This is a genomic window from Bradyrhizobium sp. HKCCYLRH3099 (assembly GCF_051167855.1).
In the GTDB taxonomy this organism is placed as follows: domain Bacteria; phylum Pseudomonadota; class Alphaproteobacteria; order Rhizobiales; family Xanthobacteraceae; genus Bradyrhizobium.
The window spans coordinates 1-57671 of the sequence record NZ_JBNPTW010000005.1 but is presented as its reverse complement, the minus strand read 5'-3'; the positions used below and the strand labels follow the sequence as shown (position 1 = coordinate 57671).

At 66.9% G+C, this 57671-nt stretch carries 28 protein-coding genes (1 of these 28 running past the window's edge); 1 reads left to right on the top strand and 27 read right to left on the bottom strand.

All coding sequences use genetic code 11. The features are described from left to right. From ACQR1Y_RS12895 to ACQR1Y_RS12780, 24 genes are all read right to left on the bottom strand, one after another. Nucleotides 1–1246 carry the 5' portion of an ABC transporter permease gene (locus ACQR1Y_RS12895; protein WP_434876696.1) on the bottom strand. 974 nt of this gene lie to the left of the window's left edge, so 1246 of the gene's 2220 nt are visible here — the first part of the coding sequence; it begins with the start codon at nucleotides 1244–1246; its stop codon lies beyond the left edge, outside the window. Then, on the bottom strand, nucleotides 1239–2021 hold the full coding sequence (locus ACQR1Y_RS12890; RefSeq protein WP_434876695.1) for an ABC transporter ATP-binding protein: 783 nt from the start codon (nucleotides 2019–2021) through the stop codon (nucleotides 1239–1241). Before ACQR1Y_RS12890 ends, ACQR1Y_RS12895 begins: the two co-directional genes overlap by 8 nt. After that, nucleotides 2014–3096 (bottom strand): branched-chain amino acid ABC transporter permease, encoded by a 1083-nt coding sequence (locus tag ACQR1Y_RS12885; RefSeq protein ID WP_434876694.1) that lies wholly within the window; start codon nucleotides 3094–3096, stop codon nucleotides 2014–2016. The genes ACQR1Y_RS12890 and ACQR1Y_RS12885 overlap by 8 nt, the downstream gene beginning before the upstream one ends. A gap of 1 nt (nucleotide 3097) precedes the next feature. Further along, nucleotides 3098–4108: a branched-chain amino acid ABC transporter permease gene (locus ACQR1Y_RS12880; RefSeq protein WP_434876693.1), complete on the bottom strand. Its 1011-nt coding sequence runs from the start codon at nucleotides 4106–4108 to the stop codon at nucleotides 3098–3100. Nucleotides 4109–4307: 199 nt separating this feature from the next. After that, nucleotides 4308–5132 (bottom strand): AraC family transcriptional regulator, encoded by an 825-nt coding sequence (locus ACQR1Y_RS12875; RefSeq protein WP_434857749.1) that lies wholly within the window; start codon nucleotides 5130–5132, stop codon nucleotides 4308–4310. Between the two features lie 125 nt (nucleotides 5133–5257). Beyond that, nucleotides 5258–6508: an ABC transporter substrate-binding protein gene (locus tag ACQR1Y_RS12870; RefSeq protein ID WP_434857750.1), complete on the bottom strand. Its 1251-nt coding sequence runs from the start codon at nucleotides 6506–6508 to the stop codon at nucleotides 5258–5260. 309 nt (nucleotides 6509–6817) lie between these two features. Beyond that, nucleotides 6818–7156, bottom strand: coding sequence for a hypothetical protein (locus ACQR1Y_RS12865; RefSeq protein WP_434857751.1), 339 nt, complete (start codon nucleotides 7154–7156; stop codon nucleotides 6818–6820). Between the two features lie 178 nt (nucleotides 7157–7334). After that, on the bottom strand, nucleotides 7335–8666 hold the full coding sequence (locus tag ACQR1Y_RS12860) for a lysine N(6)-hydroxylase/L-ornithine N(5)-oxygenase family protein (protein WP_434876692.1): 1332 nt from the start codon (nucleotides 8664–8666) through the stop codon (nucleotides 7335–7337). Between the two features lie 27 nt (nucleotides 8667–8693). After that, nucleotides 8694–9680 carry a GNAT family N-acetyltransferase gene (locus ACQR1Y_RS12855; RefSeq protein ID WP_434876691.1) on the bottom strand — a complete coding sequence of 329 codons (987 nt, stop codon included), beginning with the start codon at nucleotides 9678–9680 and terminating at the stop codon, nucleotides 8694–8696. A gap of 174 nt (nucleotides 9681–9854) precedes the next feature. Further along, nucleotides 9855–11600: a cyclic peptide export ABC transporter gene (locus tag ACQR1Y_RS12850; protein WP_434876690.1), complete on the bottom strand. Its 1746-nt coding sequence runs from the start codon at nucleotides 11598–11600 to the stop codon at nucleotides 9855–9857. Continuing rightward, a complete protein-coding gene (locus ACQR1Y_RS12845; RefSeq protein ID WP_434876689.1) occupies nucleotides 11597–12580 on the bottom strand; it encodes an alpha/beta hydrolase in 984 nt (327 codons plus the stop codon). Before ACQR1Y_RS12845 ends, ACQR1Y_RS12850 begins: the two co-directional genes overlap by 4 nt. Before the next feature lie 7 nt (nucleotides 12581–12587). Then, nucleotides 12588–28982: a non-ribosomal peptide synthase/polyketide synthase gene (locus tag ACQR1Y_RS12840; protein ID WP_434876688.1), complete on the bottom strand. Its 16395-nt coding sequence runs from the start codon at nucleotides 28980–28982 to the stop codon at nucleotides 12588–12590. Next, nucleotides 28975–35553: an amino acid adenylation domain-containing protein gene (locus ACQR1Y_RS12835; RefSeq protein ID WP_434876687.1), complete on the bottom strand. Its 6579-nt coding sequence runs from the start codon at nucleotides 35551–35553 to the stop codon at nucleotides 28975–28977. Before ACQR1Y_RS12835 ends, ACQR1Y_RS12840 begins: the two co-directional genes overlap by 8 nt. Then, nucleotides 35553–45245 carry an amino acid adenylation domain-containing protein gene (locus ACQR1Y_RS12830; RefSeq protein ID WP_434876902.1) on the bottom strand — a complete coding sequence of 3231 codons (9693 nt, stop codon included), beginning with the start codon at nucleotides 45243–45245 and terminating at the stop codon, nucleotides 35553–35555. Before ACQR1Y_RS12830 ends, ACQR1Y_RS12835 begins: the two co-directional genes overlap by 1 nt. Before the next feature lie 39 nt (nucleotides 45246–45284). Next, nucleotides 45285–46247, bottom strand: coding sequence for a TauD/TfdA family dioxygenase (locus tag ACQR1Y_RS12825; RefSeq protein ID WP_434857758.1), 963 nt, complete (start codon nucleotides 46245–46247; stop codon nucleotides 45285–45287). Between the two features lie 83 nt (nucleotides 46248–46330). Beyond that, nucleotides 46331–47047 (bottom strand): thioesterase II family protein, encoded by a 717-nt coding sequence (locus tag ACQR1Y_RS12820; RefSeq protein WP_434876686.1) that lies wholly within the window; start codon nucleotides 47045–47047, stop codon nucleotides 46331–46333. 18 nt (nucleotides 47048–47065) lie between these two features. Then, entirely contained in the window at nucleotides 47066–47296 is a 231-nt protein-coding gene (locus tag ACQR1Y_RS12815; protein WP_434876685.1) for an MbtH family protein, read from the bottom strand. Nucleotides 47297–47602: 306 nt separating this feature from the next. Further along, on the bottom strand, nucleotides 47603–49942 hold the full coding sequence (locus ACQR1Y_RS12810) for a TonB-dependent siderophore receptor (RefSeq protein WP_434876901.1): 2340 nt from the start codon (nucleotides 49940–49942) through the stop codon (nucleotides 47603–47605). Nucleotides 49943–50252: 310 nt separating this feature from the next. After that, complete coding sequence (locus ACQR1Y_RS12805; protein ID WP_434876684.1) at nucleotides 50253–50417, bottom strand: hypothetical protein; 165 nt, start codon at nucleotides 50415–50417, stop codon at nucleotides 50253–50255. Between the two features lie 234 nt (nucleotides 50418–50651). After that, nucleotides 50652–50921, bottom strand: coding sequence for a hypothetical protein (locus tag ACQR1Y_RS12800; RefSeq protein ID WP_434857762.1), 270 nt, complete (start codon nucleotides 50919–50921; stop codon nucleotides 50652–50654). Next, entirely contained in the window at nucleotides 50918–52048 is a 1131-nt protein-coding gene (locus tag ACQR1Y_RS12795) for a PepSY-associated TM helix domain-containing protein (RefSeq protein WP_434857763.1), read from the bottom strand. The genes ACQR1Y_RS12800 and ACQR1Y_RS12795 overlap by 4 nt, the downstream gene beginning before the upstream one ends. A gap of 88 nt (nucleotides 52049–52136) precedes the next feature. Then, a complete protein-coding gene (locus tag ACQR1Y_RS12790; RefSeq protein ID WP_434876683.1) occupies nucleotides 52137–52418 on the bottom strand; it encodes a hypothetical protein in 282 nt (93 codons plus the stop codon). A gap of 456 nt (nucleotides 52419–52874) precedes the next feature. Beyond that, the gene (locus tag ACQR1Y_RS12785; protein ID WP_434876682.1) at nucleotides 52875–54251 is read right to left on the bottom strand and encodes an ATP-binding protein; all 1377 of its coding nucleotides are present in this window, start codon (nucleotides 54249–54251) and stop codon (nucleotides 52875–52877) included. Then, nucleotides 54251–54973 (bottom strand): response regulator, encoded by a 723-nt coding sequence (locus ACQR1Y_RS12780; protein ID WP_434876681.1) that lies wholly within the window; start codon nucleotides 54971–54973, stop codon nucleotides 54251–54253. The genes ACQR1Y_RS12785 and ACQR1Y_RS12780 overlap by 1 nt, the downstream gene beginning before the upstream one ends. Nucleotides 54974–55233: 260 nt before the next feature. On the opposite strand from ACQR1Y_RS12780, the gene ACQR1Y_RS12775 reads away from it, so the two are divergent. Beyond that, nucleotides 55234–55536 carry a hypothetical protein gene (locus ACQR1Y_RS12775; RefSeq protein ID WP_434876680.1) on the top strand — a complete coding sequence of 101 codons (303 nt, stop codon included), beginning with the start codon at nucleotides 55234–55236 and terminating at the stop codon, nucleotides 55534–55536. 188 nt (nucleotides 55537–55724) lie between these two features. Here the strand turns inward: ACQR1Y_RS12775 and ACQR1Y_RS12770 are convergent, their stop codons facing one another. The 3 genes from ACQR1Y_RS12770 to ACQR1Y_RS12760 all read right to left on the bottom strand — a co-directional run. Beyond that, entirely contained in the window at nucleotides 55725–56219 is a 495-nt protein-coding gene (locus ACQR1Y_RS12770) for a hypothetical protein (RefSeq protein ID WP_434876679.1), read from the bottom strand. An 83-nt stretch (nucleotides 56220–56302) separates the two neighbouring features. After that, nucleotides 56303–57247, bottom strand: coding sequence for a right-handed parallel beta-helix repeat-containing protein (locus ACQR1Y_RS12765; RefSeq protein WP_434876678.1), 945 nt, complete (start codon nucleotides 57245–57247; stop codon nucleotides 56303–56305). 71 nt (nucleotides 57248–57318) lie between these two features. Beyond that, the coding region (locus tag ACQR1Y_RS12760; RefSeq protein ID WP_434894306.1) for a hypothetical protein at nucleotides 57319–57671 on the bottom strand (353 nt) is incomplete at its 5' end.

Here is a 57671-nt window from a genome sequence, read left to right as displayed (position 1 = left end):
CGACATTGTCCTGCCGCCGCAGCCAGCGAGCAAAGGCGTCGGCCATTGCGGTCACGGATTGCCCACGGTCAGAGCCGAACACGGCCGAGCCGCCACGCGGATGATTGAGCGCGATCTCCTGAGCCGAGACGTCGCAACTCGCATGCTTGCCACTGGTGGAGACATCGACAAGCCGTGTGCGCAGGCCATGGCCGGCAATGATGTCGCGGATGAAGCGCAGCTCCTCGCCCTTGGTGTCGAGCGTGCCGGCCACGATCACCGCCGGCGGACCGGACGAGACCGGTGCTGTGCGCTCGCGTCCGACGCGCGCCGCCTCATCGAGACGGGTCACGCTGGTCGAGACGGTCCGCGCCTTGGCCTCGATCTGCGCGACCGGCACCGGCTGCGACCAGCGCGTCGGCAGCACGGGATTGGAGACGTAGACCCTGACCGGCGCGGCCTTCGGCGGCGCCGACGTTGCTGCACGGGCGACCGGCTCCTCCCTCACCTGCTCCGTGCCGAGATCGGTCTCGTCGCCCGCATGCTGGCCGACGCCCAGCAGCCGTTGCTGCAGCTCGCGGTCGGCGGCGAGCCGCGCGGAGTCGATGATGCGATTGATGCGGCCGTTGACCATGATCGCCACGCGCGGCGAGATCGCGGTGGCGACGCCGATGTTCTGCTCGATCACCAGCACGGCAATGTCGCCGTCCTGGCCGAGCCGGATCAGCATCTCCTCGACCTGGGCGACGATGACCGGCGCCAGCCCTTCGGTCGGCTCGTCCATGATCAGAAGCTGCGGATTGGTCAACAGCGCGCGCGAGATCGCCAGCATCTGCTGCTCGCCGCCGGACAATTGACCGCCGCCGTTGTTGCGGCGCTCGGCGAGCCGCGGAAACGTCTCGTAGACGCGATCCACCGTCCAGGTGCCGCGGCGCAGCCCGGCCGCGAGCCGCAGATGCTCGTCGACACTCAGCGAGCGCCACAGACGCCGGCCCTGCGGGACATAGCCGACGCCGAGCCGCGCGATCCGCGCCGGATTGAGCCCGGTGATATCTTCGCCGCGCAGCCGCACCGAGCCGCCGGATGGCCGCAGCAGGCCCATGATGGCCTTGCACAGCGTGGTCTTGCCCATGCCGTTGCGGCCGACCAGCGAGAACACGCCGGACTCGAGCCGGAGGTCGACGCCCTGCAGCGCATGCGAATGGCCATAATAGACGTCGAGGCCGCGGACATCGAGCGCGGGCACGGAGCGGCCGCGATCATTCATGGCCGCCTCCGAGATACAGCTCCTGCACCTCCGGATCGGATTCGATCTCGTGCGGCGCGCCCTCCTTGAAGATGCGGCCGTTGTGCATCATCGTCACGCTCTCGACGACGCGCAGCGCCACATCCATGTCGTGTTCGATGATGATGTAGCCGATATGCGGCGGCAGCGATGTCAGGATCTCGACCAACTCGCGCCGCTCCGTCGGCGACAGGCCCGCCGCCGGCTCGTCGAACAGGATGAAGCGCGGCGCGCCCGCCAGCGCCAGCGCGATCTCGAGCTGGCGTTGCTGGCCATGGGCGAGCTCCGACACCAGCTGATCGCGCACCGATGTCAGATGCACCGCCTCGATCAGGCGTTCGGCCGCCTGCATCAGCGCGTCGTTGGCGCGCGGCCGCAGCATCGAGAAGCGCGCGCGCGAGACGCCTCGGCAGGCGAGATAGACGTTGTCGCGCACGGTCAGGCCAAGGAACAGCGCGGAGATCTGATAGGTCCGGCGCAGCCCGCGCCGGATGCGCTCGTAGGGCGGGAACGCGGTGACATCCTCGCCGAAGAACCGGATCGTGCCTGACGTCGGCAGGAAGTCACCGGTGACGCAGTTGAACAGCGTCGTCTTGCCAGCCCCGTTCGAGCCCAGCACCGCGCGTCGCTCGCCGGGGCGCACCGTGATGGTGATGTCCGTCAGCGCCGCCAGCGCGCCGAACATGCGCGTGACGCCACGCAACTCCAGCGCAGCCGTGGAGCCGAGAGCGGAGAGCCGGTCAGCCACCCTATCCATGGCCGTGCCCTCCCGGACGCGCCTCGGTGGTCTGCCTGCGCTTGCGCCAGCGCTCATACAGGCCGATGACGCCATCGGATGAGAAGAACACGATGGCGAGGAAGCCGAGCCCGATCAGCAGCCGGAAGCGGTTGCCGTCGAGGCCGACCTTGACCAGGAAATCCAGCGCAAAGGTGCGCAGGAGGACGAAGATGAAGGCGCCGATATAGGCGCCGACCGGCCGGGTGACGCCGCCGACCACAGCGACGATCAGAATGTCGATGCAGCGTTCGACCGCGACCGAGCCCGGCGAGATCTGGCGGTAGTTCCAGACCTGCAGCACGCCGCCAAGCCCGGCGATGAGCGCGGCAAAGGCATAGGCCGCGATGCGATGGGCATTGACGTTGAAACCGAGCGCGGCCATGCGCCTGGGATTGTCGCGAACGCCCTGCAACGCCAGCCCGAACGGCGCGCGCGACAAATAGACCACAGCGGAATAACACAGGGCGGCGACTGCGAGGATCAGGTAATAGAACGCAATGTCGCTACGCCAGTTGATGCCGAGGACATGCGGCGTCGCGACCGTGTTGATGCCGGTATGGCCGTTGAAGATCGCCCAGTTCTGGTTGGTGAAATAGTAGAACGCCGCGCCGATCGCGAGCGTGATCATGATCGTGTAGATACCTTCGGTGCGTACCGCCAGCGCGCCGCCGAGCGTGCCGAACGCCACCGCGAGCACCAGCGCCATCGGCGTCGCCAGCCACCACGGCCAGCCCAGGCTGATATTGGCGTTGCCGCTGACGCCGAACACCGCGACCATGTAGCCGGCAAAGCCCGCGATGGTCAGCTGCATCAGGCTGACCATGCCGCCATAGCCGGCGAGGAACATCAGGCTCAGCGCGATCGTGCCGAGGATCAGGGTCGTGCCGAAGATCTCGATCAGGAAGAAGCCGTTGGCGATGAGCGGCATGATCAGCAGCAGCGCCGCCAGCGCCCAGCCCCAGGGCTGCTCCGTGACGGACCAACTGGCCGGCTTCGCGGTCGTGCCCCGCGCCAACACGCCGTCCCTCGTTCGCGCCTCCTGGATCAGCGACATCTCACCGCCTCGCCAGCAGGCCCTGGGGCCGCAACGCCAGCACCAGGACCATGATCAGGAAGGTCACGACGATCGCATAGGTCGGGATGTAGACCGAGCCTAGCTGCTCGGCGAGCCCGATAATGAGCGCGCCGAGCGCAGCTCCCGGGATCGATCCCATGCCGCCGACGATGACGACGACCAGCGAGGCCAGCAGGAACCTCGTATCCTCGCCGGGCGACAGCGATTGGAAGGTTCCGCCGACAACGCCGGCAATACCCGCAAGACCGGCGCCGAAGGCAAACACCAACACAAAGACGAGCTGGATCTGCACGCCGGTCGCGGCGAGGATCTCGCGGTCATCGACGCCGGCGCGCACGATCATCCCGACCCGGGTGCGGTTGAGCGCCAGCCACATCAGGATGCCGATCACGACCGAGCCGCAGAAGATCACCAGACGCACCAGCGGATATTGCAGGAACACCGCCTCGCCGGATGATTTCATCGCCGTCATCAGCGGCAGCTGCACCGGTCCGATCAGCCAGGCCGGCGTCTGGATCTGATAGAAGTCGCCGCCGAACGCCCACAGCATGAGATCGGCGAACACGATCGACAGGCCGATCGTCACCATCGTCTGCCGCAGGTCCTGGCCCTCCATGCGACGAAACACGAAGAACTGCAGCAGGACGCCGACAATCGCGACGACAATGAACGCGGCAATGAAGGCCAGAATCCACGAGCCGGTCGCGGACGAAATGCCGTAGCCGACATAGCCGCCGAACAGATAGAGCGAGCCGTGCGCGAGGTTCACATTGCGCATCAGGCCGAAGATCAGGGTGAAGCCGCTTGCGACGAGGAAATAGAGCCCGCCGAGCGTGATGCCGTTGAAGACGGCGCTGAGGAACACCTTCTTGCGCCCGACCGCCTCTTCCAGAGCCGGTGGCCAGACGGCAACGATCAGCCAGACCACCACTGTCACAGCCAGCAGGACAATGAGAGACCAGATCGGATGGCGCTCGATGAAGCGACTCATCGATCCTCCCCCGCAATCAGGAGCATGGCTCCGTCATTCCGGCCGCAACGCACATCCAGCCAGAGATCGCCGGGTCTGCCGGCCATCGCGCATCCTCCCTCATCGGATCCGTTTTCGGATCACGTTGAGCGAAGTGTAGCGAGCGATGCGTGGATGGATTTGATCGACAGTCTCTTTTCGCGCGGTGCGTAGCAGCACGTCAGGCGCGCAGCACTTTTGCAGCGCGGCGATAGTCGGTCGGCGCCATCCCGACATTCGCAGCGAAGAAGCGCGTGAAGCCGCTTTGCGACGAGAAGCCGAGATCGAAGCCGATATCCGCGATCGGCGACTCCGTCGCCACCACCGCGTCCAGAGCCCGCTCCATCAGCAGCGTGTTCAGATAGAGGTTCGGCGTCACGCCTGTCTGGCTGCGGAACAAGCGATAGAAATGCGGACGGGACAGGCCGGACTCGCGGGCGATGTCATCGAGTTCGATCTCGGCACAAGGGCTGTCCGACATCAGCTTGATGCATTTGCGAACACGAAAATCGGTCACCTCGGCACACGGACGCTCGCGCATCCGCTCCGGGATGCACCAGCTCTGTTCGTAGCAGCTGTCGATGAGCTGTCGTAGTTCGCCGTCCAGGCAGCCGAGGGACGGAGCGCCGCAAACCAGTGCTGCGGTGCGGCGGATGCAGCGATCGAGCGCCGGTGTCCGACGAAACCAGGTCCGGCCGAACCGAAGACCCTGCTCGCGAGCAGCCGATGGGGCAAACCATTCCGCGTTGACGTATAGCACGAAGAAAATCGCGCCATTGTCGACGTCGTTGGGCAGGAAATTGTGCGGTTCCCAAGGATTGACTGCAACGATCCCCTCCTCACCGAGGATGTGACGCTGATCGCCGACGTCGATATGAGCTGGAGTTCCGCCGACATGAAAGATCAGATGCCCCTCACGATGGGCATGCACGTTGAATGGCCGATTGAGCTGATAAACCGTCGCGCGGCCGAAGCGAGCATGAAAGACGGCGAGCGCCCTACTCATCACTTCCTCACCGAAATGGCTTTTTGATTATGCATCAGCGTCGATGATTGCTGCACAGAAAGCAAGCGACGCGACGACGCGGCCGGAGCAGTCTCCGGCCGCGTTGAGTTGCAGAGCACAATTGGTCAGTACTTCTTACATTCAGGTACCGTCCGGCTCGGCAGCCCGATCTTGGCGAAGGTGGCGGCATCGTAGCCGAGCGTCTGGTTGACGTCCGGAATCACCTTCACGACCTTGCTGAACAGCGCACCCTTGCCGTCATCGACGACCTCGGTCACGAAGTTGGTGCCGATCGCCTGACGGTTGGAGTCGAGCTTGATCTTGCCGTTGGGCGCATCGATCTCGATCTTCGCCAGCGCCGCCTTCAGCTTTGACTGGTTGTCCGACAGATCGCCATTGACCTCGCGCAGCGCCAGGATCAGCGCCATGGTCGAGCCATAATAGTTGGTGGCGAGCAGCGACGGGCTGGGGAAGCGCTTCTCCGGCGGGAACGAGTCCTGATAGGCCTTCACGAACTTCTGCCAGCGCGGGTCTTCCCAGGTGTCCGCCTGGCCGGACGCGGCGATGGTTCCGATCAGCGCGTTCTTGGCATTGCCCTTGGACGACAGGATGGTCTGGTCGATCATGATCGAGCCGCCCATCAGGTGCGCCTTGCCGCCCGCCTGCTGATACTGGTTGAGGAAGTTCACGGCGTCAGCGCCGCCGAGGCCGAGGTAGATCGCATCGACATCGTCGGGCAACGCCGCGATGACCGAGGCGAAGTCCTTGGTGCCGAGCGGTACCCATTGCCGGCTGGAAATCTTGCCGCCGAGGCCGCAGAATTCGAGCGCCAGACCGAACACCTGGGTGTAGATGAAGGAATAATCCTCTCCGACCGTCGCAATCTTGCGGTAGCCCTTGGTCTCATAGGCGTACTTGCCGAGGCCGACCTGCCACTGGGCGCCGTCCATGTTGAACCGGAAGAAATTCGGCGCCGGATCGACATAGGTCGTCTCCTGCGCACCGGACGCGGCGTTGACGAAGGTCAGCTCGGGGCGGGTCTTGGCGAAGTTCTTGACGGCGATCCCTTCGTCGCCCGACAGCGGCGACAACAGGATCTGCACCTTGTCCTGCTCGATCAGCTTGCGGACGGCGCGAACAGCCGAATCCGGCGTGGCGTCGGTCGAGGCGACGATGAATTCCAGTTCCTTGTCGCCGACCTTCTTGCCGAGCACGTTGAGCGCGGTGACATGCCCGCGCATACCGTCCTCGCCGAGCACCGTATAAGTGCCTTCAAGGGTCGCCGTCACGCCGACCTTGATCTTCTCCTGCGCGTACGCCGTGCCTGACAGCAAAAGCGCCGTGACCACGGCGAACCCCACGCGTCGCATGTGCATCGAACTCCCTCCCTTGTCGCCCCTTGCTGGAGCACACGAATGTGCCGGCCAGTCGTTGCTGGCCCGGTGGCGGCGGGCGTCACGGGCATCCGTCGTCTTGTTGAGCCGTGAGCCCCCATCGGCGGGAAAGGCTAGCGGATGAGGTGCCGACGGGCGCACGTCATCCCGTCCGCACCTTGACGTCGAGTCTCATTTTGTATGATGCGATGCGAGAACGATTGCACTGCGGCCACCGGCATCGCAGGCGACAGACGCGGCCGCGCCTTCTGAAGCGTTTGGCATACCTGGGGCGCCTCGCGAAGCGCCGGGCTATTCGCCCGTCGGCGTCTTCGAGCTGGGAGCGCGGCGTCGTGCCACGACGCGCGACCGCCGTATCCGCCGCTTGCGAAATTCGAGGCTGCACATCGCACTGTCGATCGTCTCATTCGGACGCCGCAGACGCCGACCATGAAAGCCGAGCCACTTTTCAACCTGTCGAGCGAGCACGCGGCCGAGATCCAGACGCCGCAGCAATTCGTCCCGCGTATGCAGCGAGGCGATATCGACGATGTAGTCGAGACGCTCGGACATCGTTCGGCCCACGAGCCGCGCATAGTCACTCGTTACCAACACGGTTACCACCCGCTCAGGCAAATGCGGCTCAGCCATTTCTCATTCCCAAAATCCGCCGTGCCCGCCGCTTGAAGGACGTCGTCCCTCAAACCGTGCCATCACGGCGACAACAGACGATCTGACGAGCGCGCCCAGTCAGGTCCGCTCGTCGAAATGCTTGCCGACCTCGGCTCCGCGTCGCACAGCGGTCGCCAGATCCGAGGTCGCGACGCTCCTAGGAATAGACGTCCTCGGCCAAATCCGGCTCGAGCCGCGTTGCCAGATCTCCTCCTGCGGCCGATACCAGCGCGCTGGTGATCTCCTGCGCACGCATCGGAAGAACCGACAGCAGGGTATCGCTCAGACCATGAGACATCTCGGAGCACCCCTGCAGATGCACTTGCGGCAGGAACGCGGGGCTCGTCCGAACGCGATAATCGCGGTCGAGGGATCCGGGCTCGATGAAGCGACGGATCGGCGCGAGAAACTCGGGGAGGAGCGGACGCTCGTATCCGGTCGCCAAGACAACGGCATCGTAGGTCTCCCGGCGTCGGACATCCTCATCCTTGTTCAGCAGCTCGAGCTCGATCCCTTCTGCGCGCGGCTCGACGGCAACGATCTCGCTGCACGGATGAAGGGCAAGCCGGCGCTCGCCGTTGACGCGCTGCTGGTAGGTGGTCCGATAGAGCTGGTCGAGAAGTTCGGGATCGACGACGGCGTAATTGGTGTTGCGAAAATTTCGGACGATGGCGCTGCGACGACCATCGGGCTGCGCGTAGAAATAGTCCGTGAACTCCGGGTTGAAGATTTCATTGACGAACGGGCTGCTGTCGGACGGCTTGAGCGCATGTCCACGAAACACGAGGTCGATCCGGACATCCGGTCTGCGGTCGCACAGGTCCAGCGTCACTTCGGCCGCACTCTGGCCGCCGCCGATGATCGCGACCCGCGGCGCCTGCCCGCCGATTTCGTTGGCAAGAGCGGAGTCGAGATATGCGCTGGTGTGCACCACCCGCGGATCACCCGCACAAGGCCGAAAGATCGGCGGGATATGAGCATGCCCGCCAACCGCCACCACAAGGTTGCCGGCGCTTCGCGACCGCTCCTGCCCGTCCGGTGTCCGCGATACGACGCGGAGCGCGACCACTGATTGCCCGGCATGCACCGGCTCGACGGCGATGACGGTCTCGCCATAGGCGACTGAGCGGTCGAACTGGCCGGCCGCCCAGCGCAGGTAGTCGTTGAACTCGACACGGCTCGGGTAGAACGTCTTGCAATTGGTGAAGTCCAGCAGCCGTCCCGACTTGTGCAGATAGTTGATGAAGGTGAACGGGCTGGTCGGATCACGCAGCGAGACGAGGTCCTTCAAAAAAGAGATCTGCATGGTGCTGCCGGGCAGCAGCATTCCGCCGTGCCACTTGAACGCCGGCTGCCTTTCGATGAACAGCGAGCGGCACTTCAGGTGATGGCGCCGCGAGCAATCGTCGAGCGCGATCGCAAGCGCGATGTTCGACGGCCCGAAGCCGACGCCGACGACATCATAGTCTGGGGCGGGATGATATGACATGGGTGATGCTCCGTCCGCGTTGGGTCTTCAGCATTGCACTTCGTCGGCCGCCGGCTGCCAGAGCCTGTCGCCGAAGAAGCGTTCACGAAGCAACATGACCAGGGTTGCTCGCTTGTGCGGGAAATCGAAGTTCTTGATCCGGGCGAATCCGGCCCGGTCGAGGTTGCGCAACTGCTGGACGTGCGCGGCCGCAGGCTCGCCGACGATGCGCTCGGTCCGGGCATCGTCGAGGAACATGTAGTGCATCAGCGAGGGAAGCCAGGCAGTGATGAAGCGGCGCCCGCGGAAGGCGTCCTCGCCGACGATCACGTGCCAGCCGCGGTCGTAGTCGCCCGCATCGTAGAACGGAGCGATCCGGTTTTCCTTGGCCCAATAGAGCTCGAAATAGCCGAAGGGCCGGTCGCCAAAGCAGCCGATCAGCGGCAGCATGTGCGCATCAGCCAAGAGACGCGCGAGATAGTGACGATGCTTGTCCAGATCGCCCGCTTCGCTCCAGAACGCGTCCACACGCGGATCGTTGAGCCATTTGTGTACCCAGGGCAGATCCCGCTCGATATCCACGACCCGGAAATTGACGCTCTCGGACAGCCAGGGGATGAAGCGAGAATAGACGCACCCTTGCGGCTTCGGCGGCCGCAGCGGATGACGTTTGCCGTCCGTCATCACATATGACAACGGAAATGCCGGCCGCGATGCATCCGTCAGCCATCCCGCACGTCGCTGCATCACCATGTCCGGCAGCAGTTCCAGCCTGCCATGTCGTGCAACCGCAAGCCCGTCCCGAAGAACGGCATCGGCCGCCGCCGAGTCATCCAGCGCGACCGCGAGACAGTCGAGCGATGGACTCCAGGCGAACGCCGCCTCGGCCATCGCAGCCACCGCGCTCGACAGCCGGCCGTGATCGAGGCCGTCGCGGACAACGAGTTGCATGCTTTCGCCATGGGGCCGAAGCGACAGCAGTGCCGCCCCGTCCGCCATCACCCGCAGTCCGTCGTCGTCGCGTACGACCGTCATGCCGGCCGTTGCCGGAAACGTCTGAGCTGTTCCCGCGAGGCTCGCCCTTGCATTCATCAGCACCCTCCCCTTGATCGAGCTGCGCGGGCGTTCACCACAGTTTACTCCCGCTCAGGATGTAGATTGTTCCGGACAGCCAAAACAAGAATGTCCGCAGCGCTGCGTTTAGATTAGTTACAAATCACCTGCGTTCGCCGGTGCGTGCGACATCGCCGCGCTGTGCAGAGACACCGCGCGCGGTCCTGTCCGCCTTGCGGCATCGTTGCGCTCCTCTATCGGCTCGACGTCGATCAGCCCGTTGCGCAGGCGCACGATCCGGTCCGCGCAGTGGAAATAACGGTCGTCATGCGAGATCACGACAATCGTCTTGCCGAGACGCTTCAGATCGGCCAGCAACTCCGTATAGAAGACATGACGAAATGCCGGATCCTGGTCGGCGGCCCATTCGTCGAAGACCAGCACCGGCCGTCCTTCGATCCAGGCATTGATCAGGGCGAGGCGCTTGCGTTGGCCGGTCGACAGATCCGTGGTCGAGAAAGCACCGCCGTCGATCGAGACCTTGTGGGCGAGGTCCAGACGATCGAGATAGTGCTGCGCAAGGTCGGCGCGGGGATTGCCCTGCTGCTGGACAAGCGTATCGAACAGATAGTAGTCCGAGAACACCGTGGTGAAGAGCTGCCGGTAGTCATCGCGCGTGTCGCTCACCACGGGCTTGCCGTCGCGCAGCACCACGCCGCGATCGGGGACGTAAAGCCCGAGCAGAAGCTTGATCAGCGTCGTCTTGCCGCTGCCGTTCTCGCCGACGATGAAGACGATCTCGCCGCGTCGGATGCGCAGATCGAGCGGTCCGATCGTGAAGGGCTGTCCGGCCGAAGGCGTCTCGAACGCATAGGAGACGCCGCGCAGCTCGATGGACTCGATCTGCTCCGCAGGCCGTGGGGCGGGGTCCGCGAGCAGATCGGCCTCGGCCGTCGCGAACTTGTCGGACATGTCGGCGATGCGCCGCATCGCCACCTGCGCGCGGCCGAGCGAGGGCAGCATGCCGATCAGCTGGTCGATCGGCCCGCGCATGAACAGCAGCACCAGCACGAAGCCGCTGGAGACCGAGGCCGGACTGTCCGGCCACAGCAGCGGGCGCAGCACCAGCGCGGTCCCGATCACCAGGAACAGAAGCACGGTCCCGAGCGCACGCGCGGTGACGAGCAGATTGATGGCCTTGATCTGGACGTCGCTGATCCGGTCGACCGTCCGCTCGATCAGATCGACATGGACATGGCGGCGGCGCGGGCGGTGAAGACGCAACTCCTTGGCGCCTTCGGCAATGGCGCGGTAGTGTTTCTGCAGATCGTCCTCATATTGACGCGCGAGATTGAACCCCGTCATGCCGCGCCTGCGGGCGAGGAAATGCACGAACGATCCCAGCGCGATCAGGGCGGACGTGACGAGGAACAGCGGCCAGGACAGCACCGCCAGGTAGACGAGGCAGCCGGCGACGATCACGCCGGAGACGAAGAAGGCCGGAAAGAAGAAGGCGAAATCACTGATCGCGTCGACGTCCTTGGTCAGCACCGGAATCAGCCGATGCGACCGATAGGATTCGAGCTGATCGATCGGCGCCATGAGGATCTTGGCGGCGAGCGACTTGCGCAGCGAGGCGATGATCCGCTGCCCGACCAGATTGGCGCTGATGTCCGAACCGACCGAGCCGATCACGACGAGGACGCAGAGACCCGCAAAGGACGCAACCAGTCCGCCGACATCCCCTGCCCCGGCATAAAGACCGCGATTCACCACGGCGAGCAGGCCAGCGACGCTGGCGCCGCCGAGCAGCCCGAGAAGGATGGCCACGACGAGCAGCATCCAGTACGGCCGCAACAGGACGCCGACATGAGTCACTCCGGGATTGGCTGAGGTCGTCATGGCTGGCCGGCTCCCGACTTGGCGGCGAATGCGGTCCTGAGGCTGGCGCCGATATCGGCGCGCGCCTGCAGCGCATCCGGCACGACATTGCCCATGCGCAGGAATTCGTGGATCATGCCCGTATAGACCTTGAGATCGACGGCCACGCCGTCCGCGCGCAGCCGTCTGGCATAGTCGTGCCCCTCGTCCGCCAGTGGATCGAACTCGGGCAGCAGCAGCATCGCCGGCGCGACGCCCGCAAGATTGGTGGCGGCGAGCGGCGCGAAGCGCCAATCATGCCGGTCGGCATCACCGCGGAGATAGTGGTTGAAGAACCAGTCCACCGTCTCGCGCTCGAGCAGATAACCCGCACCGTACCTCGCATAGGACTCCGACACCTGCTGCGGGCTGAGCCCGGGATAGGCCAGCACCTGCAGCACCGGCTGCGGCAGACCGCGGTCGTCCCGCGCGGCGATCGCCAGCGCCGCCGCCAGCGTGCCGCCCGCGCTGTCGCCGCCGATGGCGACACGGCGCGGGTCGAGGCCGAGCGCGGGCCCTTCGCGTCCGATCCAGCCGAGTGCATCGACGCAATCCTCGAACGCCGTCGGAAACCGATGCTCGGGCGCGAGCCGATAGGCGATCGACAGCACGGCCGCTCCGCTGTCCTGCGCCAGGCCGCGGCACAGCGGTTGATGGGACTCGAGACTGCCGACGACGAAACCGCCGCCGTGCATGTAGAGCAGCACCGGCATCGGATCGGCCACGTCGGGGCGCCGGGGCGCATAAAGCCTCGCGTCGATCGCCGCACCGTCGCGCGTCGACAGTCGGAGCTCGCGCTCATGCGCGAGCGGCGGTGGATCGTCATCCAGCAGCGGCGACGAGGCATCGAAATCAGCTCGCGCCTGCGCCGGGGTCAGTTGCGGAAACGGGACGCGGACGCCGGACTCCGTCCCCAGCTGGATCATCTCGAGCAACGCCGCGATATCGGGATGAAGGCTCATGATCACCTCATTCGGCTGGTTCTGACTGCAGCGCGGGCGACGTCCGCGCCGGATCGCGCGTGTCGAGCCAGGAGCACATCGCGGACAGCAGGGCTTCATGTCGAAGGATCGCGAAGTGGTAGTCACCGGCCACGCCGAGATCCACTGCGTGAGGGAAGCGCGCCGTCAGCCAGTCGCGTTGCGCGGTCCGATGCGAGGTCCACCAGCAGCTTGGAACCGCGCCGAGGCGTTCTGGCCAGTCCGCGTCCTGCGCCAATCGTTTCAGGTGTCGTCCCGCGCGGAATGCGCCGACGATGTCGTCCACGCCCGGAAGCCGCTCGCGAACCCATGACGACGCCCCGCCGATCGCGCCGCTGACCAGGCGCCTGATGGCCTCGTCGGTTTCGGGCGTGCCGACCAGGCGCATCTGCGCGGTCTCGCCCTCGATCATCGACGGTTGCAGGCTCGGCGCGGCAACGGACAGCAGTCCGAGCAGATCGTCGGTCCAATGTGGCTCCGATGTCCGCTGCCGGCCCGGCCGCGCGACAAAGCTGTCGACGAGCCCGAGGCGGGCGACGGTTGCGCCCCGCCGCTCGAGCTCGGCCGCGACGAGACAGGCGATCAGGCCGCCGAGCGACCAGCCGATCAGGTGATACGGCCCCTCCGCCTGCGTCCGCACGATCTCGTCGACATAGTCGACCGCCATGGCCTGGAGCGAGCGATCGGCGAAGTCCGGCGCGATCAGCGTCCGGCACTGCAGCCCGATCAATTGCCGCCGCCTCTCCAGACGGCGCGCCAGCGGCGCATAGTCGAACACGGTCCCGAAGCCGCCGTGCAGGCAGAACAGCGGCGGCACGCCGGCCACCGGCCCATTCAGCGGCAGCAGGGCCGACGGCGTCGCCGCGGCCACGGGCTGCTCGCCGAGCAGCGCGCGGATGGTCGGCTTCTGCAGCAGATCGCGCAGCTTGATCTCGCCACCAAGGACCGGGTCACGGCGCACCCGGGCAATGACCTTCAGGCTGAGCATCGAGTTGCCGCCGAGCTCGAAGAAATTGTCGGTGACGCCGACGCGCGCGACACCGAGGACTTCGGCCCAGAGCTTCGCCATCGCGATTTCCGCGGCAGTCTCCGGCGCGACGAAGGCGCTGGCCGGCGCGGCATCCGGCGCAGGCAGCGCGCGCCGGTCCACCTTGCCGCTCGACAGCGTCGGCAGGCGCTCGAGCACGATGATCCTGGCCGGCACCATGTAGGCCGGCAACGTCCGGCGCAGCGCGTCGACCAGCGCCGTGGCCAGCCGCTCGGGTGCCGCGGCATCGCGCATGTCGCGCGGCGACACATAGGCCACCAGCTGGCTTCCTGCAGCGCCGGGGACCGCAATCACCGCCGCCTGTGCGACGGTGGGCTCGCGCAGCAGCGCCGACTGGATTTCGCCGAGCTCGATCCTGAAGCCGCTGATCTTCACCTGATCGTCGCTGCGTCCGAGATACTCGATCGTTCCGCTGTCATCCCAGCGCGCCAGATCGCCGGTGCGATACAGCCTTGCGCCGTCATCAGAAGAGAATGGATCGGGCACGAAGCGCTCGGCGGTCATGCCGGACTTGCCGTGGTAGCCACGCGCGAGTCCGAAGCCGCCGATATAGAGCTCGCCGGCGGCGCCAGCCGGAACGAGGTTGAGCGAACCATCGAGGATGTAGGCCGTGCGGCGGCCGACGGGAACGCCGATCGGGGCATAGGCCTTCGTGCACTCCGTGTCGCCGTCGACCTTCCAGACCAGCGGCGTCACGACCGTCTCGGTCGGCCCATAGCCATTGATCAGGATCTGCGGCTTCAGCGCGCGCTTCACCTTGTCGAAGCCGGCCTTCGGCATCGCCTCGCCGCCAAACGAATACAGCTTCACCGGCGGCGGATGGCCGCCCTGCTCCACCCATTCCGCGACCTGCTGGAGATAGGCCGGCGGCAGGCCGATATGCGTGACGCGCTCGGCGTGCAGCACGCCGACGGTCTGCTCGGGCGTCCAGAGCTCCGCATCGCGCATGACCAGCCGAGCGCCTTGCGATAGCACCGTGAGCCAGCGCTCATGCGCGCCGTCGAACGCCAGCGACAGGAAATGCAGCTCGCTGCAGCTGTCATCGATCTCGTAGAGCGCGGCCGTCGCGCGGCAATGCATCGCGAGCGGGCCGTGCGTCACCGCGACGCCCTTCGGACGTCCGGTCGAGCCCGACGTGTAGATCAGGTAAGCGAGATTGTCGGCATGCAGACGGATGCGAGGCGCATCGTCCGGCCCGGTGCCGACTACATCCGGGTCAATGCGGCGGACCCCATCGATTTCGGCGATCCCCGAGCCCGCCAGCAGGATCGTCATGCCGGAGTCCTGCATGACATAGGCAAGACGGTCCGGCGGAAGCTCCGGATCGAGCGGAACATAGGCTCCCCCCGCCTTCAGGACAGCCAGCAGCGCCACCATCGTCGAGGCTCTGCGCTCGACGAGCACGCCGACGCGCTGGTCGGGCGCAAGGCCCGCGGCCACCAGCTGGTGAGCCAGCCGGTTGGCGCGGCGATCGAGCTCGCCGAAACTGACGTCCGTGCCGCCGATCGTCAGCGCGATCCTTTCGGGGCTGCGCTGCGCCTGGGCGGCGATGGCCTCATGGACGAAGGGCGATGATGCGGCCGCCACGGCCTGATCGTTGCAGACACGCGCGCGCTCCACGTCCGCAGCCGACGCCATGCCGATCGCACCCAGCGGGCGCTCCGGCGTCCGAACCAGCACGGTCAGAAGATGCTCGAACTGCGCGCGGATCTGCTCCGCCTCGTCAGCCGCGAAGTGGCTCGGCATATAGGTGAACTCGACCTGCAGCGTGTCCTCGACCACCACCGACAGGTCCATCGGATAATTGGTGACGTCGACATTGCGCAGGCCGCCGAACTGCAGCCCGTGGTCGCCCTGCAGCAGGCCGCGCTCGACCGGATAGTTCTCGAACACGATGATGCTGTCGAACATCGTCTCGCCGGCCTTCCCGGCCCAGCTCTGGATGTCGTAGAGCGGCGTCTGCTCGAAGTCGCGGATCGCCACGTTGCGGCTCTGGATCGCCCGCAGCCAATCGCCGGCCGCGGTGGCCGCGGGCGGCGTCTCGATCACGGGCAAGGTGTTGATGAACAGGCCGATCATCTGCTCGGCGCCGTCAAGCGCCGCGGGACGGCCGGAGACCGTGACGCCGAAGGTTACCGTCTGCTGGCCGGTGTAACGCTGCAGCAGCAGCGCCCAGACGCCCTGGATGACCGTGTTGACAGTAATGCGCTCGCGACGGGCGAACGCCTTCAATGCCGCGGTGGCGCGCTCGTCGAGCCGCGTGTAGCAGCGCTGGTGACCACCGGCATCGCGGTGGCGCGCGCCGAATGCGCCGGCCAATTGCGTCGGCTGATCGAACGCAGCCAATTGTCCGCGCCAGAAGCGCTCGGCGACAGCGGCATCCTGCGCCACGAGCCAGCCGATATAGTCGCGGTAGTGCGTCGCGCGCGATGCGAGCGGCTGTCCTGCGTAGCACTGCAAGATCTCGCCGATGAAGCGCGCCGAACTCCAGCCGTCCATCAGGATGTGATGGTAGGTCCAGATCAGGCGATGACGATCCCCGTCCAGTCGCAACAGGCGGACACGCTGCAGCGGCGGCACGGCCAGGTCGAATTCCGCATCACGTTCCGCCGCCAATGCCGCGGACAGACGGGCCTCGTCGACGACCTCGCCCCGCCAGTCGTCGATGACGAACGGCACCGAGATCTCGCGATGGACGACCTGCAGCGGCGCGCCCGCCAGCTCGCGCCAGAGGAATCCGGTGCGCAGCATCGGATGGCGTGCGGACACCACCTGCCATGCCTCGCGAAGCCGTTCGCCGTCGAGGCCGCCGATCTCGACGCTGATCTGGTTGACATAGACGCCGCTGCCGACGTCGCGCAGGCTATGGAACAGCATGCCCTGCTGCATCGGCGACAGCGGATAGACGTCCTCGATCCCGTCGCCGTCCAGACCATGCCGCGCGAGCTGCTCCGGCGTCAGCCCCGACAGCACTGCACGCGTCGGCGCGGCTGCCTTGTGGGCGTCGCTTTGGTCGCGGCAGACCGGCGCGAGCAGTTCGATCGTCTGCAGCCGGAACACGTCCCTGGGCTCCAGCGCGAGACCGGCACGGCGCGCGCGGCTGACCATCTGCAGCGAGATGATCGAGTCACCGCCGAGCTCGAAGAAATTGTCGGTGACACCGATGTCGGGCTGTTGCAGCAGCTCGGACCAGATCGCCGCGAGCGCGGCCTCCGTGGGGTTACGCGGCGCGACGCGCTGCACATCGGCAGGCCGCGTATCCGGCTGCGGCAGCGCCTTGCGATCGATCTTGCCGTTCGGTGTCATCGGCAGCCGCGGCAGCACCATCACGCGCGCCGGCACCATGTAGTCGGGCAGCATCGCGGCCAGAGCCGCACGCAGGTCCGCACCATCGAGCGCGTCTTCGCTGCTGACATAGCCGATCAGCTGCCGGCCGCCCCCGAGCGCCTGGGCCACCACCACGCTGTCGCGCACGCCCGGCAGCGTCCGCAGCCGCGTTTCGATCTCGCCAAGCTCGATGCGGTGGCCACGGATCTTCACCTGATGATCGGCGCGGCCGACATAGTCGAGCACGCCGTCGGCACGCCAGCGGGCGAGATCGCCGGTCCGGTACAGCCGTGCACCGGGAGCACCGAACGGATCGGCAATGAAGCGCTCCGCGCTCAGCGCCGCGCGATTCCAATAGCCGCGCGCCAGACCTTCGCCGCCGATGAAGAGCTCGCCGGCCACGCCGACCGGAGCGTGGTTGAGATCGCCATCGAGCACATGCAGCGTCGTGTTGCCGATCGGGCCACCGAGCACAGGCAGGGGATCGACGGCATCGAGCCGATGGCGCGCCGACCACACCGTGGTCTCGGTCGGTCCAAACAGATTCCAGACCTCTCCGCCCAGCGCGACCAGCCGAAGCGCCAGGTCAGGTGCGAGCGCCTCGCCGCCGCTCAGCAGCCTGCAGCCGCGCGGCAGCCAATCGGATGCCTCGTCATGGTCGAGCAGCATCCGCCAGGTCGATGGCGTGGCCTGCATCATGCTCACGCCATGGCGGGACACGATCGACTTCAGCCTGGCCGGATCATGCGCCGCGTCCCGATCAGCCAGGACGATCTGTGCCCCATGGGTCAGCGGCAACCACAGCTCGAGCACGGCGATGTCGAACGACAGCGACGTCAGCCCGAGCACACGATCATCGCTGGTCACGCCGGGCTGCTCGGCCATCGTCGCCAGGAAGTTCGTCACCGCGCCATGGCGCACCATCACGCCCTTCGGCAATCCGGTCGAGCCGGACGTGTAGATGACGTAAGCGAGGCTCTCGGGGTGAATGACGATATCCAGATTGCCTGGATCAACGTCTTCTTGGCCCGCTGTTTCTTCCAACAGCCACGGCTCAGTGCCACCATCAGCCAGCACAGCAGCGAAGCGGTCGTTCAGCCGCGCTTCGGTCAGCAGCAGCTTGGCGCCGCTGTCACGCAACATGTGAGACAAGCGATCGGCAGGATAATCCGGATCGAGCGGCAGATAGGCGGCGCCCGATTTGAGGATCGCGAGCAGCGCCACCAGCATCGTCGCGCTCCGGTCAAGCGCGACGCCGACCACCACATCCGGGCCGACACCGTGTGCCACGAGGCGCCGGGCCAGCCGGTTCGCGCGTGCATTGAGTTCAGCGTAGCTGATTGCCACCTCGCCCTGGGCGAGCGCGACCGCCGCGGGGACGCGTGCCGCCTGGCGCTCGATCTGTGCCACGAAGCCGACCGCGTTGAGCGGACTCGACGTCTCGTTCACGCGAGCCAGCAAGGCGGCGTCGCCAGGATCGGCATCCGCGAGACATCCCACGGCCTGCGCCGCGTCGTTGCAGATGGCTGCGAGCAACCGCACGAAGGCGCTCTGCAGCCGGCCGATCTCCACCTCGTCGAAATGGCGATGCTGATAATTGACGACGAGACGTAGCCCGCCATCGAGGGCGACGCTGAGGAACAGCGGATAGTTGCTGGACTCGAGAATGCGGGTACGGCTGGCGCTCACCGCTTCGCCATTCGTCTTCAGCGCGTCGTCGACCGGATAGTTCTCGAACACCAGGATGCTGTCGAACAGCGGACGGCCGGCCCGGCCGGCGATGCGCTGGATGTCGGCGAGAGGCATCCAGCCGTGATCCCGAAGCGCGAGATTGCGATCCTGCAGGTCGCGGAGCCAGGCGCCGACGGGCTGCTCCGGCTTGGCGTGATCGACGATCGGCAAGGTGTTGATGAAGAGCCCGACCATCTCCTCGGCACCGGCCAGTCCGGCCGGCCGGTCGGACACCGTCACGCCGAAGCAGATCGTGGCCTGGCCGGTGTAACGGCGGAGCAGTTGCGCCCAGGCGGCCTGCACCACGGTGTTGAGCGTCACCCGGTCGCGCGTCGCGAACCGCTGCAGCCGCTGGCTGAGGCCGGCATCGACGGTCATCGCAAGCGAACCGTGTCCAGTGCGCAGCTTCGCGGCCGACGGCGCCAGCAGGCTCGGCTCCTCGAGCGCGGCCAAGGCGGCGCGCCAGAATGCCGCCGACGCGGCGTGGTCCTGCGCCTGCAGCCATGCGATGTACTCGCGGTAGCGTGGCGGCCGGGCCGGCAGCGATCCGCTGCCGTGATGCTGCATCACCTCGGCGATGAAGCGGGCCGAGCTCCAGCCGTCCATCAGGATGTGATGGTGGGTCCAGATCAGCCAATGCCGCCCGTCGCCGATCCGGATGAGCCTGACGCGCTGCAATGGCGGCCGCGCGAGATCGAATCCCTTCGCGCGTTCGCGCTCGGCTGCGGCATTCAGCGCATTGTCGAGCGCCGAGGGGGCGAGCGCGGCAGCGCGGGCCCGCCAATCCTCTTCGATGAACGCGATGTTGGCCTGCCGATAGACGACCTGCTGCGGCGGCCCTGAGAGTTCGCGCCACAGGAAGCCGCTGCGCAGAACGTCATGACGATCACTGACCGCCTGCCACGCTTGCCGCAACCTGCCCGAGTCGAGACCAGTGACCTCGGCGGTGACCTGGTTGACGTAGACGCCCGTTCCATCGTCATGCGACGCGTGGAACAGCATGCCCTGCTGCATCGGCGACAGCGGATAGATGTCCTCGACCTCGCGCCAATTCAGTGCCAGTCCGTCGAGCTCGGCCTGCCCCAGCCGCGACAGCGGAACATCGGAGGGCGTCAGCCCGCGAGCGTCACCTATGCAGTGATCGACCAGCTCGCGAAGCGCGGCCTCGAAACAGCCGGCCAGGCGGTCAATGGTCGCGCGGCGATACCGCGTCCTGCTGAAGCCGAACGAGAGCTGCAGACAAGCGTCGCGCACCGCCGCGTTGACGGCGATATCATGTCGCAACAAGCTCGAAGCCGCCCGCGACGGGCCCGCATTCTCGATCGCCATCGTGAACAGCCCGGCCTCGCGCGCCGCGTCGTCGAGCTGGCCGAGATAGTTGAACCCGATCCGCGGCGGCGGGCCTGCTGCCAGCAGACCGCGTTGCGCCTCGGAGCCGAGATAGCGCAGCACGCCATAGCCGAGGCCATGCCTCGGAATCGACCGCAGCATCTCCTTGGTGGTCTTGATCAGCGACGCCGGGTCTTGCGATCCAACGGGCAACGCCACCGGAAACGCCGTCGTGAACCAGCCAATCGTGCGCGACAGGTCGAGCCCGCGGCCGAGCTCCTCGCGGCCATGACCTTCGAGCTCGATGGCCACGGTCTCGACGCCGGACCACTGCCACAGCGCGCGCGCCAGTGCCGACAGCAGGAGGTCGTTGACCTGAGTTCTGTAGGCGATGTGGACCGGGCCGAGCAGCCGCGACGTCAGCTCCGCCTCGATCGAGAGCGACACCTCTTCCGCATCGGCCATCGTGGCAGGTTCGGCGCGGTCATCATCGCATGGCAGGGCGCCGCCGTGCTGCTGGATGGCGGACCAGTGATCCAGCTCGGCCGCGACCTCGTTGGACGCCGCAAAGGTCCGCAACGCAGCGCCCCATTGCGCATAGGCATGCGTCTTGGGCGGCAGCGCCGGCCGTGTCCCGCTGCCGAGCTGCGCATAGGCGGACGCAAGATCTTCCAGCAGGACGCGCCACGAAACGCCGTCGATCACGAGGTGATGGATCACGATCAGCAGGCGCTGCTCACCCCCGGGGAGATCCATGCCGACCATGCGCACCAAGCGCCCATGCGCGAGCGAGAGGCTTGCCTGAACCTGCGTGGCGCGGATGGTCACCGCCAAGGGATCGTCAAGCGCGCAGGTCTGGAACAGGTCGGAGACGTCAAGCGCGGGCCCATGCTTGGCCTGCCACGCGCCGCCGATCCGTTCGAAGCGCAACCTCAGCGCATCATGATGCGCGACGACGGCCACGGCCGCATCCCGCATCACATCCCAGTCGAGCCGCTGCCGCGGCCGCAAAAGCAGCGCCTGGTTCCAATGATCCGTCTGCTCCGGCTCCTGCTCGAAGAAGCGCAGCTGGATCGGCAGCAAGGGATGTTCGCCGGCAACGGCGCCCTGCTCCGCCGTCGTCTCGATATCAGCAACAAGGCGCGCCGCACGCGCGAGGTGTTCGAGGGTCTGGTGCTTGAACACGTCGCGCGGCTCGATCAGAAGGCCCGCGCGGCGGGCCCGGCTGACCATCTGCAGCGAAATGATGGAGTCGCCGCCGAGCTCGAAGAAGTTGTCGGTGATCCCGACGTCGGGCTGATGCAGCAGCTCAGCCCAGATCGACGCCAGAGCGGTTTCGGCAGACGTACGCGGCGCCACGCGCAGGCGCGCGTCCGGCGCTTCGGGCGCCGGAAGCGCATGGCGATCGACCTTGCCGTTCAGCATCAGCGGCAGACGATCGAGCCTGACGATCCGCGCCGGAACCATGTAGTCCGGCAACACGGCCGAGAGCGTAGCGCGCAAATCGGCTTCCTCGCCGACACCTTCGCCGCAGACATATCCGACGAGTTGCCGGCCGGCGCCGATCTCGCGTGCGATCACCGCCGCCGAACGTACCGATGGCTGCTGCAACAGGCGCGCCTCGATCTCGCCGAGTTCGATGCGGAAGCCGCGCACCTTGACCTGGTGGTCGGCCCGGCCGACATAGTCGATCGCGCCGCCGTCGCGCCATCGCGCCAGATCACCGCTGCGATAGAGCCGCGCGCCCGCAGGCCCGAAGGGATCGGGAATGAAGCGCTCCGCCGTCAGCGCCGCGCGACCGAGATAGCCCCGCGCCAGCCCCTCGCCGCCGATATACAGCTCGCCCGGCGTTCCCTGATCGACAAGATTGAGGCCGGCATCCAGGATGCGCAGCACCGTGCCCGGGATCGGATAGCCGATCGGCACGCCCGGTCCAGGCTCCCCCCGGCAACGCCAGAAGCTGGCATTGATGAGCGTTTCCGTCGGCCCGTAGCGGTTGTCGAAGCGGACGCCTGGAAACAGGGCCTGGACCTGCTGCATCAGCGGGATCGACAGCGCCTCGCCGCCGGAGAACAGCCGCTTCAACGTGACGCAACGAGAAGCATCCGGCTCCGCGATGAACTGCGCAAGCATCTGCGGCACGAAGTGCAGCGTCGTCACATCATGCCGAGTGATCGCGTCGATCAGGCGCTTCGGCTCGCGGTGCGCGCCGGGAGCCGCGATCGCAAGCCGCGCGCCTACCGCCAGCGGCCACAGGATTTCCCACACGGCGACATCGAAGCTGAACGGCGTCTTCTGCAGCAGCGTCTCGGTCTGCTCAAGCTGATATTCCCGTTGCATCCACGACAGACGCGCCGCCAGCGCGCCGCGTGTGCAGGCGACGCCTTTCGGCGTGCCGGTCGATCCCGACGTATAGATCACATAAGCGAGACCCTCGGCATGCACGGGAAGCCGGAGATCGCTGCAGTCTACTGAAGCTTCGTCGCCATCACGTTCGGAACCATTGACCGCAAGCAGATCGATGCCGGAGGCTCTCGCGACCGGGCCGAGCTGGTCGACCAATTCGGTCTGCGTGGCGACGAGCCGTGCGCCGCTATCGCGCAGCATCGCAGTGAGTCGTTCGGCAGGATAGTCGGGATCGAGCGGCAGATAGCCACAGCCCGCCTTCAACACCGCCAGCACCGCCACGACCAGATCGATGCTGCGCTCGAAGGCGAGCCCAATGGGCGTATCAGCAGCAGCGCCGCACTGACGAAGCTGCCGAGCTAATCCATTGGCGCGAGCGTTCAGCTCCGCATAGCTCAGGCTCTCGTGTCCGAAGATCAAGGCGGTGGCATCGGGACGTAGCGCCGCCTGCCGTTCGATCTGCGCCACAACGTCGACGAAGTCAGAAGACGCGCTCGGTCCGGCCTGTCCCGCGCTCCAGCCAAGCACGCGTTGCACCGCATTCATATCCAGCCCATGCAGCTGGGCGAGCGGCCGATCGCATTGCGAGGTGATCTGCGCGAGCAGGACCTTGAAGGCGGATTGGATCCGCGCGATCTGCGCCTGATCGAAACGGCTGCGATCGTAACGGAATCCGAGCCGGATGCCGGTCTCCGTGACGAACACGGCGACCGTCAGTGCATAATTGGTGATCGAGATCTGCTCGGCGCGATCCGCGCGCAGTCCATCGCCTGTTTGGTCGCGCAAGGCCTCGTCGACCGGATAGTTTTCGAACACGAAGATGGTGTCGAACAGCGCGCGCCCCGCGCGGCCGGCGAGCCTCTGGATCTCGAACAGCGGCATCCAGCCGTGATCACGCAGCTCGGCATTGCGCGCCTGCAGGCCGCGCAGCCAGTCGCCAACCGGAGTCTGCGGGTGCGCGTCGTCGAGCACCGGCAGGGTGTTGATGAACAGACCGACCATCTCTTCGACGCCGGCGATCTCCGCCGGCCGCCCGGAGGTCGTGGCTCCGAAACAGACGATGTCCTGGTTGGTCAGCCGCCGCAGCAACTGGCCCCAGGCGCCCTGTAGCACCGTGTTCAAGGTCACGCGCTCGCGGCGCGCCACGACCTGAAGCGCCTCGGCCTGTGCGGCGTCGAGGACGAGATCCACGGAGGCATGGCCGGTGGCGGGTTCGCGCGGTCCGCCCAGGGCGTCGCCCAGCAAGGTCGGCTCATTCAGGCCAGACAGCAGCTTCGACCAGAACGCACTCGCCGCCGCAGCATCCTGGCGCTGCAGCCATGCGATGTAGTCGCGATACACGCCGCGTGGTGCCGGCATCGCAGCACCACGATGATGCTGCATGATCTCGGCGATCAGCCGGGCCGCGCTCCAGCCGTCGAGCAGAATGTGGTGATGGGTCCAGATCAGGCGATGGACACCACCGCCGAGGTCGATGAGACGGACCCGCTGCAGCGGCGGCCGGGAGAGATCGAACCCGGTGGTCCAATCGGCCCTCGCCGCTTCGGCCAGTGCGGCGTCGCGCGCCGCCCGATCCATGCCGCTGACCCGGTCACGCCAGTCATCCTCGACGAAGGGAACGGGCGCGTGCCGATAGACCGCCTGCTGTGGCGCGCCGGATAGTTCGCGCCAGACGAAGGCGGTCCGCAGCACGGCGTGCCGGGCCGACACCGCCTCCCACGCCGCGCGCAGGCGCGCCGGATCGGCGCCGCTGAGATCGACCGCAATCTGGCTGACATAATTGCCGCTGTCGCCATCACGCACGGCGTGGAACAGCATGCCTTGCTGCATCGGCGACAGCGGATAGAGGTCCTCGATCTCGCGCCAGTCGAGTGTGGCACCGAGCGCGTCCAGCTCGGCCTGGCCGAGGCGCGAGAGCGGCAGATCGGACGGAGTGAGGCCGCGAACGCCGCTCCGGCAATGCGCGACCAGCTCACGCAGCGCTGCGTCATAACATGCAGCCAGCCGCTCGATCGTCGCACGGCGATAGCGCCTGCGACCGAAGCTGAAGGTCAGCCGCAGCTCGCGATCGAGCACCTGGCCGTTGATGCTGAGCCAGCGGCCGAGCGGCGCGGTGGCGCTGCGCGACGGCCCCGCACTTTCGGTCGCCAGCGCGAAGGCTTGGCCCGCCCCCAGACTCGCGCCGAACTGACCGAGATAGTTGAAGACGATCCGCGGCTCCGTGACATCCGCCAACGCCGCGCGCTGGTCGGGACTTCCCAAGTAGCGCAGCACACCGTAGCCGAGCCCGCGGTCGGGAATCGCGCGCAGCTCCTCCTTGACCGACTTGATCAGCGCGGCATCGTCGCGCGCCGCGCCCGACAGCCGCACCGGAAACGCGGTCGTGAACCACCCGACGGTCCGCGACAGCTCGACGCCTTCGAAAAGATCCTCGCGGCCATGGCCTTCCAGCTCGACCAGGCATTCCTCGCGCCCGCTCCAGCGATGGACCGCACGCGCCAGTGCCGCCAGCAGCAGATCGTTGACCTGGGTCCGATAAGCCGCGGGCGTCTCTTTAAGAAGCTGCGTGGTGAGATCGGCATCGAAGACGACGGCGACATCCTCGCCGTCGGCGACGCGATCGACATCCTCATGCGCGTCGTCGCATGGCAGGTCGGCCTCGACGGTGCGCGTCGTCCAATAGTCGAGCTGGCCGGCCAGATCGGCGCCGGCCGCATAGGCTTCGAGCCGCATGCCCCAGGAGGCAACCGACAGGCTCTTCGGCGGCAGCGCGATCGTCCCGGTCCCGCGCGCGGCCTGTTCATAGGCGCTAGCGATGTCTTCGAGCAGAATGCGCCAGGACACGCCGTCGACCACGAGATGATGGACGACGATGAGGAGCCGCTGGCTGCCATCCGCGACATTCATCCCGACCAGACGCAGCAGCGGCCCGTGGAGGCGAAGACTGGTCTGGGCCTCGGTCGCAACCGCCGTGATTTCGGCAGCATCCGCGACGTTGCGGGTCCAGAGCAGATCGGCGCCCGGCAGCGCAGGCGCGTAGCTCGCCTGCCAAGCGCCGTCGCTTTCATGGAATTGCAGCCGCAGGGCATCATGATGCGACACGACCGCGTCGATCGCGCGCGCCATCGCGCGCCAGTCGAGCCGTGTCGAGGGCACGAGCAGCACGGCCTGGTTCCAATGCTGCCGCTCGCCCGCCTCCTCCGTGAAGAAGCGGCGCTGGATCGGCAGCAGCGGCACGGGATCGCCGTCCTGCACATCCTGCTCCGCCGCCACAGCGCTGGCCTGCGCATGACGCGCGATCCGCGCCAGCTCCTGCAGCGTCTGATGCCGGAACAGATCGCGCGGCTCGATCACCAGGCCGCGCTGGCGGGCGCGGCCAACCACCTGCAGCGAGATGATGGAGTCGCCGCCGAGCTCGAAGAAATTGTCGTTGAGACCGACGCGCTCGCGGCCGAGCAGTTCGGCCCAGACCGCCGCCAACTCGATTTCGGCCGGCGATTGCGGCGCGACGTAGTCCGTATCCGCAGATGAGATGGCCGGAAGCGGCAAGGCATCGCGATCGATCTTGCCGTGCGCCGTCAGCGGCAGATCGTTCATCACGACGATGCGCGCCGGAACCATGTAGTCCGGCAACTCCTCCGACAGCGCAGCCCGCAGCCTCGTCTCGTCCAGCTCTCCCTCACCGGAGACATGGCCCACGAGCTGCATTCGTCCGGCGATGTCGCGGCCGGTCACCACCGCTGAGCGCACACCGGGCTGGCGCATCAGGCGGGCTTCGATCTCGCCGGGCTCGATGCGGAAGCCGCGGATCTTCAGCTGATGGTCGGATCGACCGACATAGTCGATCACCCCATCGCCACGCCAGCGCGCGAGATCGCCGGTGCGATAGAGCCGCGCGCCAGGAGCACCGAACGGGTCCGGCACGAAGCGTTCGGCCGTCAGCGCCGGCCTGTGCCAATATCCGCTCGCGAGTCCCTCGCCACCGACATGAAGCTCGCCGGTGACACCGACCGGGACGATGTTCAGATCGCCGTCGAGGACATAGGCCGATCGCCGGCCGACGGGCCGGCCGATCGGCGCATAGGCGCAGTCGATCTCGACATCGGCCTCCACCTTCCAGACCAGCGGCGTGACCACCGTCTCCGTCGGGCCATAACCGTTGATCAGCTTGCGCGGCCGCAGCGCGGACCTCACCTTGTCGAAGCCCGATTTCGGCATCGCCTCGCCGCCAAAGGAATAGAGCGACACCGGCGGCGGATCGCCGCGCCAGGCCGCGAAGTCGGCGAGCTGCTGCAGATAGGCCGGCGGAAAGCCGGCATTGGTGACGCTGCGCGCGTGCATCACCTCGAGCGTCTGCTCCGCCGACCACAGCTCGGCGTCACGCATCACCAAAGCGGCGCCGCAGCTCAGCGCGGTCCAGAGCCGCTCATGGGCGCCGTCGAACGTGAACGACAAAAAGTGCAGCTCGCGCGACTGCGCGTCCATCTCGTAGAGCTCGGCCGTGGCGCGGCAATGCATCGCGAACGGCTGATGCGCGACGGCGACGCCCTTGGGCATCCCGGTCGAGCCGGACGTATAGATCACATAAGCGACGCTCTGCGGATGAACCTCGACCGCAGGATCGCTGCCGCCTGCGTCCGCCGGAAGCAGCGCAAGATCGACGACGCGGGCCGCGGCCATGGCCGACATGTCCGCATCACCTCGAACCACCACGACGGCCACCCCGGCGTCGCGGACCGTGGCCGCGCGCCGCGCCGGCGGATGATCGGGATCGAGCGGCAGATAGGCCGCACCGCATTTCAGCACCGCGAGAAAGGCGGCGATGAGATCCGGCGAGCGCGGCATCGCGATGCCGACCAGGTCGCCCGGACGCACGCCGTGCGCCATCAGATGCCGGGCGATGGCATTGGCGCGCCGGTCGAGCTGTTCGTAGCTGATCGTCTCGTCGCCAAAGACCAATGCCGTGGCCTCGGGCGCGTCCTTCGCATGCCGCGCGAACATGCGATGCACGGGTACGAATGGTTCAGGTCCCCAGGCAGATGCATTCCACTTTCTGACGTCGTCGCGCTCTTGAACCGACAACAGCTCCAGCCTTGCGATCGTGCGCGCCGCATCGGCGGCCATCGCTTCGAGCGCCGCGCGCCAGTGGGCCGCGAGGCGCTCGATGGTCGAGCGGTCGAACAGCGCGGTGGCGAAGGAGAATTGCGCCGCGATCTCGCCCGAGGCCAGTTCCTCGGTATCGACGGCAAGATCGAACTTCACCGTGTCGACGGTGGCCGCGATCGTCTCGATCTGCAGGCCACCCTCGTCCGGCGCGGCGACCGGCTCCGGCCGGCGCTGGTGATTGTAGAGCACCTGGAACAGCGGATTCTGGCTCAGGCTGCGCTGCGGCTGCAGCACCTCCAGCACGCGCTCGAACGGCAGGTCCTGATGCGCCTGGGCCTCGATCGACGTTTCGTGCAGCGCGGTCATGAGGTCGGCGAAGGTGCGCCGGCTGTCGAGCTTCGTCCGCAGCACCTGCGTGTTCACGAGCAGGCCGATCAGCCGCCGGGTCTCCGGCCGGTCGCGGTTGGCGAGCGGCACGCCGACGCAGATGTCCGTCTGGCCGCTGTAGCGATGCAGCACCAGCTTCAGCGCGGCGAGTAGAACGACGAACAGCGTCGTCCGGTGCTGCTGTGCCAGACCGCGCAGGCGATCGCGGAGATCCGCATCGAGCAGGAGCCGCACGGCATCGCCGGCTTGATGCGCCTCCGCCGAGCGGGGCCGGTCGAGCGGCAGCTGCAGCATCGCCGCGTCGCGCAGGCGCTCGGTCCAGTAGTCGAGCTGACGCTCTCCCTCCCCCGCGCCGATCCACATCCTTTGCCAGTTCGCGACATCGCCGCAGTCGATCTCGGGCGCCGGCAACGCCGCAGCATCGCCGCGGACAGCCGCGCGATAGAGCTGCCAGAATTCGTCGGTGAGAACCTGCAACGACCAGCCGTCGGCGATGATGTGGTGCAGCGTCACCGTGAGGATGTGATCCTGCGCGCCGAGCGAAAGCAGCGCGGCCCGCACCAGCGGCCCGTTCTCCAGATCGAACGGCCTCGCCGCTTCGTCTCTCAGCAATCGATGCGCCTCCTGCTCGCGATCATCGCCGTCGATGGCGATCCGGCGCAGCGCCAGCGGCGCCGCTGCCTGCACGATCTGCTCCGGCGCCGCGCCGTCCTGCCGGAACACCGTGCGCAGCGCGGCGTGACGCACGACCAGCGCATCGAGCGCAGCCTTGAGCGCGGCGAGATCGAGCTTGCCGCGCAGACGCAGCGCGACCGGCATGTTGTAGGCCGGGCTCGCCCGATCCATCCGCCACAGGAACCACAGTCTTGCCTGCGCGAACGACAGCGGCGCGCGGTCGAGGCGCTGGCGCGGAATCGGCACGATCGACAGATCGATTCCCTTGGCGGCCAGTTGCGCCAGGAAGGCGCGCTGCTTGTCGGCATCGAGCCGCGCCAGCCGACGGGCGATCTCGCTGAGCTGCTGGGCCTGCAATCCGGATTGATCATTCATGGGTGAACTCGACTTCTTCCAGCAGATCGAACATGGCGGCGATGTCGTCGCTACGCGGGCTCGTCGGCGGGGCCGACGTCAGCGCCGCCGCCATGGACTCGATGGTGGTCAGTTCGAACAGCCGCTTCAGCGGCAGGTCCTGCCCCATGTCGCGCCTGATGCGGCTGACGAGTTGGACCGCGACCAGCGAGTCGCCGCCGAGCTCGAAGAAATTGTCGGTGATGCCGACGTCGGGCCGGCGCAGCAATTCGGCCCAGATCGACGCCAGCGCGGCCTCGATCGGATTTCGCGGCGCGACCCGTTCGCGCGCGGCGAGGCCGGCATCGGCGCGCGGCAGCGCCTTGCGATCGATCTTGCCGTTCGGCGTCAGCGGCAGTTGCGCCAGCACCATCACGCGCGACGGCACCATGTAGTCCGGCAGCTCCGCCGAAAGCGCCGCCCGCAACGCAGCCGCGTCACAGGCCTCGCCCGCGACATAACCGACCAGTTGCTGACCGCCTGCGAGTTCCTGCGCCACGACGACACTGTCGCGCACGCCAGGCTTGGCGCGCAGGCGCGCCTCGATCTCGCCGAGCTCGATCCGATGGCCGCGGATCTTCACCTGATGATCGGCACGGCCGATATAGTCGAGCACGCCGTCATCGCGCCAGCGCGCCAGATCCCCGGTGCGATAGAGCCGCGCACCCGCGACGCCGAACGGATCGGGAATGAACCGCTCCGCGCTGAGCGCCGCCCGATTCCAATAGCCGCGCGCCAAGCCCGCGCTGCCGATGAAGAGCTCGCCTGCAACGCCAATCGGTACGGGATCGAGATTGCGATCGAGCACGTAGAGCGTGGTGTTGCCGATCGGGCGGCCGAGCAGCGGCAACGCAGCGTTCGCATCCAGCCGATACCGCGCCGACCACACCGTCGTCTCGGTCGGCCCATAGAGATTCCAGACCTCATGTCCATGCGCCACCAGCCGGCGCGCGAGATCCGGCGCGAGCGCCTCGCCGCCGCTCAGGATGCGACATTCCGCAGGCAGCCATGTCTCCATCCCACCGTGATCGAGCAGCATGCGCCAGCTCGACGGCGTCGCCTGCATCATGGTGACGCCCTGCGCGGAGACGAGGGCCTGCAGCGCCGCCGGATCGGTCGCCGCGGTACGGTCGGCCAGGATGATCCGCGCGCCTGTCGCCAGCGGCAGCCACAGCTCCAGCACCGCGATGTCGAACGACAGCGAGGTGAGCGCGAGCACGCGATCCGTCGCGGTCATCCCGGGCTGCTCGGCCATGGTCGCGAGGAAGTTCGTCAGCGCGCCATGCCGCACCATCACGCCCTTGGGCTGCCCGGTCGAGCCGGAGGTGTAGATGACGTAAGCCAGGCTCTCGGCGTGAACGGCGACACCGAGATCGCTCGCGTCGCCGGCACCATCGCCGACGGCCGCATCGAGCAGCCAGGCGTCCGCTTCACTCTCGGCCAACACAGGCGCAAACCGGGCCTGCAGCGCCTCCTGCGTCAGCAGCAGGGTCGCACCGCTGTCGGTCAGCATGTGGGCGAGCCGCGCGGCGGGATAGTCCGGATCGAGCGGCAGATAGGCCGCGCCCACCTTGAGCACCGCGAGCAGCGCCACCATCATCGTCACGCCGCGCTCCAGCGCCAGCCCGACCACCGCATCCGTGCCGACGCCGCGCGCCCTGAGCCGCCGCGCCAGCCGGTTCGCCCGTGCGTTCAGTTCGCCGTAACTGATCGTCTCCTCGCCATGGACGAGCGCAATCGCGTCGGGCCTGAGCGCCGCATGGCGCTCGAACTGCCGATGCACGCAGAGCCCATCCGCGCAGCTCAGCGCGGTCGCGTTCCAGTCATTCAGCAGTCGCGCGCGATCGTCGGACGGAACGACGTCCAGCAGGCACATGGGAGTCAGCGGCGCGGTCTCGAGCGCCCGAACCATTTGCTCCAGCGAGGTCTGCATCATCGCGCAGATCCGCTCGGGTGCGACGGCGGCAACGACCTGCGCCGTCAGGCGAAGTCCGTCGCCGTCATCATCCACCGCCAGCATCAGCGGGTAGTTGGTGCGTTCCTCCGCGCCGAGCCACTCGACGCCGTCGAGGGCCTGCGCCGCCGCCTCGCCTTGCCGCGCCTGTCCATTGCTATGGCGATAGTTCAGGATCGCCGAGAACAGCGGCGTCGCCGGCGAGACGCCGCTGCAGCGCTGCGCCATCGCCAGCGAAGCGTGCTCGTGCGCCATCAGCTCGGCCAGCCGGGCATGGGCGATGCGGGCGCTGTCGGCCACGGGCGTGAGGTCGAGGTCGAGCCGCAAGGGCAGCGTGTTGATGAACAGGCCAAGGCTGCGGCCAGTATCGTGCCCCGCCTGCATGCGGCCGAGCAGCACGGTGCCGAACACGACCTGCTCGCGCCCGCTGCTGCGCGCCAGCACCTGCCCCCAGGCGAGATGGCAAAGGCTGGCAAGGCTCACGCCGAGCCGCCGCGCCTGCGCGCGCAGCCGTGCGTCGAGCGCGGCAGGCAGGGCCAGCTTGGCCTCGTTGACGCCCTGTCCGTCGCTGCGCGCCTCGGTCAGGCCGAACGGCGCATTGGGCGCGTCGATATCGCCCAGCATGTCGCGGAAGAACCGTTGCTGCGCATCGTGGCCGGCCGGATCCCGCGTCCGGGCGACGAGATTGCGGAACGGCACCGGTGTCGGCAGCTCGTGACGGCGATCGGCCAGGACGGCCTGCACTTCCTGGTGCATCGCCTGCAAGGTCGAATGGTCGCCAATCAGATGATGCAGCAGGATCAAGACCAGTACGCGATCGGTCTCTCCATCGCGCGCGACGACGAACCGCAGCAACGGCGCCTTCGAGACATCCAGCCGATTCGATCGCGGATCGAAGCGCCGTGCCAGTTCAAGCTGCGCCGGCTCATGGCCCGCGAGCTGAACCTCAGTGACATCGAGCGGCGCGTTGCGCCAGACCACCTGCGCCGGCACGGACAAGCCATCCCAGACGATCGCGGTCCGCAGCACGTCGTGACGCGCGATCACCTCGCGGACGGCGCCGAGATAGCGATCCAATAACTCGCGCCCGGCAAACGCCATCTGTGCGACCAGAACGTAAGGATCGCCCTCGGTCGCCAGCAGATGATGAAACAGGATGCCCTCCTGCAGCGGCGACAGCGCGTAGATGTCCTGGATGTTGGCGATACCGCCCGGCACCTGGCTGACCACCCGGTCGATCTCCGGCTGACTCAGCGTGATCAGCGGCAGCATGTCCGGCGTGATGACAGCCGTCTCTGCCGTGATCAGGTTGGCGGGAATTGTGCTCTCCTCAACCTGCCGCAGGCTCGCTGCAAGATCGCGCAGCACCGGCTTGGCGAAGACGCTCTGCGCGTCCGCCGCCAGCCCGTGACGCTTCAAGCGGTCCAGCAGACGCACGACCAGCAGCGAATGGCCGCCGAGCTCGAAGAAATGATCAGCGCGACCGACGCGTTCGATGCCGAGCAGTTCGCTCCAGATCGCCGCAAGCGTCCGCTCGGTGCCCCCCTGCGGAGGATCGTAGACGCCGCGCGCGATCGCCTGCTCGTCCGGCGCCGGCAGCGCCTGGCGGTCGACCTTGCCATTCGGCGTCAAAGGCAGCGCTTCGAGGCGCACGATCGCCGCGGGCACCATGTAGTCCGGCAGGCAGGACTGCAGCTGTGCCCGCAGTTGCGCCGACCACGCGGCGCCGTCGCTGTCGATCTCCGCCGGCACGACATAAGCCACGAGCCTGAGGTCGTCATGCGCGTCGCGCCGCGCCAGCACGGCGCAATCGCGCACGCCCGCCAAGGCATTCAGGCGGCATTCGATCTCGCCAAGCTCGATGCGGAAGCCGCGGATCTTGACCTGGTGATCGTTGCGGCCGAGGAACTCGATGTTGCCATCCGCCAGATAGCGGCCGAGATCACCGGTCCGGTACATCCGGCCGTTAGATGCAGGATCGAACGGGTCGGCCGCAAAGCGCTGTTCGGAGAGATCGATGCGGTGGAGATAGCCGCGCGCCACCCCTGCCCCGCCGATCCAGATCTCCCCCACCGCGCCGCGCGGCACCGGGAGGCCCTCGGGATCCAGCAGGTAGATGCGTGTGTTGGCGATCGGACGTCCGATCGGAACCACGCTGCCGGCGAACCCATCCGGCCGGCGCCAGGCGGTGGCGCAGACCGTTGCCTCGGTCGGTCCGTAGGCGTTGTAGACGGCGCTCTCTGCCGGCAGAGCTTGGATCAGCTCGGCGCGCGGCAACTCGCCGGCGAGAACGAGCACCTTGAGACCTGCGAGCTGCGCAAGATCGGCGCGCCCCTGAAGCATCGCCGGAGGCAGCGTCGCGTGCGTGATCCCGCGCGCGGACAGATAACGCATCAGCTCCGACGCATCCTGATGCTCGCGCCTTCCAAGCAGGTGCAGCTCGGCGCCGGCGCACAGCGCCATGACGATGTCCCACACGCTGGCGTCGAAGCTGAAGGAGGCAAACTGGACGATCCGGCTGTCCGGACCGGTATCGAACAGAGCGATCTGCGCGCGCGCGAGATTGATCAGGCCGCGGTGCTCGACCATCACGCCTTTCGGACGGCCGGTGGAGCCCGACGTATAGATGACGTAGGCGAGATGCCGCGGTGACAATCGGAGCGCCGCAAGATCCGGCGCACTGTCGGGCCGTTCGGCCCAGGCGGGCGCATCCCGTTGCACGTCGACGACAGGACACGAGACGTCGCCGAGCGTTGCGGCGCTGTCGTCGTCGGCGAGCAGCAGCATCGGTCCGGCATCGGCGACGATATCGCGCAGCCGCTGTGCCGGATAGGCCGGATCCAGCGGCAGATAGGCCGCGCCCGCCTTGAGCACCGCGAGCACGCTGACGATGGCAGCAATGCCGCGCTGCTGGCAGATCGCGACCAGGCGATCCGGCCCCGCCCCCAGCGCCTGCAGGTGATGCGCGAGACGATTGGCTCGGACGTCGAGTTCGCGATAGGTCAGCCGATCCTCGCCGTGGACCAGCGCGACAGCGGATGGGCGCTGTCGAACCTGCTCCGCGATCAGCTCCTGGATGCACTGCCCTGATGCGGCGACGGTTGGCGTCCGGTTCCAGGTGTCCAGGAGTAGCGTGCGCTCCTCTGAGGACAGCAGGTCGATCTGATGGACGGGCGCCTGGATGTCGGCGACCATCGCCCGCAGCGCGGCGACGAGATATCCGGCGTACCGCCGGACGGTCTCGTCCTCGAACAGCGCCGTGGCGTAGTTCAGCTTTCCTACGATATGTCCGCCGCCATCGCTGAGATCGAGTTCGAGATCGAACTTGACTTCGCGCTGCTCGGTCGGGACGCGCTCGACCACGAGGCCAGGCAGCGCGACCGCGCCGGCTGCGTCGCTCTGCCACGCACACACAACCTGAAAAACCGGACTATACTCCGCATGACGGATCGGCTGGAGAGCTTCGACGAGGCGCTCGAACGGCAGATCCTGATGCGCCTGCGCATCCAGAACGGTCTTGCCGACGCGCGCGATCAGTTCGGCCGCGGTCGGCCGATTGGACAGATCGACGCGCAGCGCCAGCATGTTGACGAAGAAGCCGGCGAGCCCCTCGATCTCGGGACGCGCGCGGTTTGCCGTGGGCGATCCGATCACGACCTCAGTTTGACCAGCGAGCCGCGACAGCACGAGCGTCCAGGCCGCAAGCACGACGACATAGGGCGTTGTGCCGAGCGTCAGGCTCGATTTCCGGATGTCTGCGGACACGACGTCATCGAACACGATCGGCACCGCCGCGCCCGCGGTCGACCTCGGCGCGATCCTCGGCCGGTCGGTCGGCAAGGTCAGCACGGACGGCGCATCCCCCAGCACGGCGGTCCAATGCGCGATCTCCTGCTGCAGCCGCTGCGCCGAGAGCGATCGGCGCTGCCAGGCCGCGTAATCCGGATATTGGACGACGAGCGGCGGCAGCGGATCATCTCTCCCGGCCACGAAGGCTCCATACAGGGCCGAGAGTTCGTGCATGAGCACGCCCATCGACCATCCGTCGGAGATGATGTGATGCTGGCTGAGCAGAATGACGTGATCGTCATCCGCCATGCGGATGAGATGACCGCGGATCAGCGGTCCCGTGGCGAAATCGAACGGCGCGCGCGCGCAGACGTTCAAGAGGTCGCGCAGTTGGGTCTCGGGATCGGTGCGCCCACCGAGGTCATGCATCTGCAGCGTCAGACCAGCGTCCGGCGGCAGCAGCACGACATGCGGCTCGCCCTCCTCAGCGGCGAACACCGTCCGCAGCGCCTCATGGCGCGCGAACAACGCATGGAAGCTGCGCTGCAAGGCCGCCACGTCGAGCCGTCCCCGCAGCCGCAGCACGGCGTCGAGATGGTAGTTCGTGCTGCTGCCGTCGAGCTGGGCCACCAGCCACAGCTGTTGCTGCGCGAACGACAGCGGCAGCTTGCCGCCGCGATCGATCGCCGGGATCGTATCGGCGGTCGGGCCCCCGGCCTTGCGGCGGCGTTGCCGCGCCAGCGTTGCGAGATCGCGGAGCGCGTCCGGGTCGAGGTCGCGCAGCATGGGCCGTCCTGATTGTCCGCTCATCACTGCTCCGCCATCATCAGTTCGTCGAGCTCGCCCTCGCCGAATTCCGTCTCGATCAGATGGATCGAGAGGATGCGCGCGAACTCCGCCAGTTCGGGATGAGCAAACAGCTCGGTCAATTGCATCGACGTTCCGAACTCCTGGGACACGCGGCTCAGCAGCCGCACCGCCAGCAGCGAGTGGCCGCCGAGCTGGAAGAAATGATCGCCGCGCCCGACCTGGTCGACACCAAGCAGCTCGGCCCAGATCCGCGCCAGGGTGGTCTCGATCTCGCCGAGCGGCGCGACATAGTCGTGCCGCGCGGCCGCGTCGTGCGACGCCGACGGCAAGGCGTTGCGATCGATCTTTCCATTCGGCGTCAAAGGCAGTTGCGGCAGCACCATCACGCGCGACGGCACCATGTAGTCCGGCAATGACGCGGCAAGCGTCGCACGCAGGCTGGCGCCATCCAGGATCTCGTCACCGCTGACATAGGCGAGCAGCTGCTGGCTCCCGCCGATGTCCCGGGCGACGACGACACTGTCGCGCACCCCTCGCTCCGCGCGCAGACGCGCTTCGATCTCGCCGAGCTCGATCCGATGGCCGCGGATCTTCACCTGATGATCGACGCGGCCGACATAATCGAGCACGCCATCCTCCCGCCAGCGCACCAGGTCGCCGGTTCGATAGAGCCGCGCGCCGGTCGCGCTGAACGGATCGGGAATGAAGCGCTCCGCGCTGAGCGCCGCGCGCTTCCAATAGCCGCGTGCGAGGCCAGCGCCGCCAATGAAGAGTTCGCCCGCCACGCCGGGAGGCGCGAGATTGAGATTGCCGTCGAGCACATGCAGCGTCGTGTGGCCGATCGGACGGCCCAGCACTGGCGAGGAATCGTTCGCCGTCAGCCGATGCCGCGCCGACCACACCGTGGTCTCGGTCGGCCCATAGAGGTTCCAGACCTCATGGCTCAGGTCGAGCAGGCGCTGCGCCAGGTCAGGCGCAAGCGCCTCGCCGCCGCTGAGCACGCGGCATCCTTGCGGCAGCCACGCGTCGCTCCCTTCATAGTCCAGCAGCATGCGCCAGCTCGATGGCGTCGCCTGGATCAGTGTCACGCCATGCTTCACCGCGATCGCCTTCAACGCCGCCGGATCATGCGCGGCGGCACGGTCGGCGAGCACGATCCGCGCGCCCTTCGTCAGCGGCAGCCACAGCTCCAGCACCGCGATGTCGAACGACAGCGACGTCAACGCGAGCACGCGGTCATCCTGGACGAGGCCTGGCTGCTCCGCCATGGTCGCCAGGAAGTTCGTCACCGCCCCGTGCCGGACCATGACGCCCTTGGGCAGGCCGGTGGAGCCCGAGGTGTAGATGATGTAAGCAAGGGTCTCGGGATGGATGCGGATGTCGAGGTTGGTCCTGTCTTCAGCCGCATCGAGGCGGTCGAGCAGCCAGGCCTCGGCATCGCTGTCGGCCAGCGCCAGCGCGAAGCGGTCCCGCAGTCTCTCCTCGGTCAGCAGCAGCTTCGCGCCGCTGTCGCGCATCATGTGCGCAAGGCGTTCGGACGGATAGTCCGGATCGAGCGGCAAATAGGCGGCGCCAGCCTTCAGCACCGCGAGCAACGCGACGACCATGTCGACGTTGCGATCGAGCGCGATGCCGATCACCTGATCCGAACCGCTGATGCTTGCGCTGAGGCGGCGCGCCAGCGCATTGGCGCGCGCGTTCAGCTCGCGATAGCTGATCCGGCGTTCGCCGCTGACGATCGCGATCGCTCGCGGCCTCCGTCTGGCCTGCGCCTCGATCTGCGCGACGATGCCGAGGGACTGCGGCGATTCCGGCTCCGACGTCGCGCTGGCGACCAGTCCGCCCCAGCGCAACAGCCGGTCGGCGAAATTGCCGGTGAGCGCCTGAAGACGTCCCGTCGCACGGTGCGCATCGTCCGAAAGCATCGCGAGACCGTCTCGGAGCGCCGCGCCGATCCGCTGCACCGCTGTCTCGTCGAGCTGCGCCGGGTCATAATTGAGATCGAGCCGCAGGCCATCCGGACTCTCGAAGACGGCCACCGCGATCGCGTAGTTGGTCGGGGTGACGTGCTCGACCCGTCCGATGGTTGGTCCGCCGTCCTTTCGATCCGCCAGGCCGCGATCGATCGGATAGTTCTCGAACACCATCAGGCTGTCGAACAGCGGCTGACCGCCCTGGCCGGCGAGACGCTGGATCTCGTGCAGCGGCATCCACTCATAGTCGCGTGCCGCGATGTTCTGCGCCTGCAGGCCGCGCAGCCAGTCGCCGACGGCGGCCTGTGGATGCGCACGATCGACCAGCGGCAGCGTATTGATGAAGAGACCGACGACGTCTTCCGCCCCGGCCAAGTCGGCCGGACGCCCGGCGACGGTGACGCCGAAGCAGACGGCGTCCTGTCCGGTGTACTGGCGCAGCAGCTGCACCCAGGCGCCTTGCAGCAGCGTATTCATGGTGATCCGCTGCCGTGTCGCGAACCGCCGCAGATGTGCGGTGAGATCGCCGTCGATCAGCAAGGTGAGCCGGCCAGGTCCCGTTGCGGCCGAACGCGGGGCGCGGCCGCGCAACGCGTCGGCAAGCAGCGTCGGCTGTTCAAAAGCGCGCAGGCTGTCGCGCCAGAACTCGCTCGCGGCGGCGGGGTCGCGCGATTGCAGCCAGGCGATGTAGTCACGGTACCGCCCCTGCATGGTTGCAACGACCGTTCCGCCGACCTGCCGCAGCACCTCGGTGAGCAGTCGCGCCGAGCTCCAGCCATCCAGCACGATGTGATGATGTGTCCAGATCAGCCAGACACGGTCATCCCCGAGCCGGATCAACCTGAGACGCTGCAGCGGCGGCCGGCCGATTTCGAAGCCGCGCCCGCGCTCGGCGCGCGCCGCATCGGCGAGTGCGTCGTCGAGGTCCGCATCGTTCGCGCGGCCGCGCCAATCGTCTTCGACCACGGGCATGTCGAGCTGGCGATAGACGACCTGCTGAGCCGGTCCCGGCAGGTCCTGCCAGAGGAATCCCGTTCGCAGCACCGCATGCCGCAGGCTGGCCGACTGCCATGCCGCACACAGTTGCGCCGATGTGACGCCGCGCAGCTCGACGGCGAGCTGGTTGACATAGACGTCGGCCTTGCCGTCGCGGAGCGCATGGAACAGCATGCCCTGCTGCATCGGGGAGAGCGGATAGATGTCTTCGATCTCGCGCGCATCGATCGTCGTACAGATCCGGTCGAGCGTCGCCTGATCGAGCCCCGACAGCGGGACGTCCGACGGCGTGAGGCCGGCCGCGCCGCTGAGGCAATGATCGACCACGTTGTCCAGCGCGGCCCGGTAGAGCTCGGCGAGCCGCTGCACGCTGGCGCGGCGATAGCGCCGCTGGCCGTAGCGAAAGCCAAGCCGCAACTGCCCGTCGCGGACATCGCCATTGATGGTCAGCCAGGCCCGCAGCGGCGTATCGGCGGCCCGCATCGGTCCGGGATGCTCCGGCGCGATCCGGTAAGGCGCGCCTTCGCCGGACAGGCCCTCGAAGCGCCCGAGATAGTTGAACACGATGCGCGGCGCCGGGAGTTGCGCAAGCGCCTCGCGATGCTTGGGTGAACCGAGCTGGCGCAGGACCCCGTAGCCGAGACCACGACCCGGCACCGCTCGCAACATCTCCTTGACGCCTTGGATGAGCGGACCAGCCTCCGCGCTGCCGCCGCGCAGCCGGACCGGAAATGCGGTCGTGAACCAGCCCACGCTCCGCGTCAGGTCGACATCGGCAAAGAGGTCCTCGCGGCCGTGACCTTCGAGCTCGATCGTCACATCGTCCCGACCGCTCCACGACCAGATCGCGCGCGCCAGAGCGGCGAGCAAGAGATCGTTCACCTGGGTGCGATAGGCCGCCGGCGCGGTATCGAGAAGCCGCGTCGTCAGCTCGGCATCGATGCTGAGCACCACCTCTTCGGCCTCGCCTTCGAGATCGGCGGCGCCATGGTCCGCGTCGCACGGCAGATCGCTGCCGCCTGACGATGCGAGCCAGAACGGCAGCTCCGCCGCCATCTCGTCGGAGGCCGCATGCGCACGCAAACGCTCGGCCCAGAGCCACGGCGACGTGCTCGAGGCCGACAGGCTGGCGACAGCGGCGCCGCCGGCCAGTTGCGCGCAGGCCGACGCAATGTCGTCCAGCAGGATTCGCCATGACACGCCATCCACGGCGAGGTGATGGATCGCGATCAGTAGACGCTGGCTGCCGTCGGCGAGGTCGAAGCCGACCGCGCGCAACAATTCGCCCTTCTCCAGCGACAGGCTCGCCTGCGCGTCCGAAGCGACCGCTGCGATGTCATCGGGACCAACGCCGCTGCGACGCCAGAGCAGATCGGACGCCGGCTGCTCGGCTGGCGCCGCGCGCCATTCACCGTCGCTGCGGCGATAGGACACCCGCAGCGCCTCGTGCTGCATAACGACGGCCGTGAGCGCACGCTCCAGCACATCCCATCCGATCCGATCGCGCGGGATGAGCAGCACGGCCTGATTGAAGTGATCGCGGTTCGGGATGGCGTCGGCGAAGAACCGCAATTGGATCGGCAGCAGCTCCGCAGAGAGGGCGTTCGACCCGCTGCGGGCTGCTGCCGGCGGTGTCCTGGACGGTGCGGAGGTGGTCACGACCACACCGGCCAGGGCCGCTATCGTCTGCTGCGCGAACATCTGCTTCGGCGTCAGCACCAGCCCGCGCCGGCGCAGCCGCGCGATGATCTGCAGGCTGAGAATGGAGTCGCCGCCGAGCTCGAAGAAATTGTCGTCGCGGCCGATGCTCTCGCGGCCGAGCACCTCCTGCCAGACCGCGGCGATCGCCTGCTCGACCTCGCCGATGGGCGCTGCATGGGACACGGCCGGTGTCTCGTCGGGCCGAGGCAGGGCCGCGCGGTCGAGCTTGCCGTTGGCGGTGAGCGGCAGGCGCTCGAGCAGCACGATGCGCGACGGCACCATGTAGTCCGGCAGCATCACTGCAAGCCGCTGCCGCAACGCCTCCGGCTGCAGCGGCGCTGCGGCCGGCACGCAATAGGCCACGAGCTCCAGACGGTCCTGCCCTTCGTCGATCGCGCGTGCGACCACCGCGGCGTCGGCGACGCCGTCGAGTCTCGCCAGCGTCCGCGCGATCTCGGCCGGCTCGACGCGATAGCCACGCAGCTTCACCTGGTCGTCGCGGCGGCCGAGGAACACGATGCGGCCCGCCTGATCGCAGCGCACGCGGTCGCCGGTGCGATAGAGACGCTCGCCCGGCGCGCCGAACGGATCCGGAATGAAGCGCTCCGCCGTCTGCCCCGGCGCCGCGCGATAGCCGCGGGCAAGACCCGCGCCGCCGATGAACAACTCGCCCGCGACGCCGGCCGGCACCACGTCCAACGCATCATCCAGGATGACGGCACGCAGGTTGGCGAGCGGCAGCCCGACGGGAACGATCCCGCCGAGATCGCCGTCGGTCCAGGCGTGGGTCGTGACGCCCACGGTCGTCTCGGTCGGACCATAATGGTTGACGATCCGGCACCGCGGCCGCAGCCGGCGGATGTCGGCGATCAGGCCGGGATCGGCGGCTTCGCCGCCGAGGATCAGCACGTCGCGCGGCAGCATGTCGGCCGACGCCCGGGCCTGCAGCAGGCCGCGCAGATGGCTCGGCACGATCTTGAGCACGTCGACGCCGCGCATGCCCTCGGCGAAGGCGTCCGCGTCGAAGGCGGCGTCGGGGGCGAGCAGGTTCAGCGTCGCGCCGCTGGCGAGCGCGCCGAACAGCACGGTGTGGCCGAGATCGGCGGCGACGGTCGAGACCATCGCCATGCACGCGTCTGCCTTCAATTGCAGCCGCGACAGCAGCGCCTGGACGTAGTTCGCGAGCGCGCCGTGGCTGACCGCGACGCCCTTTGGCGCGCCGGTCGAGCCCGAAGTGTAGATGATGTAGGCGGTCTGGGCCGGATGCGGCCGTCGCGCGACGAACGTCGCGCCGGGACCGGCGCTGCTGCCCGCGTCGAGCACGCGGCAATCCAATGCGGCAGCGGCCGCGAGACGGTCGCCTGTAGCCACCAGCGTTTCGATGCCGCCATCACGCAGGATCCGCTGCACGCGCTCGCTGGGCCAGGCCGGATCGAGCGGCACATAGGCGCCGCCGGCCTTGAGCACGCCGAGCAGCGCCGCGACGAAGGCCGGCGAGCGCTCGATCCACAGTGCGACCGGCGTCTCCGGCCCCACTCCGGCCTGCGCCAATGTCGAGGCGATCCGGTCCGACCAGCGCGCGAGCTCGGCGGCCGTGACCGCGACCGCATTCTGACGCAGCGCGATCCGGTCGCCGCGACCGGCGAACGCGGCGTCGTACAGGTCGAGAATATCCGTGGCCGGAAAGCGCGCTTCCTCCTGCGCGACCGCCTGCACATTCTCCGGCGCGATGGAGAAATCGCGCAGCCGCGAGTCGGTACGGGATGCGATCTGCCGCAGGAGATCGACGAGCTGGTGGCCGATGCGCGCGACGGTCGGCGCGTCGAACAGGTCCGTGGCATAGTTGAGGCTGGCGGTCATGCCCTCGGCGCCATCGACGATGTCGAGCGCGAGATCGAAATGCGAGCCGGCGAGATCGATGATCCCGGCCTCGCCGCGCAGACCGTCCGTGGTTGCGAAGCCGCGCGGCGCGGTCATGTAGTTGAACTTGACCTGGAACAGCGGATTGTACGCCCCCGAGCGGGCCGGCCTGAGCGCGTCGACCAGGCGATCGAACGGCAGGTCCTGATGCGCAAGCGCGGAGATGACCTCTTCCCTCGCCTGCGCCAGCAGGTCGGCGAAGCGCATATCGCCGGTCACATCGGCGCGCAGCACCAGCGTGTTGACGAAGCAGCCGATCAGCGAGGCGAGCTCGGCCTGCCGCCGCCCGGCCACGGGCACGCCGATGCGCAGGTCGGACTGGCCGGAATACCGGAACAGCAGCAACTGATAGGACGCGAGAAGCAGCATGAACATGCTGACGCGCTGTTGTCCCGCGATCGTGCGCAGCCTTGCGGCGAGCGCCGCGTCGATCTCGACATGAAGCGTCTCGCCGCGATAGCTCTGCACCGCCGGACGCGGCCGGTCGAGCGGCAGCGCGAGCGGCTCATGCGTCTCGCCGAGCCGTCCGCGCCAGTAAGCGAGCTGCTGCTCGGCCCCGGGACCCGCCAGCCACGCGCGCTGCCCGGCCGCAACATCGGCATATTGGATGGCGTTCGGCGGCGGCATGCCTGCCCCGTCACGCAGCCGCTGATAGGACGCGGCGATTTCGCCGAGCAGCACGTCGAGCGACAGGCCGTCGGCGACGATGTGATGCGCCGTGAGCAGGAGCTCGTGGCGATCATCCGCGAGCTGGATCAGCACGGCGCGCAGCAAGGGGCCGTTGACCAGATCGAACGGCTGCGCCAGTTCGTCGCGCACGCGCGCCGCCGCCTGCTGCGCGCGCTCGCCCTTCGGACGGCGCCGCAGATCCTCGATGGCAACGGCGATGTCCGCCGTCGGATGGATCACCTGCCGTGCGCGGCCGTCCGCGGCCACGAAGGTCGTGCGCAGCGGCTCGTGGCGGGCGACGATCCCGGCCAGCGCCTGCACCAGCAGCGCCTGATCGAGCGGTCCGTCGAGCTTGACGACACTGGCGATGGTGTAGGCGGTGCTCGCCGGGTCCATGCTCCACAGGAACCACAGCCGCTCCTGGGCCGGCGACAGCAGCGCGCGCTCGCCGGCGGGCGCCGGCTGCAACGGCGGCCACGACGCGGCGCCCTGCTGCGCGGCGTCGATGCGGGCTGCGAGCGCCGCGAGCGTCGGCGCCTCGAAGAAGCTGCGCAGATCGAGCTCCACCGCGAAGCCATCGCGCACCGCCGCCGCGATCTGCGCGGCCGCAATGGAGTTGCCGCCGAGCATGAAGAAATCGGCATCGCGGCCGATCGTCGTCGCCTGCAGCGCATCCTGCCAGATCGTGGCGAGGCGGCGCTCGGTCTCGGTTGTGAGCCCGGCGTCAGCGCGGACAGCCGCGTCGCGACTGCGCTCATACACCATGAAACTGTCCAGCGTGCCCTGCTCCCATCCGGCGCGGCAGGCCGAGCGCTGCAGCTTGCCGCTCGTCGTCAGCGGCATGGCTTGCGGATTGAGCAGCACGACGACGGCCGGAAACTCCTGCGCCTGCCCCATGACCGCATCGCCGATCGCCTTGATCAGCGCGCCCACAGGCGCCCGGCGCGACACGGCCCGGCCGAACTCGGCGGCGATGCCGATGCCTTCGCGGCCGTCGATCACGACCGGGAAGGCCGCCACGCGTCCCCTGCGGACCGACGCGACCTCGGTCTCGACCGCCTGCTCGATATCGAACGGATAGATGTTCTGGCCGCGTACGATCAGCAGGTCCTTGAGCCGGCCGGTGACGATGAGCACGCCGTCACGCATGAAGCCGAGATCGCCGGTGCGCAGCCAGCGCGCGCCGTCGCGCTCCACGAAGGTCTGCCGCGTCGCCTCCGGGTTGTTCCAATAGCCCTGCGCGACGCTCGGTCCCGCGACCCAGATCTCGCCGATCTCATCGGCATCGGCCGCGGCCGCGCCGTCCGTCCGCATGATGCGCACGGCATGGCCATCGGGCACGGTGCCGCACGCCATCAGGTCGGTGCCATCGTCCGCGTTCGCCGCGCGGCCGGCGGCGAGCGCCGCGGAATCGAGCGTGACGGCCACCGCCTCGCTCGCGCGATCGGCCGCCGTCACCAGCAAGGTCGCCTCGGCCAGTCCGTAGCACGGCGTCAGCACGCGCGGATCGAGACCCGCCGGCTTGAACCGCGCGGCAAACCGCTCGAGCGTCGTGCGGCGCACGAATTCCGACCCGGAAAACGCCAGCCGCCACCGGCTGAGATCGAGCCGCGCGATGGCTTCATCCGACACCCTGTCGGCGCACAGCGCGAACGCGAAGTCCGGGCCGCCGCTGCAGGTGCCGCCATGGCGATGAATGGCCTCGAGCCAGCGCCGCGGCTGTTCGAGGAAGTTGCGCGGCGTCATCAGCACCGTCGTGTAGCCGGTGAACAGCGGATTCAGCAGCCCGCCCATCAGCCCCATGTCGTGATAGAGCGGCAGCCAGCTGACGAACACGTCGTCGCCATGGCCCTCGAGCACCGCCTCCATCGCGATCTCGTTGGCGACGAGATTTCCGTGCGTGACGCAGACGCCCTTCGGCTGCGACGTCGAGCCCGACGTGTACTGGAGAAACGCGATCGCATCCGCCATCAGCTCGGTCTCGCGCCAGGACGCGGCGGCGTCGACCGCGACCTCGTCCACCGCCAGGATGTGAGCTCCCGTCTCTCCGAACGCCGCCGTGATGCCGTCGCGCAGCCGCGCCTGGGTCAGGATGAGACGCGGCGCCGAATCGTGCAGGATACCGTCGAGCCGGCTGGCGTAGCGCGCCTTGCCCGTCTCCGGCGGATAGGCCGGCACCGCGATCACGCCCGCATAGAGACAGGCATAGAACGCAACAGCATAGTCCGCTCCGTTGGGCAGCAGGATCAGCGCGCGCTCGCCTGTTCCGGCGAGATCCTGCAGATGCGCAGCCAGCGCGCGGATGCGGCGGTCCAGCGCGGCGAAGCTCAGCTCGTCGACGACCTCGTCGCCTTCGATGTAGCGGACCGCCGGATGATCGGCACGCAGATCGGCATGCTGGCGGAGTCGGTCGACGAGGTTTCGTGTCGGCATCATCAGAAGATCCGGTGGCGGCGGTGAACGGTCGCGGGTTCAGTTGACGCGATGGGCTTGCGCCATCGCGACGATCACCCGGCGCGGTCCCTTGAACGGCTCGCGCGCATGCGCGGTCAGCATGTTGTCGAGCATGACGACGTCGCCGGTCTTCCAGGGAAAGACGATCTTGTGCCGGTCGAGCACGCCACGCACCGTCGCCAGCGTGTCGTCCTCGATCGGCGATCCGTCGCCATAGAAGGCATTGCGCGGCAGCTCCAAGGGATCGCCGACGATCTCGATCAGGCTGTCACGCAGCTCCGGCGCGAGGCTGGAGACATGGAAGAGATGCGCCTGGTTGAACCAGACCATGTCCCCGGTGACGGGATGCACGGCCGTTCCCTGGCAGACCTGCCGGGTCCTCAGCTCGTCGCCGTCCTTCCATTCGCAGACGATGTCGTGCGCGGCGCAATAGGCCTCGACCTCCGCCTTCGACTCGGTGCCGAACACCTGCCGCCAGTCGACATCGAGCCCGCTGCCATAGTTGCGGACATACATCACGCCCCGCTCGGCGAAGCGGTTGCGGATCGCGGCCGGCATGTCGCGGTAGATCAGCCGGCTGTCGGCAATCGGCGTCTCGCCGCCCTGCTCGGCCGCGCGCTCGCAATAGAACCAGATCTTCATCGGCCAGTCGCGCGTATAGGCCTGCTCGTTGTGCAGCGGTATGTGCTGGTGAGGCGGGTACTCCGTCGACGTATAGACGCCGGAACTGACCTGCGAGCGCGGCGTCGACCCGAACTCATAGGACAGCAAAGGATGCCCGAAGCTCGCGGCAAAACGCCGGAAACCCTCGGCGCCGTCGAGCTGGAAGTCGCGAAACAGAATGCCGCCTGACGAGGTGAGCTGGCGTTCGATCATGTCGCGGACATCTGCGATGGCCTCGATCAGCGGCTCCTGCTTGCGGCTCGCGCGCAGAACGAAGGGAAGCTCATTCTCATCTATCTTAAGTTGTCTTGCGAACATGATCTCTCCCCGTCTTCGTCATCTCGGCATCGAAGTCTGGTCGACCGGCCGGTGGGCCGGTCGTGTTGGTCGAAGCGGACGGCTCAGGCGCCCGCGAGCTGCGGCTGGGCTTGGCGCGCCAGCAGCGCGGCGAGGCGCTTCAGGACATCGGCCGGCTCGTCGTACAGGAAGAAATGACCTCCCGGCAGCATGTCCATCGCGAAGGAGGCGGCCGTCTCGGCGCGCCAGCCGGCGAGAGCATCCGGGCGCGTCTCGTCGCGATCGCCACCGAACACGTGGATCGGACATGGCAGCTGATGCCGCCGCTGGTAGACGTAGGTCCCGCACATCAGGAAATCGGCGCGCAGCACCGGCAGGGCGCCCTGCATGATCTCCCTGCTCGCGAACACCTCGCGCGGCGTGCCGTCCAGGCGCAGCAGCTCGCTGCGCAATTCATCGTCACCGAGCGGCTCGCGCCAGCGGCTGTCGTCGCGCATCGCCGGAGCCTCGGTCCCCGACACGATCAGCAGCCGCGGTCTCGGCGCGCCGAGCGCGAGCAGCCGGTGCGCGAGTTCGAAGCCGATCAGGCCGCCGAGACTGTGCCCGAACAACACGTAAGGCGATGCGAGCTTCGCGCCGATCAGTTCGGCCGCAAGCTGGTCGGCCAGAACCGAAAGATCAGTGTGCAACGGCTCGTCCATCCGCGCGCCGCGCCCGGGCAGCTCCAGCGGGACGACGTCGATCCAGGACGGAAGCAACCGCTTCCACCGCGCATAGACCGTGGCGCTGCCGCCGGCGTGAGGCAAACAGAAGAGTCGCATCGCAACAACTCCGTGGAATCAGGATTCGGCGGCGACGGAGGCGTTCTCCTGCATGAATTTGCGCAGCGACAGCGGCCGCATGTCGGTCCAGACCTGTTCGATGTGATCGAGACATTCCTTCTTGCTGCCGGTCACCCCGACTGCGGTCCAACCGTTCGGGATCTCCCTGAAGGTTGGCCAGATCGAGTATTGCTCTTCGTGATTCACGACGACGGTGAAAGTGACGTCATCCCGGTCGAAGACCATCATGTCCGACTACTCCTACTTATTCAGCGACGGCGATGAACTACGAGTAATGTAGTTGCGAATGACAGTCAAAGTGATACCGCCGATCCAAGTTTTTAATCTCTCCAAGGTGACGCTCGCGTGACGATTCAACATCAGGATGCATCTCCGGAAAACGATCACAATCCTCGACCGCGACGGCAAACGAGCTACAAACAAACCAGATGATCGCCACAGTTGGTGCAAATTCAACGAAATGAATGACCTAACTAACGAGGCCGTCGCACATCATCTGAGCGACGGCCTCACTCTTTGCGTCACGCCTTGGCGTCAGAAATTGAACGTCGTCGACACCAGATAGGTGCGCGGCGCACCGAGCGTGATCACGCCGCTATAGGCGGACGCCCAATAGGCCTTGTCGAAGACGTTCTCCACGGCCGCCCGCAGCACGATCGGCTTGCCGTTCCAGGGCGAAGTGAAGGTGTAGCGGGCGCCGATGTCGACGCGCGTCCAATCCGGCAAGGACATCGTGTTCTTCGCGTCGACATATTGTGTCGCCGTGTAGACCACACGTCCCGTCAGGGTCAGATCCCGCACGAACGGCGTGTCCCATTCGGCTCCAATATTCGCAGTCAGCTCAGGAACACCAACAGCGCGCAGGCCATCAGTGGCGCCGCCCTGAGTTTTTTCCTGCACACCGTGCGTATAGGCTACGCCGCCGAGCAGCCGGAATGCCGGCGTGACCTCGCCGAACACGTTGAACTCCGCGCCAGTGTTTCGCTGCAGGCCGTTGAGGACCTGGTCAGGCTTCGCCTGGCCAGGGACTGCGACGCTGATGATGCTGGGCCTCGAAATATCGAACGCGCTGAGCGTCGTGGTGATTCGGCCGAAGTCGACCTTGATGCCGGTCTCGACCTGCTTGGTCTGCCCCGGAGGAAACACCGTGCCGATATTGTTGAAAGTGGCGCCGGTTACGACCGCCGGCGTCTGCAGGCCCTCGATATAATTCGCATAGAGCGCGACCTGCTCGACTGGTTTGATCACCAGCGCATAGGCCGGCGTCCAGACGGACGTATCCTGGAACGGGCGACTGACCCCGGTCGGGAGGAAATTGGCAATCTCGGTCCCGGCGGTCTGCCGACGCGCACCGACCGTCAATTGGATCCTCTTGTCGAGGATGGACATGGTGTCCGAGACACCGATGCTCCACAGATTGGCGCCGACGACCTGATTGGCGGCCAGAGTGGAAGAGAATGCGGGCAGCGGGATGTTGGTCGGATCGGAATAGAGGCTCCACGGCGTCTTCTTGAAATCCGGAGTGCCGGTCACCACGCGCTGGGTATATGTCCGATCGGTGACGGAGTAGCCGACATTGATGGCATGGTTGACTGGACCAGTGTCCGCAGTGATCCGCAGTCCGGCCTCTCCGGCGTAGGTCTTGTAGGTTTCGCTTCCCGTCAATGCCGTTCCGCTCAGACTTCCATTGTTCGCGATCGTCGGCGAAATGTAACGGTAGTTGATGTTGCTGTCGTGATAGCCGAATCCCGCATACGCCGTCACGTGCTCGCCGAGATCGACCTCGCCCTTCACGGTCGAGAAGAAGTCCGTCGGCGCATAATAGGCCCACGGCATCTGGAAATTGGTGCCCGATGCCGGCGGATTGGGAATGCTGGTCGTGGTGGCCCCGATCGTGAAGAACCGCAGCGGCGGGTTCAGATTGTCCGCCTGATAGCCGATATCAGCGTCGAGCCGCACGTTCTCGCCATGATAGTCCACGGCGAGATGGGCGTTGCCGAACTCGTCAGTCTGCCGGTCCCACGGTGTGTTGCCATTGGAGTATTTGCTGCTCAGCCGCACGCCCCATTCCTTGTGCTCGCCGTAGCGGCGGCTGATGTCGACCTGCTCGCCGAATTGCGTCTTCGAAGCATAAGTCGCCGTCAACTGCGTGATGTCGGTGTCGAGCGCGTGCTTGGTGATCAGGTTGACGCTGCCGCCGACCGCGCCGCCACTCGACGCGCCGGTGCCGCCGACGGTCATGCCGTTGAGCAGTGCAGCCGGGCCTTTCAATAGCTCCACGCGCTCGATGAAATTGGCCCCGGTCGAATAGTACGGCGCGATACCGGCAAGGCCGTTCAGCGCATAGTCGCCGCTGTCGTAATAGAAACCGCGGATGTAGAGACTGTCCGCGCCGCCGCCGGCCGCCTGGATCGTGCGCACCGACGGGTCGTTGATCAGCACGTCGCGGATCGTTCGCGCCTGCTGGTTCTGCATCAGTTGCGACGTGAAGCTGGTCTGGTTGAACGGCGTGTTCATCACACCGCGATTGCCGAGCAGGCCGAGCCCGCCCCCACTGGCGACCTGGCCGCCGGCATAGGGCGACGGCGGCGCACCGATCGTGCCCGTGGAAGGCGTCACATAGGCGACCGGCGCCGTCGGCGGAAGGTTGCGCGGGGCGACGCGGCGCTGCTGGGCGGTGCGCGTCGGGGTTGCCTGCGGCCTCGGCGCGACCTGCCGCGCCCTCGGCTTCGGTGCATCGACGGTGACATCGGGAAGCTGCGTCTGAGCCAGGGCTTGCGAAATGCCGCCAATATTCAAGGTGAGCGCCAGCGAGCTCACGAGTCCCAAAGATTTCGTCAACCTAACGTCTCTCACCCGAATACGACAAACCATCCTGACACCCCGATCATTCCAAGTTCCTGCTTGGTCCGTCGGTGCTCCTAACACACAGGTATTCGAGGATGGCGTCGCGTGACGTAGAACTCGTCTAACGAGCGACAGATTTGCCGCGCGCGCGATTCTAACTAATTGTGTTTGCGGCTGGATTTTCTTCGCGCGCGTTCTTTGAAGCCTTCCAAAGAAGCGCATGTCGTGTGGATCGCTTGGAGATTTCTGCGGCGATCGCGACAAATAGCATGACGGTGGGGGGCGATGGTCTCGACGTCATCGCGCGGGCGTCGATCAACCCTTCATTGACAACTAATCACAACGTCACCTTTAAATCAACGTTTGCTTTCAATTGCGCCGCATCTTGGCCATCGATGCCGCAGAGCGGCGTGAAGTGACGGGCTTCAACGGATGAGTTCGCGCGCAGGGACACGCGCGCGGGGATCGACGACGCGGCCTGTTCCAGGCAGCTCCAGCGCATTCGACGCTGGAGATGTTGCGCTCGTCTGTATCCGCGCCGTCATGGCCGGGCTCGTCCCGGCCATCCACGTCGTACGGCATGCCGCGATGTGCGAATGATAGATGGGTGATTGATCGAAAGGCGACCGTGCGTCACGGTCAGCCGCGCAACAGCGCGGCAGCAGTCCCGTCACAGGGCACAGCTGCTGAGATCAACCTTGCGAAGGAAGCCCACGCAAGGGAAACGCGATCGCGCTCAGCGCGACTGATCGCGCCTGTCGCCCTGCACGTCATCCGGCGCGGTCTTCGCCGCGCGGCTCCAAGGCGTGCCATAGATCAGCGACAGCAGGATCGGCACCGACAGCCCGAGCCAGCACAGGCCATCCCAGAGGCCGTCGCCGAACAGGCCGAAGGCCAGCCCGGCGGTGGCGACGAGGCCGATCATCAGCGGCGCACGAAACACCTGCCAGGCGGAGAGCTGCGCGACGCGGGCCGAGGGCGGCGACGATGCTGCGGATGAACTCATGGCGACACCGTCACCGGCGAGGCCGCCGCAACCACGCCTGCCACCTTGCGCCGGCTGCTCCGCCGCTTCGCCACCCACAGATACAGACCGCTGCACAGCACGATGATGGTGATGACGTCCAGCACGGCCCAGATGATCTTCAACGGCAGCCCGCCATAGTCACCGAAATGCAGCGGCCGCGACACCTGCAGGGCGGTGAGATACCAGGCCAGTTCCGGCGCCACCATCTTGCTGCTGTCCTCCGCGTCCACCAGCACGGGCTTGAACATGCGCGCCGTGAACGGCGTCCGCCCCTTGGTCCAGACCATCAGGTGTTGCGGGCTGCCGAAACGCGTCGTGGTCGGCATGGTGATGGATGTCACCAGCCGGTCCGGAAAGGCGGTGCGGACGGCGTTGACAGCGGCCTCGATCGACTTGGCCTCGGCCAGCGGCTTGCCCTGATAGGGCGCGAGCAGCGCCGGCATGGTCTGGGCGCGCCAGAGATCGAACAGCGGCACCGCGAGCGTATTGATGGTGCCGGTCAAGCCGACCGCAAGCGCCCAGCTCACCGTGACGATGCCCAGGAGATTGTGCAGGTCGAGCCATTTCAGCCGCGCCGAGCGGTCGCGCACGGTGCCGAACTGCAGCCGCCGCATGAACGGCCAGTAGACGACGACGCCGGACACGATGGAGGCGGCGAAGACGAGCCCCATCAGACCGAGAAACAATTCTCCGGGCAGGCCGGTGAACATGTCCCGGTGAATGCGCAGGATCACGTCCATCACGTCCTGATGCGGCACCTCCTCGCCGAGGACTGCGGCCGTGCGCGCATCCACCGTGAGGCGATGAAACTGGCCGGGCACGGGGATGGCGGTCGGCGACATCGCCACCACGATCAGCGGCTCGTTCTGCTTCACGCTCACGAACAGCGCATGCTGCTCCGGAAGCTGCTGCTTGGCCGCCGCGATCAGACGATCGAGCGGCAGACGCGGCGTGTCCGCCGGCATCGCCGGCGCGGCGATCTCGTCCTCGAACAGATGCTCGATTTCGTCATGGAAGATCAGCGGCAGTCCGGTGAGGCACAACATCAGCAGAAAGACCATGCTGACCAGCGACGTCCACGTATGAACCTGAACCCACAGACGCATTGCGCTCGCACCACCCTGCTTCATTGGACGTTGCCGTCACATGAACCGACCGTCCGGCAAGAGAAGGGCTGCAGCAAACTGAATTGCTCTAAGTGTGCTGGAATTTCTTTAAAGTGGCGCGCAGATCCACCGCAAGCATCGGAACGGCAACGAGAATTTCGATCATCCGCGATCGGCCAGCGCGGCGGTCCGCGCGCCTGCCGCAGTCCGCCGCATCGAATCTCGACACCCGACGAATCATCCGATGCTGACACGGTGCGAGCCGCGGAGTCATGCGCGCGGAGACGAAATCTTTCTGCGCGATCAAGCTGATTTGGCCTGTCCAGTCCCTGCGGCGAAAAGATTCCTCTTTCGCTTTTCCGGAAAACATGTTTGATTATGGCATCCCGTCTCGAGCTGAGGGACGTACGCGCGGTCGTCACGATATGTGAGGCGGGGAGCGATGGGCATGGTGGATTGCAGCGCGGGTCGTACTCGCGCCGACGAACGATCTTCCATGCACGGTCAAGTCGCGCGGTCCTGATATCCCGATGCTGATATCAACTCATGACGAAGCCTGGCTTCGCATGGGGATGGTGGCCAGAAAGCCCGGCGCACCAGGGAGAACGCGAAGCAGCCGTTAAGCCATCGCGCAGGGAGGGCCGGGTTTCCGGCTGACCTGTGGTACCTGCCGCCTGCATTCTTGTTCGCAGGCGGGCCACGGGCCTCAGTCGAGGTCCGGCCTTCCCTGCGCCCTCACGATCTCCGAGGGCTTCACGCTGCATCACCCCGGATGGAGCGTCCGCCGCGGGATCACGCGGCCATGCGCCTTTTGACGGACGAAAGATCATGCAAGATTCGAATGCCGGCTCGTTCCATCCACGAACAGCGGCAGCCGCACGACGATGCGGGCGCCGCGCGGTGCGTCGGTGATCTCGATGCTGCCGCGATGCGCCTCGACCAGCGTACGGACCACCGCCAGCCCCAGCCCTGCTCCTCCGGTCGCGCGATTGCGCGAGCTGTCCAGCCGTGTGAACGGCTCCAGCATCGCCTTGCGCTGCGCGACCGGAATGCCCGGCCCGTCGTCGTCGACCGTGAGCACGAGATGCTCGGCATCGCTGCGCAGCGAGACATCCGCCGCATGGCCGTATTTGATCGCGTTGTCGATGATGTTGGCGATGATCCGGCGCAACGCGATGCGGTCGCCGAGCATCAGCAGCTCACGGCGATCATCGGCCGGCGCGAAGCGCACGTTCGATCGATGTGCGCGGCGATCGTCGACTTCGGCCCGCACCAGCTCGTCGAAGGCGATCAGCTCCTGCGGCAGCTCGCCGGCGCCGGCGCGCGTGGCCAGCAGCGCGTCGTCGAGCAGGCGGATCATGTCGGAGATGTCGGCCTCGGCGCGCTGCCGCTCGGCATCGTCTGGAATCTGGTCGACGCGCAGCCGCAGCCGCGTGGCAAAGGTGCGGACATCATGGGCGATGCCGCCGACCAGCACCATCCGCGCCTGCATCAGCGACGCCAACCGGTCCTGCAGCCGGCCGAATGCGGTGACCACCGCGCGGACCTCGGGCGCGTTGCGACGGACATCGGGCAGCGGCACCGGCGCCCCGGCCAGATCGACGCGGTCCACCGCTGCGGCAAGGCGTGCCAGCGGGCGCGTCTCACGCTGCATGATCACGAGCGCAAACAGCGCGACCAGCGTCCCGAACAGGCCGGCACCGAGACCGACCGGCAGTCCCCGCTGCGTCAGCATCAGCGGCGCGCGCGACTCCACCACGAGCACGTCGCCATTGTTCAGGCCGATGCGGAATTGCAGCGCATTCTGCGGCGCGCGCGACAACCGCGGAAACCACGGCCCGTCGGACTCGGTCACCGAGGCAATCGCCAGATGGCGAGCCCCCAGCGCGTCGGCATAGGCCTCACGCAGCCCCTGCCTGAGCTGCGCGTGCTCGGTTCGCGGCAGTGTGGCCGCCGCCGCGGCGTCGACCAGCCGAACGTCGAAGCGGTCCGAGGATATTGCGTCCACGACCTGCCCGCGCGCCGCCCGGGGTGTCCGCTCCATGAGCTCGGCGACCGCGGCGAGCCGCGCGGGTGGCGGCGTCGCGCCTTCGATCTCGGCGGTGCGGGCGCGGTAGAATCGCGCCAAGGTGACGATCCAGATCGCCACGAGGCTGATGAGGACGATGAGGCCGATGCGCATCGCGAGCGTCAGCCGCATCATCACGACACCGTCCGCACCATCGCCGTGAACAGATATCCGCCGTTGCGCACCGTGGTGATCAGGTTCGATCCGGGACTCGCCGCCTCGAGCTTGCGGCGCAGGCGCGAGATCAGCATGTCCACGGTGCGATCGAACGGTTCGGCGGAGCGCCCCCGCGTCCAGTCCAGGATCTGGTCGCGGCTCAGCACCCGGCGGGGCCGCTGCACGAAACAGGCGAGCAGGTCGAACTCCGCCGAGGTCAGCTGGATCGGTGCGGCCTCGGCGTCCGCGATCTCGATGCTCCGGGCGTCGACGTCGATGACGAAGCGGTCGAAGCCGAAGCGGCGGCTCGCCTCGCGCGGCGGGCTCGCCTGCGACCGCCGCAGCAGCGCGCGGACGCGCGCCAACAGCTCCCTGGGACCGAAAGGCTTGACCATGTAGTCATCGGCGCCGAGCTCCAGCCCGACGACGCGATCGATCTCGTCGCTCTTCGCCGACAGGATCAGGATCGGGATGTCGTCGCTCTGCCGCAGCCGGCGGCAGACCGACAGCCCGTCCTCTCCCGGCAGCATCAGGTCGAGGATGATCAGATCGGGCCGTTTCCGCCGCAGCACCGCGTCCATCGCGGCCGCGGTATCCGCGACCTCGATCTCGAAGCCTTCGCGGCGCACGAATTCACCGACGAGCCGGCTGATCTCCGGATCGTCCTCCACCATCAGAAGCGTGGCTGCGGGCATGCTCATGACCAGGACTGATGCCCAAAAACCCCGCCCCTTGGCAATGCCCCGGCGGCCGCTGTTACACACTGTTACCCGGCGCAGGCCAGCCGAAGCACATGAAGTTCGAGGTGTCATGCACGCCCAGGCTGTCCGGTGACCTACCGTTACATTTTGCCAATCACCAGCACGAAATAAGACTGATGGTACATCTGCGCGCGACATCGCAAGGTCAATCTCCCTCCGCAGGCGACGCGATCGCCGGCGGGACACATTGGGAGACTGACGTGAAGACAACCCTTGGCACTCTCTTGCTGGTGGCCGCCCTGTCGGCGGCCGCCGCGGCTGACGCGAATGCCTGGACCCGCAGCGGCTCGATCACCGGGCCGCGGGGGACCACCAATTTCGGGAGCTCCGGCAGCTGTGCCGGCGGCGCCTGCGGCTGGCAAGGCGGCGGCACGGGTCCCGCCGGACGCAGTTGGTCGCGGTCGGGCTCGGCGAGCTGCAGCGGTGGCAGCTGCACCGTACAGGGCCAAGGCAGCGGTCCGCGCGGCAACGCCTACAGCTATAGCCGCACGGTGACGCGCTGAAGCGAAGGCTCCAGCGCACTATCAAGCCCCTGAATTGACCCGGTCCGCTTGCGACGCGAGCGGACCGGATCGTCTTCCCGGAGGCGTGGCACGCATCGATGGCGGTGGAGATGCCCTGCCCGGCTCGCCGGCAACAGCATGGTCAGGATTGTCGAACAGGGACCTGCGCGAGGGCGAGTCGCCCGTTGTTACTGAAACGAAACCGGCAGGCTCTGGAATTTCTCGCCCGGCGGCGCGCCTTCCGGATACATGTCGAACGCGAATCGCGCGCCGACTTCGGACGCCTTGAAGTCAAAGGACGCCATTCCCGTTCCGTCGTCGTCGGTCTTGATTTCACCCAGCAGGCGGACGCATTTGAGGAAGAAGTGATAGGACGTATTGGGCTTGGCGGTCATCGCGATCTTCGCGCTCATCGCGCCATTCGCGCCCTTCGTGACCCAGATCTCTCCTCCCCTGATCCGATTGGGATCATCCTGGACCGTGCTGTTCGCGCAATCCGATGAATCCTGAGCGACGAGCGACACGGTCCTCAGATTGGGGTCGACCGGGATCGATGGCACCTCGGCCAGGGCCGGGAGACGAGACACGCAGAGAACCGTCAGTGTTCCGAAGCCAACAAGGCCATTGAACGTTCGGCTGAAACTCGAAGTGGTGCGGGGGCTATGATTGCTGATCTGTCGCATGATTCCTCCTCGGTGACATCAGGTGGAGCCGAAGCATTCGCGACGGCCCGAAACCTCGCAGACGCGAGCCCAGATATGCTCGGCTACTGCTGTCCGAATTCCGTCGAAGCCGCTCCGATCGCGGTCAATGGCGTTCCGATCGCGGCATTGCCGGCGATTCGGTTGTTCCCATAGGAGAGCGTTCCGCCGTTATTGACGTTGCTGTTGAACTTGATGTCGGTATTGGCGAAGCGCGCCGTTCCGACGTTGTTGATCGCCGTCCCGTTTCCGCTGACCACGCTGTTGTCGACGTCGACTTCGGAGCCCGAGACGATGTTCACGCCCACCTGGCTGTTGCCGGAGGAGACCGAGCGGTTGATGATGGCCTTCACCCCTGCGCCGAACTCAAACCCGACACTGGAGTTCTCCACGCGGACATCGTCGATGACCACGTCGATCCGCGTCTGGCCGCTGCTCGGTGTGACGAAAATGCCCTTCTGCCCGTTGTCACGAATCGTCGAGCGCGAGACGAACAGCTTTCCGCCGCCGGACCGTTCGTCGGAAACGCCGCGCCCGGTGCCGCCGAAATTGCCGTCGATCAAGCAATCCTCGATGAAGACGGCGCTGCCCGCTGACGCCGCGCCGATGATGCGGATGCCGTTGAGGCCGGTGTCGAATCCGTTCAGATTCAGGTTGCGCAGACGAACCGTCTTCCTCGCATCCGTGATCGCATCGAAATTGATGATGATGCCGTTCGTTCCGGCATTCAGGACGGACGCGAAGATCTCATGACAGTCGATCGTGATGGATTTTGTGATCGTCACGGCGCCGAAACCACCGGGATCGATGCAGTTGATTTCTCCGAGCGCCGCGGTCTTGGAGATCGCCCCCGCGAAGGTCTTGCAGGGTGCCGTTCGGCTGCACGGATTGGCATCATCTCCGACGCCGGAGACCCAGGTTCTCGAGGCCTGCGCCCAAACCGGGACGGCGGACCCCAGATAGACCGCGAAGACAGCGGCAAGCAAAACCAGAAGAGCAAGCTTCCTCATGTGTACGGCTCCCTATCGGCCCGAGGGCTCACAACCATAAATATCAATGACGAACTCTCAAACGCACAGAGTTAGTCACAGGCGGCGTCGGACGGTTCAAGGTTTTGTTGCTGAATTCGGCGACTTGAGGCGAGCTCGCCGGTGACCTCGTCCACGCCAGCCATCGACGGTCTGGGCGCTACGCATCCGCGTTCATTCGGCAGCCGAGACCCCAGCCGGAGATCTCCGGGCGCGTTCGATGACGCGCCCCGACGTCGTCGCGGACGCGCAAGCGTGAGGATCAGGTTTCGGTGAGAGCTGAATCGCGCTGCAATGCGCAATGTCGAGCCGAACAGGCGCGGTCGCCACACGCCCAAACGACAACGCCGCGCTGATTTGATCAGCGCGGCGTTGTTGTTTTGGGTTGTGAAGAGGAAAGATGTCC

What these genes read in the sequence shown, in the direction of transcription:
- ACQR1Y_RS12890 (WP_434876695.1), bottom strand. Translation starts at nt 2,021, where the DNA reads ATGGATAGGGTGGCTGACCGGCTCTCCGCTCTCGGCTCCACGGCTGCG.
- ACQR1Y_RS12885 (WP_434876694.1), bottom strand. Translation starts at nt 3,096, where the DNA reads ATGTCGCTGATCCAGGAGGCGCGAACGAGGGACGGCGTGTTGGCGCGG.
- ACQR1Y_RS12880 (WP_434876693.1), bottom strand. Translation starts at nt 4,108, where the DNA reads ATGAGTCGCTTCATCGAGCGCCATCCGATCTGGTCTCTCATTGTCCTG.
- ACQR1Y_RS12875 (WP_434857749.1), bottom strand. Translation starts at nt 5,132, where the DNA reads ATGAGTAGGGCGCTCGCCGTCTTTCATGCTCGCTTCGGCCGCGCGACG.
- ACQR1Y_RS12870 (WP_434857750.1), bottom strand. Translation starts at nt 6,508, where the DNA reads ATGCACATGCGACGCGTGGGGTTCGCCGTGGTCACGGCGCTTTTGCTG.
- ACQR1Y_RS12865 (WP_434857751.1), bottom strand. Translation starts at nt 7,156, where the DNA reads ATGGCTGAGCCGCATTTGCCTGAGCGGGTGGTAACCGTGTTGGTAACG.
- ACQR1Y_RS12860 (WP_434876692.1), bottom strand. Translation starts at nt 8,666, where the DNA reads ATGTCATATCATCCCGCCCCAGACTATGATGTCGTCGGCGTCGGCTTC.
- ACQR1Y_RS12855 (WP_434876691.1), bottom strand. Translation starts at nt 9,680, where the DNA reads ATGACGGTCGTACGCGACGACGACGGACTGCGGGTGATGGCGGACGGG.
- ACQR1Y_RS12850 (WP_434876690.1), bottom strand. Translation starts at nt 11,600, where the DNA reads ATGACGACCTCAGCCAATCCCGGAGTGACTCATGTCGGCGTCCTGTTG.
- ACQR1Y_RS12845 (WP_434876689.1), bottom strand. Translation starts at nt 12,580, where the DNA reads ATGAGCCTTCATCCCGATATCGCGGCGTTGCTCGAGATGATCCAGCTG.
- ACQR1Y_RS12840 (WP_434876688.1), bottom strand. Translation starts at nt 28,982, where the DNA reads ATGAATGATCAATCCGGATTGCAGGCCCAGCAGCTCAGCGAGATCGCC.
- ACQR1Y_RS12835 (WP_434876687.1), bottom strand. Translation starts at nt 35,553, where the DNA reads ATGAGCGGACAATCAGGACGGCCCATGCTGCGCGACCTCGACCCGGAC.
- ACQR1Y_RS12830 (WP_434876902.1), bottom strand. Translation starts at nt 45,245, where the DNA reads ATGCCGACACGAAACCTCGTCGACCGACTCCGCCAGCATGCCGATCTG.
- ACQR1Y_RS12825 (WP_434857758.1), bottom strand. Translation starts at nt 46,247, where the DNA reads ATGTTCGCAAGACAACTTAAGATAGATGAGAATGAGCTTCCCTTCGTT.
- ACQR1Y_RS12820 (WP_434876686.1), bottom strand. Translation starts at nt 47,047, where the DNA reads ATGCGACTCTTCTGTTTGCCTCACGCCGGCGGCAGCGCCACGGTCTAT.
- ACQR1Y_RS12815 (WP_434876685.1), bottom strand. Translation starts at nt 47,296, where the DNA reads ATGATGGTCTTCGACCGGGATGACGTCACTTTCACCGTCGTCGTGAAT.
- ACQR1Y_RS12810 (WP_434876901.1), bottom strand. Translation starts at nt 49,942, where the DNA reads ATGGTTTGTCGTATTCGGGTGAGAGACGTTAGGTTGACGAAATCTTTG.
- ACQR1Y_RS12805 (WP_434876684.1), bottom strand. Translation starts at nt 50,417, where the DNA reads ATGCGCTGGAGCTGCCTGGAACAGGCCGCGTCGTCGATCCCCGCGCGC.
- ACQR1Y_RS12800 (WP_434857762.1), bottom strand. Translation starts at nt 50,921, where the DNA reads ATGAGTTCATCCGCAGCATCGTCGCCGCCCTCGGCCCGCGTCGCGCAG.
- ACQR1Y_RS12795 (WP_434857763.1), bottom strand. Translation starts at nt 52,048, where the DNA reads ATGCGTCTGTGGGTTCAGGTTCATACGTGGACGTCGCTGGTCAGCATG.
- ACQR1Y_RS12790 (WP_434876683.1), bottom strand. Translation starts at nt 52,418, where the DNA reads ATGTTTTCCGGAAAAGCGAAAGAGGAATCTTTTCGCCGCAGGGACTGG.
- ACQR1Y_RS12785 (WP_434876682.1), bottom strand. Translation starts at nt 54,251, where the DNA reads ATGATGCGGCTGACGCTCGCGATGCGCATCGGCCTCATCGTCCTCATC.
- ACQR1Y_RS12780 (WP_434876681.1), bottom strand. Translation starts at nt 54,973, where the DNA reads ATGAGCATGCCCGCAGCCACGCTTCTGATGGTGGAGGACGATCCGGAG.
- ACQR1Y_RS12770 (WP_434876679.1), bottom strand. Translation starts at nt 56,219, where the DNA reads ATGCGACAGATCAGCAATCATAGCCCCCGCACCACTTCGAGTTTCAGC.
- ACQR1Y_RS12765 (WP_434876678.1), bottom strand. Translation starts at nt 57,247, where the DNA reads ATGAGGAAGCTTGCTCTTCTGGTTTTGCTTGCCGCTGTCTTCGCGGTC.